The 47,397-nt window shown below is 74.9% G+C and carries 52 protein-coding genes; 34 read left to right on the top strand and 18 right to left on the bottom strand.

The window, feature by feature from the left end:
* The coding region (locus ACYVKY_RS13870; protein ID WP_460435579.1) for a hypothetical protein at window positions 1-269 on the bottom strand (269 nt) is incomplete at its 3' end.
* 157 nt (window positions 270-426) lie between these two features.
* Window positions 427-1,197 (bottom strand): sigma-70 family RNA polymerase sigma factor, encoded by a 771-nt coding sequence (locus ACYVKY_RS13875; RefSeq protein ID WP_460435580.1) that lies wholly within the window; start codon window positions 1,195-1,197, stop codon window positions 427-429.
* A 154-nt stretch (window positions 1,198-1,351) separates the two neighbouring features.
* On the opposite strand from ACYVKY_RS13875, the gene ACYVKY_RS13880 reads away from it, so the two are divergent.
* The 6 genes from ACYVKY_RS13880 to hemB all read left to right on the top strand — a co-directional run bounded on the left by ACYVKY_RS13880 (window position 1,352) and on the right by hemB (window position 7,598).
* Window positions 1,352-1,630 carry a glutaredoxin family protein gene (locus ACYVKY_RS13880; protein WP_460435581.1) on the top strand — a complete coding sequence of 93 codons (279 nt, stop codon included), beginning with the start codon at window positions 1,352-1,354 and terminating at the stop codon, window positions 1,628-1,630.
* A gap of 210 nt (window positions 1,631-1,840) precedes the next feature.
* Window positions 1,841-2,602: a redox-sensing transcriptional repressor Rex gene (locus ACYVKY_RS13885; protein ID WP_460435630.1), complete on the top strand. Its 762-nt coding sequence runs from the start codon at window positions 1,841-1,843 to the stop codon at window positions 2,600-2,602.
* Window positions 2,599-3,984 carry a glutamyl-tRNA reductase gene (locus ACYVKY_RS13890; RefSeq protein ID WP_460435582.1) on the top strand — a complete coding sequence of 462 codons (1,386 nt, stop codon included), beginning with the start codon at window positions 2,599-2,601 and terminating at the stop codon, window positions 3,982-3,984. The genes ACYVKY_RS13885 and ACYVKY_RS13890 overlap by 4 nt, the downstream gene beginning before the upstream one ends.
* Window positions 3,981-4,988: a hydroxymethylbilane synthase gene (gene hemC, locus ACYVKY_RS13895; protein ID WP_460435583.1), complete on the top strand. Its 1,008-nt coding sequence runs from the start codon at window positions 3,981-3,983 to the stop codon at window positions 4,986-4,988. Before ACYVKY_RS13890 ends, hemC begins: the two co-directional genes overlap by 4 nt.
* A complete protein-coding gene (locus ACYVKY_RS13900; RefSeq protein ID WP_460435584.1) occupies window positions 4,985-6,604 on the top strand; it encodes a bifunctional uroporphyrinogen-III C-methyltransferase/uroporphyrinogen-III synthase in 1,620 nt (539 codons plus the stop codon). Before hemC ends, ACYVKY_RS13900 begins: the two co-directional genes overlap by 4 nt.
* Before the next feature lie 16 nt (window positions 6,605-6,620).
* Window positions 6,621-7,598, top strand: a complete 978-nt coding sequence (hemB, locus tag ACYVKY_RS13905; RefSeq protein ID WP_460435585.1) for a porphobilinogen synthase — start codon at window positions 6,621-6,623, stop codon at window positions 7,596-7,598.
* On the opposite strand, the gene ACYVKY_RS13910 is transcribed toward hemB, so the two are convergent.
* The 5 genes from ACYVKY_RS13910 to ACYVKY_RS13930 all read right to left on the bottom strand — a co-directional run bounded on the left by ACYVKY_RS13910 (window position 7,559) and on the right by ACYVKY_RS13930 (window position 11,306).
* The gene (locus tag ACYVKY_RS13910; protein WP_460435586.1) at window positions 7,559-7,879 is read right to left on the bottom strand and encodes a hypothetical protein; all 321 of its coding nucleotides are present in this window, start codon (window positions 7,877-7,879) and stop codon (window positions 7,559-7,561) included. The two genes, hemB and ACYVKY_RS13910, sit on opposite strands and share 40 nt — an antisense overlap.
* Before the next feature lie 108 nt (window positions 7,880-7,987).
* Window positions 7,988-8,422 carry a nitroreductase family deazaflavin-dependent oxidoreductase gene (locus tag ACYVKY_RS13915; protein WP_460435587.1) on the bottom strand — a complete coding sequence of 145 codons (435 nt, stop codon included), beginning with the start codon at window positions 8,420-8,422 and terminating at the stop codon, window positions 7,988-7,990.
* On the bottom strand, window positions 8,419-9,675 hold the full coding sequence (locus ACYVKY_RS13920; RefSeq protein ID WP_460435588.1) for an MFS transporter: 1,257 nt from the start codon (window positions 9,673-9,675) through the stop codon (window positions 8,419-8,421). Before ACYVKY_RS13920 ends, ACYVKY_RS13915 begins: the two co-directional genes overlap by 4 nt.
* Window positions 9,672-10,259 (bottom strand): helix-turn-helix domain-containing protein, encoded by a 588-nt coding sequence (locus tag ACYVKY_RS13925; protein WP_460435589.1) that lies wholly within the window; start codon window positions 10,257-10,259, stop codon window positions 9,672-9,674. Before ACYVKY_RS13925 ends, ACYVKY_RS13920 begins: the two co-directional genes overlap by 4 nt.
* A gap of 135 nt (window positions 10,260-10,394) precedes the next feature.
* A complete protein-coding gene (locus tag ACYVKY_RS13930) occupies window positions 10,395-11,306 on the bottom strand; it encodes a hypothetical protein (RefSeq protein ID WP_460435590.1) in 912 nt (303 codons plus the stop codon).
* A gap of 94 nt (window positions 11,307-11,400) precedes the next feature.
* Here ACYVKY_RS13930 and ACYVKY_RS13935 point away from each other — a divergent pair, with 94 nt between their 5' ends.
* The 4 genes from ACYVKY_RS13935 to ACYVKY_RS13950 all read left to right on the top strand — a co-directional run bounded on the left by ACYVKY_RS13935 (window position 11,401) and on the right by ACYVKY_RS13950 (window position 16,363).
* Window positions 11,401-13,191 (top strand): glycoside hydrolase family 3 protein, encoded by a 1,791-nt coding sequence (locus tag ACYVKY_RS13935; RefSeq protein ID WP_460435591.1) that lies wholly within the window; start codon window positions 11,401-11,403, stop codon window positions 13,189-13,191.
* A 157-nt stretch (window positions 13,192-13,348) separates the two neighbouring features.
* Window positions 13,349-14,503, top strand: coding sequence for an exo-beta-N-acetylmuramidase NamZ family protein (locus tag ACYVKY_RS13940; protein ID WP_460435592.1), 1,155 nt, complete (start codon window positions 13,349-13,351; stop codon window positions 14,501-14,503).
* Between the two features lie 40 nt (window positions 14,504-14,543).
* A complete protein-coding gene (locus ACYVKY_RS13945) occupies window positions 14,544-15,437 on the top strand; it encodes a MurR/RpiR family transcriptional regulator (RefSeq protein WP_460435593.1) in 894 nt (297 codons plus the stop codon).
* Window positions 15,434-16,363, top strand: a complete 930-nt coding sequence (locus ACYVKY_RS13950) for an N-acetylmuramic acid 6-phosphate etherase (protein WP_460435594.1) — start codon at window positions 15,434-15,436, stop codon at window positions 16,361-16,363. Before ACYVKY_RS13945 ends, ACYVKY_RS13950 begins: the two co-directional genes overlap by 4 nt.
* Window positions 16,364-16,375: 12 nt before the next feature.
* Here the strand turns inward: ACYVKY_RS13950 and ACYVKY_RS13955 are convergent, their stop codons facing one another.
* Window positions 16,376-16,951 (bottom strand): YceI family protein, encoded by a 576-nt coding sequence (locus ACYVKY_RS13955; RefSeq protein WP_460435595.1) that lies wholly within the window; start codon window positions 16,949-16,951, stop codon window positions 16,376-16,378.
* A 121-nt stretch (window positions 16,952-17,072) separates the two neighbouring features.
* Here ACYVKY_RS13955 and ACYVKY_RS13960 point away from each other — a divergent pair, with 121 nt between their 5' ends.
* The 9 genes from ACYVKY_RS13960 to ccsB all read left to right on the top strand — a co-directional run bounded on the left by ACYVKY_RS13960 (window position 17,073) and on the right by ccsB (window position 25,015).
* Entirely contained in the window at window positions 17,073-17,597 is a 525-nt protein-coding gene (locus tag ACYVKY_RS13960) for a MarR family winged helix-turn-helix transcriptional regulator (RefSeq protein ID WP_460435596.1), read from the top strand.
* A complete protein-coding gene (hemL, locus tag ACYVKY_RS13965) occupies window positions 17,594-18,937 on the top strand; it encodes a glutamate-1-semialdehyde 2,1-aminomutase (RefSeq protein WP_460435597.1) in 1,344 nt (447 codons plus the stop codon). Before ACYVKY_RS13960 ends, hemL begins: the two co-directional genes overlap by 4 nt.
* A 196-nt stretch (window positions 18,938-19,133) precedes the next feature.
* Window positions 19,134-19,778 (top strand): FMN-dependent NADH-azoreductase, encoded by a 645-nt coding sequence (locus tag ACYVKY_RS13970; RefSeq protein WP_460435598.1) that lies wholly within the window; start codon window positions 19,134-19,136, stop codon window positions 19,776-19,778.
* A 55-nt stretch (window positions 19,779-19,833) separates the two neighbouring features.
* Window positions 19,834-20,346: a MarR family winged helix-turn-helix transcriptional regulator gene (locus ACYVKY_RS13975; RefSeq protein ID WP_460435599.1), complete on the top strand. Its 513-nt coding sequence runs from the start codon at window positions 19,834-19,836 to the stop codon at window positions 20,344-20,346.
* 55 nt (window positions 20,347-20,401) lie between these two features.
* Entirely contained in the window at window positions 20,402-21,046 is a 645-nt protein-coding gene (locus tag ACYVKY_RS13980; protein WP_460435600.1) for a histidine phosphatase family protein, read from the top strand.
* Window positions 21,043-21,633 carry a TlpA family protein disulfide reductase gene (locus ACYVKY_RS13985; protein WP_460435601.1) on the top strand — a complete coding sequence of 197 codons (591 nt, stop codon included), beginning with the start codon at window positions 21,043-21,045 and terminating at the stop codon, window positions 21,631-21,633. The genes ACYVKY_RS13980 and ACYVKY_RS13985 overlap by 4 nt, the downstream gene beginning before the upstream one ends.
* A 2-nt stretch (window positions 21,634-21,635) precedes the next feature.
* A complete protein-coding gene (locus ACYVKY_RS13990; protein WP_460435602.1) occupies window positions 21,636-22,400 on the top strand; it encodes a cytochrome c biogenesis CcdA family protein in 765 nt (254 codons plus the stop codon).
* 3 nt (window positions 22,401-22,403) lie between these two features.
* The gene (gene resB, locus ACYVKY_RS13995) at window positions 22,404-24,047 is read left to right on the top strand and encodes a cytochrome c biogenesis protein ResB (protein WP_460435603.1); all 1,644 of its coding nucleotides are present in this window, start codon (window positions 22,404-22,406) and stop codon (window positions 24,045-24,047) included.
* Window positions 24,047-25,015, top strand: coding sequence for a cytochrome C assembly family protein (ccsB, locus tag ACYVKY_RS14000; protein ID WP_460435604.1), 969 nt, complete (start codon window positions 24,047-24,049; stop codon window positions 25,013-25,015). The genes resB and ccsB overlap by 1 nt, the downstream gene beginning before the upstream one ends.
* Window positions 25,016-25,031: 16 nt before the next feature.
* Here ccsB and ACYVKY_RS14005 read toward each other — a convergent pair whose 3' ends face one another.
* Both ACYVKY_RS14005 and ACYVKY_RS14010 read right to left on the bottom strand, forming a co-directional pair.
* Window positions 25,032-25,334, bottom strand: coding sequence for a PLD nuclease N-terminal domain-containing protein (locus ACYVKY_RS14005; protein WP_460435605.1), 303 nt, complete (start codon window positions 25,332-25,334; stop codon window positions 25,032-25,034).
* A 314-nt stretch (window positions 25,335-25,648) separates the two neighbouring features.
* Window positions 25,649-26,317, bottom strand: a complete 669-nt coding sequence (locus tag ACYVKY_RS14010; RefSeq protein ID WP_460435606.1) for a DedA family protein — start codon at window positions 26,315-26,317, stop codon at window positions 25,649-25,651.
* A gap of 81 nt (window positions 26,318-26,398) precedes the next feature.
* On the opposite strand from ACYVKY_RS14010, the gene ACYVKY_RS14015 reads away from it, so the two are divergent.
* Window positions 26,399-26,848, top strand: a complete 450-nt coding sequence (locus tag ACYVKY_RS14015) for an Lrp/AsnC family transcriptional regulator (protein ID WP_460435607.1) — start codon at window positions 26,399-26,401, stop codon at window positions 26,846-26,848.
* 26 nt (window positions 26,849-26,874) lie between these two features.
* Window positions 26,875-27,141, top strand: coding sequence for a DUF4229 domain-containing protein (locus ACYVKY_RS14020; protein WP_460435608.1), 267 nt, complete (start codon window positions 26,875-26,877; stop codon window positions 27,139-27,141).
* 22 nt (window positions 27,142-27,163) lie between these two features.
* Here ACYVKY_RS14020 and ACYVKY_RS14025 read toward each other — a convergent pair whose 3' ends face one another.
* From ACYVKY_RS14025 to ACYVKY_RS14035, 3 genes are read right to left on the bottom strand one after another with little or no spacing between them, the layout of a single operon-like run.
* Window positions 27,164-27,460: a hypothetical protein gene (locus tag ACYVKY_RS14025; RefSeq protein ID WP_460435609.1), complete on the bottom strand. Its 297-nt coding sequence runs from the start codon at window positions 27,458-27,460 to the stop codon at window positions 27,164-27,166.
* Window positions 27,457-28,350: a 1,4-dihydroxy-2-naphthoate polyprenyltransferase gene (locus ACYVKY_RS14030; RefSeq protein WP_460435610.1), complete on the bottom strand. Its 894-nt coding sequence runs from the start codon at window positions 28,348-28,350 to the stop codon at window positions 27,457-27,459. The genes ACYVKY_RS14025 and ACYVKY_RS14030 overlap by 4 nt, the downstream gene beginning before the upstream one ends.
* Entirely contained in the window at window positions 28,347-29,504 is a 1,158-nt protein-coding gene (locus ACYVKY_RS14035) for an AMP-binding protein (RefSeq protein WP_460435611.1), read from the bottom strand. The genes ACYVKY_RS14030 and ACYVKY_RS14035 overlap by 4 nt, the downstream gene beginning before the upstream one ends.
* Window positions 29,505-29,630: 126 nt before the next feature.
* Between ACYVKY_RS14035 and ACYVKY_RS14040 the strand changes: the two genes are divergently transcribed.
* On the top strand, window positions 29,631-30,023 hold the full coding sequence (locus ACYVKY_RS14040) for an MmcQ/YjbR family DNA-binding protein (protein WP_460435612.1): 393 nt from the start codon (window positions 29,631-29,633) through the stop codon (window positions 30,021-30,023).
* Here the strand turns inward: ACYVKY_RS14040 and ACYVKY_RS14045 are convergent.
* The 3 genes from ACYVKY_RS14045 to ACYVKY_RS14055 form a co-directional block, all read right to left on the bottom strand.
* The gene (locus ACYVKY_RS14045; RefSeq protein ID WP_460435613.1) at window positions 30,020-30,418 is read right to left on the bottom strand and encodes a cupin domain-containing protein; all 399 of its coding nucleotides are present in this window, start codon (window positions 30,416-30,418) and stop codon (window positions 30,020-30,022) included. The genes ACYVKY_RS14040 and ACYVKY_RS14045 overlap by 4 nt on opposite strands.
* 196 nt (window positions 30,419-30,614) lie before the next feature.
* Window positions 30,615-31,091, bottom strand: coding sequence for a GNAT family N-acetyltransferase (locus tag ACYVKY_RS14050; RefSeq protein ID WP_460435614.1), 477 nt, complete (start codon window positions 31,089-31,091; stop codon window positions 30,615-30,617).
* Window positions 31,091-32,038, bottom strand: a complete 948-nt coding sequence (locus tag ACYVKY_RS14055; RefSeq protein ID WP_460435615.1) for a 1,4-dihydroxy-2-naphthoyl-CoA synthase — start codon at window positions 32,036-32,038, stop codon at window positions 31,091-31,093. The genes ACYVKY_RS14050 and ACYVKY_RS14055 overlap by 1 nt, the downstream gene beginning before the upstream one ends.
* Before the next feature lie 18 nt (window positions 32,039-32,056).
* On the opposite strand from ACYVKY_RS14055, the gene ACYVKY_RS14060 reads away from it, so the two are divergent.
* The 3 genes from ACYVKY_RS14060 to ACYVKY_RS14070 all read left to right on the top strand — a co-directional run bounded on the left by ACYVKY_RS14060 (window position 32,057) and on the right by ACYVKY_RS14070 (window position 36,088).
* Window positions 32,057-33,106: an o-succinylbenzoate synthase gene (locus ACYVKY_RS14060; RefSeq protein ID WP_460435616.1), complete on the top strand. Its 1,050-nt coding sequence runs from the start codon at window positions 32,057-32,059 to the stop codon at window positions 33,104-33,106.
* Window positions 33,103-34,740, top strand: coding sequence for a 2-succinyl-5-enolpyruvyl-6-hydroxy-3-cyclohexene-1-carboxylate synthase (menD, locus tag ACYVKY_RS14065; protein WP_460435617.1), 1,638 nt, complete (start codon window positions 33,103-33,105; stop codon window positions 34,738-34,740). Before ACYVKY_RS14060 ends, menD begins: the two co-directional genes overlap by 4 nt.
* A 154-nt stretch (window positions 34,741-34,894) precedes the next feature.
* The gene (locus tag ACYVKY_RS14070; protein WP_460435618.1) at window positions 34,895-36,088 is read left to right on the top strand and encodes a S1 family peptidase; all 1,194 of its coding nucleotides are present in this window, start codon (window positions 34,895-34,897) and stop codon (window positions 36,086-36,088) included.
* A 143-nt stretch (window positions 36,089-36,231) separates the two neighbouring features.
* Here ACYVKY_RS14070 and ACYVKY_RS14075 read toward each other — a convergent pair whose 3' ends face one another.
* Together ACYVKY_RS14075 and ACYVKY_RS14080 are read right to left on the bottom strand one after the other, a co-directional pair.
* Window positions 36,232-37,746, bottom strand: a complete 1,515-nt coding sequence (locus ACYVKY_RS14075) for a M28 family metallopeptidase (RefSeq protein WP_460435619.1) — start codon at window positions 37,744-37,746, stop codon at window positions 36,232-36,234.
* A gap of 169 nt (window positions 37,747-37,915) precedes the next feature.
* Entirely contained in the window at window positions 37,916-39,214 is a 1,299-nt protein-coding gene (locus ACYVKY_RS14080; protein ID WP_460435620.1) for an isochorismate synthase, read from the bottom strand.
* A 34-nt stretch (window positions 39,215-39,248) separates the two neighbouring features.
* Between ACYVKY_RS14080 and ACYVKY_RS14085 the strand changes: the two genes are divergently transcribed.
* From ACYVKY_RS14085 to ACYVKY_RS14125, 9 genes are all read left to right on the top strand, one after another.
* On the top strand, window positions 39,249-39,941 hold the full coding sequence (locus ACYVKY_RS14085) for a class I SAM-dependent methyltransferase (RefSeq protein ID WP_460435621.1): 693 nt from the start codon (window positions 39,249-39,251) through the stop codon (window positions 39,939-39,941).
* 103 nt (window positions 39,942-40,044) lie between these two features.
* Window positions 40,045-40,218 (top strand): CsbD family protein, encoded by a 174-nt coding sequence (locus ACYVKY_RS14090; protein ID WP_460435622.1) that lies wholly within the window; start codon window positions 40,045-40,047, stop codon window positions 40,216-40,218.
* Window positions 40,219-40,584: 366 nt separating this feature from the next.
* On the top strand, window positions 40,585-40,959 hold the full coding sequence (locus ACYVKY_RS14095; RefSeq protein ID WP_460435623.1) for an NADH-quinone oxidoreductase subunit A: 375 nt from the start codon (window positions 40,585-40,587) through the stop codon (window positions 40,957-40,959).
* A gap of 67 nt (window positions 40,960-41,026) precedes the next feature.
* A complete protein-coding gene (locus tag ACYVKY_RS14100) occupies window positions 41,027-41,587 on the top strand; it encodes a NuoB/complex I 20 kDa subunit family protein (protein ID WP_460435624.1) in 561 nt (186 codons plus the stop codon).
* Window positions 41,584-42,375: an NADH-quinone oxidoreductase subunit C gene (locus tag ACYVKY_RS14105; RefSeq protein ID WP_460435625.1), complete on the top strand. Its 792-nt coding sequence runs from the start codon at window positions 41,584-41,586 to the stop codon at window positions 42,373-42,375. Before ACYVKY_RS14100 ends, ACYVKY_RS14105 begins: the two co-directional genes overlap by 4 nt.
* Window positions 42,376-42,395: 20 nt before the next feature.
* Window positions 42,396-43,739, top strand: a complete 1,344-nt coding sequence (locus ACYVKY_RS14110) for an NADH-quinone oxidoreductase subunit D (protein ID WP_460435626.1) — start codon at window positions 42,396-42,398, stop codon at window positions 43,737-43,739.
* Window positions 43,736-44,428 carry an NADH-quinone oxidoreductase subunit NuoE gene (nuoE, locus tag ACYVKY_RS14115; protein ID WP_460435627.1) on the top strand — a complete coding sequence of 231 codons (693 nt, stop codon included), beginning with the start codon at window positions 43,736-43,738 and terminating at the stop codon, window positions 44,426-44,428. The genes ACYVKY_RS14110 and nuoE overlap by 4 nt, the downstream gene beginning before the upstream one ends.
* Before the next feature lie 2 nt (window positions 44,429-44,430).
* Window positions 44,431-45,741: a complex I 51 kDa subunit family protein gene (gene nuoF, locus ACYVKY_RS14120; RefSeq protein ID WP_460435628.1), complete on the top strand. Its 1,311-nt coding sequence runs from the start codon at window positions 44,431-44,433 to the stop codon at window positions 45,739-45,741.
* A gap of 1 nt (window position 45,742) precedes the next feature.
* The coding region (locus tag ACYVKY_RS14125) for an NADH-quinone oxidoreductase subunit G (RefSeq protein ID WP_460435629.1) at window positions 45,743-47,397 on the top strand (1,655 nt) is incomplete at its 3' end.

Here is a 47,397-nt window from a genome sequence, read left to right on the forward strand (position 1 = left end):
GCCTCCGGCGGCGGACGCCGGTCGGTGAGCGCCGCGGCCTCCCGCCGCGCCGGCGCGAGCTGCTCGGCCTCCGTGCGGAGCCGCTCGGCGAGCTCCTCGCGGAACTGCTGCCGCGGGACCAGCGTCGCCAGCGGTCGTCCGGCGTCGCGCAGCTCCACGGCCAGCGCGACCAGGGCCGCGTCCGCCCCGGACGACCCGGGCCCGGACGACGCACCCGTGCGCAGGGCGTCCTCGAGCTCGCGCTCGAAGCTGTCCGACGCGCGCGTCATCGCCTGCACCTCCCCGTCGTCGCCCCCGGTGCGCGCCTCGTCAGGACGCACTCACCCCACCAACGTCCCGGGGGTGCTCCGGTTACGGTGCGGCGCACCACGTCTCGGTACCCGCGGGTAACCGGCGCGGGCGCCCCACCGGTGACCGGGGCCGGCCTCACGGCGCCGCCCCCAGCACCTGGGCCAGCTGGCGCACCGCGCGCAGCTGCAGCTGCTTCACCGCACCCTCGCTGCGGCCGAGCGCGGCAGCGGTCTCGGCCACCGACAGCTCGTGGAAGAACCGCAGCACCAGGCACTCCTGCTGCTCCGGCTTCAGCGTCCGCAGCGCCTCGACGAGCCGGCGGTCGCGCTCGCGGCCGAGCACCTCCTGCTCCGGGGTCGCCGCGACGCTCGACCCGGGGACGCCGGTGCGCTCGGCGCCGGCGTCGCGCTCGGCCCCGACGATCTCGTCGGTGGTGAGCTCGAGGCGGTACCGGCTCGAGCGGCGCAGGTCGGTGACCAGGTTGCGGGCGATGGTGACGAACCAGGCCGCGATGTCCTTGCCCTGGAAGGTGAACGAGTCGAGACGGCGCAGCGCGCGGACGAAGGTCTCGGCGGTGAGGTCCTCGGCCTGCTGGTGGTCGCCCACCCGGGCGTAGACGTAGCGGTAGACGGTGTCGACGTAGAGCTCGTAGACCTGGCCGAACGCCTCGACGTCGCCCGCCTGCGCGAGCCGCACCAGCGCCGCGACCCGGGTCGCGTGCTCGGGGTCGCGCTCGTCGGGACGTCCGCGCGAGCCGCCGGGACGACCGGTGGGGGGCGAGGTCGTCGCCATCGCCAGCACGGCCTCGGCCAGCCGGCGCAGCGAGCCCGGCGGCAGACCGAGGGGCGCCGCCGGGGGAGCGGCCGCGGCGAGGGCGGGACGCGGCGTCCCCCTGCCTGCGGCCATGTCGTCCACCCCGGTCCTCGGGCCCCGGGCTCGCACCCGGGAGCCGGTCGCGTCGTCGCGCCCGCGCGCCGGGAGGTCGGGCCGCCCCGGTCACGTCCGAGCCGATGGTACGCGCGCCGGGACGTCGTGGCCGGTCGTGCGTAGCCTGCTGCCCGTGGACCGGATCGTGCTCGTCGGCCGCGACGGCTGCCACCTGTGCGACGAGGCGCGCGAGGTGGTGCGCCGCGTCGCGGCCGAGCAGGGCGTGGGCTGGGGCGAGGTCGACGTCGACGCCGACCCCGACCTGCGGGCCCGCCACGGCGAGGAGGTCCCGGTCGTGCTCGTCGACGGCGAGCCCCACAGCACCTTCCGCGTCGACGCGGACGCGCTGGCGGCCGCGCTCCAGCCGCGCGGGCGCGGCGCGCTGCGCTGGCTGCGCCGCGGCGGCGCCTGACCCCGACCCCGACCACGCCGGCACCGACCCCGGCCCGCGGGGTGACCCTGCTCACCCGGCTGCGTCGCCGACTTTGTGCGTTCGTTCACAAGTGCCTACGCTGCTGGGGTCAGACCGCACGTCCCCCGGTGGTCGCACCACCCCGGCGGACGTCCGCCCGCACGTCCCTGCTAGGAGGCGGCAGCCACCGTGAGCTCCCCGCGCGAGGACCTGCCCGGCGCCGCCACCGGCGACGCGCAGGCCCGCACCGGCCGCGCCCCGCGCCCGGCCACCGGGCGCAGCGTCCCCGAGGCCACGGTCGCCCGCCTGCCCGTCTACCTGCGCTCGCTCACCGCCCTGGTCGAGCGGGGCGTGGCCACCGTCTCGTCCGAGGAGCTGGCGCTCGAGGCTGGCGTGAACTCGGCGAAGCTGCGCAAGGACCTGTCGCACCTCGGCTCGTACGGCACCCGCGGCGTGGGCTACGACTGCGAGTACCTCGTCTACCAGATCAGCCGCGAGCTCGGCCTGGCCGAGGACTGGCGCGTCGTCATCGTCGGGATCGGCAACCTCGGCCACGCGCTCGCCAACTACGGCGGGTTCGCGGCCCGCGGCGTCAGCGTCGTCGCGCTGGTCGACACCGACCCGGACGTCGTCGGCGAGCAGGTCGCCGGCCTCACCGTCGAGCCGGCGTCGGCGCTCGAGCGGGTGCTCGCGGACCGGCAGGTGGCCATCGGCGTCATCGCCACGCCCGGCCCGGCCGCGCAGGACGTCTGCGACCGGCTGGTCGCGGGCGGCGTGACCAGCATCCTGAACTTCGCCCCCACCGTGCTCCAGGTGCCCGACGACGTCGTGGTGCGCCGCGTCGACCTGTCGTCGGAGCTGCAGATCCTGGCCTTCCACGAGCAGCGCCGGCTCGCCGACCGCGAGGTCGCCGACCGCGGGCTCGCCCCGGTGGCTGCGGCCGCCGCCGACGCGATGCGGCTGGCGCGATGAGCCTGCTCGCGGTGGGCATCTCCCACCACACCGCACCCCTCGACGTGCTCGAGCGGGTGGCGCTCGACGCCGCCGGGACGCGCGAGCTGGCGACCGCCCTCGGCCGCGCCGAGCACGTGCGCGAGGTCGCGGTCCTCGCCACCTGCAACCGGCTCGAGGTGTACGCCGACGTCACCACGTTCCACGGCGGGTTGGCCGACATCGGTCGAATGCTGGTGGCCCGGGCCGGGCTCGACCTCGCCGAGCTCACCCCGCACCTGTACGTGCGGTACGCCGAGCACGCCGTGCAGCACCTGTTCCGGGTCGCCGCAGGGCTGGACTCGATGGCGCTGGGCGAGTCGCAGGTGCTCGGCCAGGTGCGCGCGACGCTGCGCCGCGCCCAGGAGGACGGCACCCTCGGCCGCCTGCTCGACCCGCTGCTGCAGCACAGCCTGCGGGCGGGCAAGCGCGCCCACACCGAGACCGGGCTCGACCGTGCGGGGCACTCGCTCGTCGAGGCCGCCCTGGCGCACGCCGACGAGGTCGGCCTGCCGCTGACCGCCTCGCGCGCGCTGGTGGTCGGCGCCGGCGCGATGAGCGGCCTGGCCGCGGCGACCCTGTACCGCGGCGGCGCCGCCGCGATCACGGTGGCCAACCGCACCCCCGAGCGAGCCCAGCGGCTCGCCCGCGCCGTCGGCGGCGAGTGGCTCGCCCTCGACGACCCCGACGCGCTGGTGCAGGCGCTCGCCGGCGCCGACGTCGTGGTCTCGTGCACCGGGGCCGTCGGCCACGTCCTCACCGTCGAGCGGGTGGCGGCGGCGCGCGAGCTGCGCGCGGCCCGCGCCGCGCTGGAGGGCCGCGACCCGGCCGACCAGCTGCTGGTCGACCTCGCCCTGCCGCGCGACGTCGAGCCGGGGGTCACCGCGCTGCCCGGCGTCCACGTCGTCGACCTCGCCACGCTCGGTCGCGAGCTCGAGCACGCCGAGGTGGGCGAGCAGGTCGAGGCGGCCCGGCGCGTCGTCGACGAGGAGGTCGCCACCTACCTGCAGGGGCAGCGGGCCGACGAGGTCGCGCCGACCGTCGTCGCGCTGCGCTCGTACGCGCGCCAGGTGGTCGAGGCCGAGCTGGCGCGGCTGCGCTCGCGGCTCGGCGAGGTCGACCCGAAGGTCGCCGCCGAGGTCGAGCTCAGCGTGCACCGCGTGGTCGAGAAGATCCTGCACACCCCGACCGTGCGGGTGAAGTCGCTCGCCGCCGAGCAGGACGGCTCGGGGACGCACTACGCGGCCGCCCTGCGCGAGCTGTTCGACCTCGACATCGACGCCGTCACCGGCGGCGCCACCATCACCGACGTCTCCGACGTGCTCGCCGCCGTGCCCGGCGAGCGGCTGGGGGGTGCGTCGTGACCGCGCTGCGCCTCGGCACCCGCCGCAGCCTGCTCGCCCGCACCCAGAGCGAGCAGGTGGCCGACCGGCTGCGCGCGCAGGGCCACCGGGTCGAGCTGGTCGAGGTCGTCACCCACGGCGACACCTCGACCGCCCCGCTCACCCAGATCGGCGGCACCGGCGTCTTCGTCTCCGCGCTGCGCGACGCGCTGCTCGCCGGCGAGGTCGACCTCGCCGTGCACTCCCTCAAGGACCTGCCGACCGCCCCCGCGCCGGGCCTGGCCCTGGCCGCGGTGCCGGAGCGGGAGGACCCCCGCGACGTGCTGGTCGCCTCCGGCGGCCGGACCCTGTCCGACCTCGGCGAGGGCGCCGTCGTCGGCACGGGGTCGCCGCGCCGGGCCTCCCAGCTGCTCGCCCTCGGGCGCGGCCTGCAGGTCGTGCCGGTGCGCGGCAACGTCGACACCCGGCTCGGGCTGGTCACCTCCGGCGAGGTCGACGCCGTCGTCCTGGCGCGCGCCGGGCTCGCCCGCATCGACCGGCTCGCGCACGTGACCGAGGTGCTCGACCCGCTGACGCTGCTCCCGGCCCCGGGCCAGGGCGCGCTCGCGGTCGAGTGCCGCGCCGACGACGCGGCGACGCTCGCCGTGCTCGAGGTGCTCGACGACGCGCCCACCCGCGCCTGCGTCGAGGCCGAGCGGGCGCTGCTGGCCGCGCTCGAGGCCGGCTGCACCGCACCGGTCGGCGCGCTCGCCGACTGGGTCGAGGGCGACCCGGCCGCCGGCGAGCAGGACGAGCTGTACCTGCGCGCCGTGGCGCTCGCGCCCGACGGCTCGGTCGACCTGCGGCGCTCGGCGACCGGTCCCGCGACCGACCCAGGTGGCCTCGGCCGCCGGCTCGCCGAGGTGCTCCTCGAGGACGGCGCGCAGGACCTCGTCACCGCGGCGCATCCACCGGCCCCACCGGGTAGGAACCCGGAACAGACCTCCGTCCCCATCGGTTCAGCAGTGCAGGAGAGTGAGCAGTGAGCAGCAAGAACAAGCCGGTCGGCCAGGTGGCCTTCGTCGGCACCGGCCCGGGCGACCCGGGTCTGCTGACGGTGCGCGCCACCGAGGTGCTCGCCGGCGCCGAGTCGGTCGTCCTCGACCGTGGCATCAGCGACGAGGCGCGCGACGCGCTCGTCGCGCGCTGGTGCCCGCCCGGGGTCGAGCTCCTCGACGCCGGGTTCGGCGAGAACGGGCAGCCGCTCACCCACGCCGGCCGGGCGAAGGTGATCACGCGGGCCGCCAAGGCGGGCCACCGCGTCGTCCGCCTGCTCGACGGCGACGCCGCGACGTTCTCCGGCCTGGCCGAGGAGCTGGTCGCGTGCCAGAAGGCGGGCGTGCCGTTCGAGGTCGTCCCGGGTGTCGCGCTGCACACGGCCGTCCCCGTCTACGCCGGCGTGCCCACCACCTCGAGCGCGGTCTCGGCGGTGCACGTGGTCGACGTCGCGGGCAAGGTCGACTGGTCGAGCCTGCTCGACGAGAAGGCCACCGTGGTGCTGCTCGGCCAGCGCGGCGACCTCGCCGCCGCCCTCGAGGCGCTCGTCGCCGCGGGCCGTGCCGCCGACGCCCCGGTGGTCGTGACCGCGCAGGGCTCGACGACGCGCCAGTCCTCGCTCGACTCGACCCTGGCCGCCGCCGCGTCGGTGCTGGCCGGGTCCGACGACGAGCAGTTCCCGCGCCCGCTCGTGGCCGTCACCGGCCCGACCGTCGCACTGCGCGACAAGGTGTCGTGGTTCGAGACCAAGCCGCTGTTCGGCTGGCGCGTGCTGGTGCCCCGCACCCAGGCGCAGTCCGGCCCGATGACCGACCGGCTCGCCACCTACGGCGCGGTCGCCGACGTCGTCCCGACCATCTCGGTCGAGCCGCCGCGCACGCCGCACCAGATGGAGAAGGCCGTCACCGGCCTGGTCACCGGTCGGTACGAGTGGATCGGGTTCACCTCGGTGAACGCGGTGCGCGCCGTGCGCGAGAAGTTCGCCGAGTACGGCCTGGACGCCCGCGCGTTCGCCGGCCTCAAGGTCGCGGCGGTCGGCGGCGTGACGGCCGACGCGCTGCGCGAGTGGGGCATCGAGCCCGACCTGGTGCCCTCGGGCGAGCAGTCGGCGCACGGGCTGCTCGAGGAGTGGCCGCCGTTCGACAAGGTGCTCGACCCGATCAACCGGGTCTTCCTGCCCCGCGCCGACATCGCCACCGACACGCTGGTGGCCGGCCTGGTCGAGATCGGCTGGGAGGTCGACGACGTCACGGCGTACCGCACCGTGCGCGCCGCGCCGCCGCCGGCGCCCGTCCGCGACGCGATCAAGAACGGCACCTTCGACGCCGTGGTGTTCACCTCGTCGTCGACCGTGCGGAACCTGGTCGGCATCGCGGGCAAGCCGCACCCGTCCACCGTCGTGGCGTGCATCGGGCCGGCGACCGCGAAGACCGCCGAGGAGCACGGCCTGCGGGTCGACGTCCTCGCGCCGGAGCCCAGCGCCGCCGCGGTCGTCGACGCGCTCGCCGAGTACGGGTCCGGCCTGCGGGTCGCCGCCCTCGAGGCGGGCGAGCCGGTGCTGCGTCCGAGCGAGAAGCGGCCGGCCGCACGCCGTCGCGCGCGCTGACCACCGGCTGAGCACGATGTCCTTCCCGGTCGTGCGGCCGCGGCGCCTGCGCACCACGCCGGCGCTGCGGCGGCTCGTGTCCGAGCACCGGTTGCACCCCGCGCAGCTGGTGCTGCCGCTGTTCGTGCGTGAGGGGATCGCTGCGCCGCAACCGATCTCGTCGATGCCGGGCGTGCTCCAGCACACCCGGGAGTCGCTGGTGCAGGCCGCCGTCGAGGCGGCCGACGCCGGCGTCGGCGGGCTCATGCTGTTCGGCGTCCCGGCGGTGCGCGACGCCACCGGGTCGGGCGCCGACGACCCCGACGGCGTCCTCAACCTCGCGCTGCGCGACGTCGCCGACGCGGTCGGCGACCGCACCGTCGTGATGGCCGACCTGTGCCTCGACGAGTTCACCGACCACGGCCACTGCGGGGTGCTCGACGACGCGGGCGCCGTCGACAACGACGCGACCCTCGAGCGGTACACCTCGATGGCGCTGGCCCAGGCGCGTTCCGGCGCAGCGGTGCTCGGGCTGAGCGGGATGATGGACGGCCAGGTGGGTGCGGTGCGCGCCGCGCTCGACGCCGAGGGGCTCACCGACGTCGTCGTGCTCGCGTACGCGGCCAAGTACGCGTCGGCGTTCTACGGCCCGTTCCGCGAGGCCGTCGACTCCCAGCTCACCGGCGACCGTCGCACCTACCAGCAGGACCCCGCGAACGGCCGCGAGGCGCTGCGCGAGGTGCGCCTCGACGTCGCCGAGGGCGCCGACGTCGTGATGGTGAAACCCGGGCTGCCGTACCTCGACGTGCTCGCCTCGGTGGGCGGTGCCGTCGACGTGCCGGTGTGGGCCTACCAGGTGTCGGGCGAGTACGCGATGGTCGAGGCGGCCGCCGCGAACGGCTGGATCGACCGCGAGCGCGCGATCGAGGAGTCGCTCACCGCCTTCGTGCGCGCAGGTGCCGACGCCGTGCTGACCTACTGGGCCACCGAGGTCGCCACGCGGCTGCGGGGCTGACGCCGCCGGTCGAGGTCGCCGCTCGGGGCGCGCCACGCGCTGACCGCGCCGTCGAGGTCGTGCCGGCGCACCAGCACCGCCCCGGGCTCGGGCACCCGGTCGAGCGCGTCGGCGGGCACGGCGCACGGCGTGCGGCCGAGGTCCCACAGCTGGTGCGGGTCGATGCCGTGCGCGAGCAGCACCTCGATCGCCCGCGCGGGCTCGTCGGCCGCCACCGCGACCTCGGCGTACGAGGTGGCGGCGTCGCCGTCGTCGAAGCGGTACACGAGCACCCGTCCCACGTCACCGACGGTAGACCGGCGCGACCGCGGGCACGGGCGGACGCGCCCGGACCACCCCGACGGGTGACCTCGGGCTCGCCCGTCCGGTGGAGCGCCGGTCCGGTGGGGTCAGCGGGGCTCGAGCAGCAGCACGGGGATGAGGCGGTCGGTCTTGACCTGGTACTCCGCGTAGGGCGGGAACGCCTCGACGCAGCGCGCCCACCACTCCTCGCGCTCGGCGCCCGAGATCTCGCGGGCGCGCCGCGCGCTCACCTCGGTGCCGTCCTGCAGGTCGAGGTCGGGGTCGGCGAGCAGGTTGCCGTACCAGACCGGGTGCTCGGGGGCGCCGCCCTTGCTCGCGACCGCGGCGTAGACGCCGTCGTGCTCGACCCGCATGAGCGGCACCTTGCGCACCTTGCCGGACGCCTTGCCGCGCATCGTCAGCAGCACGACGGGGCGGTGCTGGACGTGCACCGACGTCGTCGTGCCGGTCTCCTCGATGGTCTCGACCTGCTTGCGCACCCACTCGGACGGGGACGGGACGTACTCACCGGTGATGGTCATGACCGCGACAACGGGGCCGGGTCGGCGGGCATTCCGGACGCTCCGTCCTCGTCCGCGGCGAGCCGCTCGGGGGCCGGACGGCGCAGGAGCAGGGGGAGCGCGGCCGCGGACGTGACCACCGCGATCGCCGCCAGCGACCAGCGGAAGTCGGCGACGGTCAGCAGCGCCGCGCCCGCGGCGATCGAGGCCGTCTGCGGCAGCGTGATCGCGAGGTTCACCGCGCTGGACGTGCGGCCCTGCAGCCGCGGCGGCGTCATCCGCTGCCGCACGGTGGCGGCGGGGACGAACGCCCAGGGGATCGCCGCGCCGCCGAGCACCCGTCCGGCGAGCACGACCTGGTCCTGGGAGGCGAACATGGTCAGGCCGCTCAGCGCGAAGGCGACCAGGGCGAGCCCGACGAGCCGCTGGCCGCCGAGCCGGCGCAGCAGCCAGACCGACACCACGCCACCGGCGATGCTGCCCGCGCCCTGCGCGCTCATCAGCACGCCGAAGAACGCCGGTTCCCGGCCGAGACCCTCGTCCACGACGCTGAACAGCGCCGTGTCGGCGAGCCCGATGACGAGCATCGACGCCGCGAGGCAGGCGGTGATGCGGCGCAGCGCCGGCGTGCGGGCGACGTGCCGGAAGCCGGCCGACACCTCCTGCGCCCAGGGCTCGCGCCCGTGCGGCTCCGGCTCGGACTCCTGCACCCGCACCGTCAGCAGCGCCAGCACGGCCAGGCCGAAGGTCGCCGAGGCGAGGGCGGCCAGGGCCTGGCCGCCCACCGCGGTGTAGAGCCCGGCGCCGAGCAGCGGGCTCACGACCCGCAGCCCCTGGTCGAGCGTCATCAGCGTGCCGTTGGCGGTGTCGAGCTGGTGGTCCTCGAGCAGGTCGCGCAGCAGGCCCGAGCGCGCCGGGGCCGTGACGTACCCGACCACGCCGTACCCGGCGGCCACCGCGTAGAGCAGCCACAGGTCGTCGGCGGAGTCGACGAGCAGCAGGGCGAGCACGCCGACGCCGGCCAGGGCGTTGGTGGCCAGCAGGAGCGGGCGCCGGCGCACCCGGTCGGCGAGCTGGCCGAACAGCGGCGAGGCCAGCACCGGCAGCGCGAGGAAGAAGAACACCAACCCGGCGGCCGAGCTCGACCCGGTGAGGTCCTTGGCCCACACGCCGAGGGTGAGGAACAGGGCGCTGTCGCCGACGTTGCTCACCGTCTCGCCCACGAGCAGGCGTCGGAAGGCCGGGACGGCGAAGGCGGACCGCCGGGTGGTCACGCCGAGCCGCCGGACGCGGGGCCGGGGTCGTCGTCCGGCAGCACCGTCGTCGCCGCGTACACGCGCACCCACCGGCCGTCCTCCGGACGCGTCGTGGGGTCCTCGACCCGCCCGACGTACCGCAGGAGCAGGGCCTGCAGCTCGGCGTTCACCTCCTCCAGCTCCGCGCGCGTCATCCAGGTGGTCGAGCCGCCGCTGGTCTGGGTGCCGTCCCACCCGGGCGGCGCGGGACGCGTGAGGCGCTCGCGGACGCGGGCCGCCTCCCAGTCGACGAACGCCTGCCCGAAGGCGAGCGCGGCGCGCCGGCCCTCGTCGTCGAGCGCGGACGGGTCGACGTCCTGCCGGTACGACACCGCCCGCCAGGGCTTGTCGCGCCCGACCTGCTCGGCGCGCTCGACGAAGCCGTACTTCTCGAGCTGGCGCAGGTGGAACGAGCAGCTCGCGACCGACTCGCCCGTGGCGCGGGCGCACTCGGTGGCGGTCGCCCGGTCGCGGGTGCCGAGCACCTCGATGAGGCGCAGCCGCAGGGGGTGGCTGAGGGCGCGGATGGCCTGCGGGTCGCGCAGCGGCTCGGGCGAGCTCACCGGCGGAGCGTGGCATGTTCAAGACTGCTTGCGCAAGGAGACTTGAACATTGCCCCGACTCGCCGCGTCCGCGGGGATGCGACGCGCCGAGACGCCCGGGAACGCGGCGGTTCGGGGGAGGGGAGGGCGGCGGCGTCAGTCGGCGAGCTCTGCAAGGTGCTGCCGCGCCCGGTCGACCTCCTCCTGGGCCGACCGCTGCGCGGCGCGCTGCCCCTCGAGCGTGCGCTCCGCCTCGTCGGCCGCGGCCGCGAGGCGGTCGGCGTCCGCGACCGCGCGGTCGAGCGCCTCCTGCGCCTGCCGGCGCCGCTCCTGCGCCCGCTCGCGCTCCGCGGACGAGGTCTCGACCGTGCGCTCGGCCCGCACCACCTTGCGGTCGGCGGAGGTGAGCGCCGACTCCGCCTGCGCCAGCGCGGTCCTCGCGGCCTCGAGCCGGCGCTCCCGCTCCTGGCGCTCGCGCTCCGCGTCGGCGCCCTCGTCCTCGTCGTCGTCCTCGTCGTCGTCCTCGTCGTCCGGCTCGACCGGGTCGGGGACGACGGCGAGCCCCGCGGGCCCGAACCCGCTGTAGGACAACGGGCTCACCAGGTGGCCGGCGCGCACCTGCTCGGCCACCTCGGGGTCGGCCAGTGCCGCGAGCAGCGTGTCGCCGACCTGGTCCAGCACGCTGCGCGAGACCTGCTCGCCGCTGTCGCGCGCCAGGTGGTGGGCGCGGGTGGCGAGCGAGCGCACCACCTGGTGCCGCTGCTGGGTGAGCGTGCGCAGCTCGGCCCCGCTCAACCGCGACTGCGCCTTGCGCATGGCGGCACCGAGGTCGAGCAGGGCGCCGAGGTCGTCGGGCGCCTCGTAGGCGAGCAGGTTCACGAGCCACGCCGCCGTCGACGGCTTGCGCAGCCTCCCGATCGCCGTCGCGAGCGCGCGGTCGCCGTCGGCGCGGGCCCGCGCGACCAGCTCGGCCCGGGTCGCCATGAAGTCGTCCGGCACGACGGCGTAGAGCTGCTCGGCCGCCTCCTCGAGCGCCGCCGCGTGCTCGTCGTCGTCCCCGCGCGCCACGTGGCCATCGTGGCAGGCCGTTGACGCCGGCCGCGGTGGCACATAGTTTCAGTGCGATCCCATGATTTGGAAGTTGCTTCCACGAGGAGGAACCGTGCCCGTCCCCCGGACCGCGAGGGTGCTCGCCGCCGGCGCCGCCGCGCTGCTGGCCGCCACGCTCGCCGCCCCCGCCGCGTCGGCCGCGGGCGGGGCCGACGCCTACGTCCGCAGCACGATGCGGCAGATGACGACCGACCAGAAGATCGGCCAGCTGTTCGTCACCTACGCGTACGGCACCGACGCGCGCACGGTCACCGAGGCCGACGCCGCCCAGAACCTGGCCGCCTACGGCGTGCGCACCCCCGCCGAGGTGGTCGACAAGTACGGTCTGGGCGGCGTCATCTACTTCGCCTGGTCGAACAACGTCGCGAACCCGCAGCAGATCGCGAAGCTCTCGAACGGGTTGCAGCGCGCGGCGGCAGGCCGCGACACGAAGGTCGACCCGCCGCTGCTCATCAGCACCGACCAGGAGATGGGCGTGGTGGTGCGGGTCGGTCCGCCCGCCACCCAGCTGCCGGGCAGCATGGCGCTCGGCGCCACCCGTGACCCCCGCGCCGCCCAGCAGGCCGCGCAGGTCACCGGTCGCGAGCTGCGCGCCATCGGCATCAACCAGAACTACGCGCCGGACGCCGACGTGAACGTCGACCCGCAGAACCCGGTCATCGGCGTGCGCAGCTTCTCGTCCGACCCGGCGCTCGTGTCGCAGCTGGTCGCGGCCCAGGTGACCGGCTTCGAGCAGCCTGGCAAGCAGGGCGTCTCGAGCACGGCCAAGCACTTCCCGGGCCACGGCGACACCAGCACCGACAGCCACTACGGCCTGCCGGTGATCGACCACACCCGCGAGGAGTGGGAGCGGCTCGACGAGCCCCCGTTCCGCGCCGCGGTCGAGGCCGGCATCGACTCGATCATGACCGCGCACATCGTCGTCCCGTCGCTCGACCCGAGCGAGGACCCCGCGACGCTGTCGCAGCCGATCCTGACCGGCCTGCTGCGCGAGCGGCTCGGGTACGACGGCGTCGTCGTCACCGACTCGCTGCAGATGGCCGGCGTGCGCGAGAAGTACGGCGACGACGAGGTGGCCGTGCGCGCGGTGCTCGCCGGGGCCGACCAGCTGCTCATGCCGATGGACATGGACGTTGCGTACGAGGCGGTGCAGGAGGCGGTGGCGTCCGGACGCATCTCGCAGGAGCGGCTCGACCAGAGCGTCGAGCGGATCCTGCGGATGAAGTACGAGCGAGGCGTCGTGCAGCAGCCGTACGTCACCGAGCGCCGCGTCGAGCGCGTCGTCGGCACGCCCGAGCACCAGCAGGTCGCGCAGTCGATCACCGACCGCACCGTCACCGCGGTGGCGAACCCGGGCGGTGCGCTGCCCACGCAGGTCGACGGCCGCTCGGTGCTCGTCACCGGCGCGGGGGTCGCGCCGGCCACGGCGCTCGGCGACCGGCTGGCCGCGCAGGGGGCGGTCAGCCAGGTCGTCGAGACCGGCCTCGCCCCGACCGCGACCAAGCAGGCCGAGGCGGTGGCGGCGGCGTCCGGCAAGGACCTCGTCGTCGTCCTGACGAACAAGGCGTGGTCGAACCCCGGTCAGCAGCAGCTGGTCTCGCAGCTGCAGGCCACCGGCGTCCCGGTCGTCGTGGTCGCGGTGCGCGACCCGTACGACGCGTCGTACGTGTCGCCCGACCTGCCCTTCCTCGCCACCTACTCCTCGACCGCGGTCTCGATGGAGTCGGTCGTGCGGGTGCTGACCGGCCAGGTGGCGCCGACCGGGAAGCTGCCCGTCGACGTCCCGGTGGCCGGGCAGCCGGACCAGGTGCTGTACCCCTTCGGACACGGACTGGGTTGGTGAGGTCGACGTGGTGAGCGCAGCAGGTGGACGCGGGTCCCTCGGTCGTCGGGCGTTCCTGGCGGCCGGTGCGGGAGCCCCGCTGGCGGTGGGCGCGACGGCCTCGTCGGCAGCGGCGGACGGTGGCGCCGGCCAGGGCCGGCGTGTCACGACCGGGGCGATGGCATTGGCGCGCAGCGGCTTCCGCAGCCTGCGCGGCCGACGCGTGGGTGTGGTCAGCAACCCGACCGGGGTGCTCGACGACCTCTCGCACGTGGTCGACGCGATGCACGGCGCCGGCCTCGACGTCGGTGGTGTGTTCGGCCCCGAGCACGGCTTCCGCGGGTCCGCCCAGGCGGGAGGGTCGGAGGGGACGGGGACCGACGCACGCACCGGCCTGACCGTCTACGACGCCTACGGCGCCGACGGCGCGGCGTTCGAGGAGCTCTACGACCGCGCGGACGTGGACACGGTCGTGTTCGACATCCAGGACGTCGGCTCCCGGTTCTACACCTACGTCTGGACGATGTACCACGCGCAGGTCGCCGCTGCCCGCAGCGGCCGCCGGTTCGTGGTGCTCGACCGCCCGAACCCGGTGGGAGGCAGGGCGGCCGGTCCGATGATGACGCCGACGTACACCTCGGGCGTCGGGCTGAAGGAGGTCGTGCAGCAGCACGGCATGACCGTGGGCGAGCTCGCGCGGATGTTCAACGACACCTTCGTCCTCGAGGAGGCGGGTGCGCCCGCCGAGCTCGTCGTCGAGCAGGTGAAGGGCTGGCGCCGCAGCGAGCTGCACTCCGTCACCGGGCTGCCGTGGGTGCCGCCCAGCCCGAACATGCCGACCCCCGAGACGGCGCTGGTGTACCCGGGTACGTGCCTGTTCGAGGGCACGAACCTGTCCGAGGGACGCGGTACCACCCGTCCGTTCGAATGGATCGGTGCGCCGTGGGCCGACCACCACTGGTCAGACGACCTCAACGCCGCCGGGCTGCGCGGGGTCCGCTTCCGCGAGAGCTACTTCGTTCCCTCGTTCTCCAAGCACGTCGGCGCCACCTGCGCGGGCGTGCAGGTGCACGTCACCGAGCCGCAGCGGTTCGACGCGATCCGCACCGCCGTGACGATGCTGGTGGCGCTGAAGGCGCGGTACGCCGACTTCGCGTGGCGGGTCGACGCGTGGGACACCGCCCGTCCGTACTGGATCGACAAGCTGACCGGCAGCACCCGGCTGCGCGAGCAGGTCGACGCCGGGGCGGACGTCGACGAGGTCGTGGCGGCCTGGGCCGACGAGCTGGCCGCGTTCGAGCGGCACCGGCGGCCGTACCTGCTCTACCGGTGAGCCGTTCCCCGGGAGGACGGCCGCGCGGGAGGATGGGGGCGTGAGCTCCCGTGCGCCCGCGGGCGACCTGCCGGTCGTCGTCCGCTCGCTGTTGCCCTCGCTGCCGCGCGCGGAGCAGGCGGTCGCGCGGCACGTCCTCGACCACCCGTCCGACAGCTCGCACCTCACCATCGGCGAGCTGGCCGCGGCCGTGGGCGTCTCGCAGGCCTCGGTGAGCCGGTTCTGCCGCTCGGTCGGGCTGTCGGGGTACCCGGCGCTGCGGCTCGCGCTGGCGCGCGAGGCCTCGCGCAGCGAGGTGCCCGGTCGCGGTCACCTCACCCCCGGCGACGTCGTCCCGGACGAGGACCTCGGCACGCTGGTGCGCAAGGTCGCCTACGCGAGCGCACGGGCGGTCGAGGACACCGCCGCCCAGCTCGACGTCGACGTCCTGGCCCGCGCGGTCGACGCGGTCGGCACCGCGCGCCGCACGGACGTCTACGGGGTGGGGGCCAGCGCCGTCGTGGGCCTGGACCTGCAGCAGAAGTTCCACCGGATCGGACGGGTCGTCCAGACCTGGTCGGACGCCCACATGATGCTGACGTCGGCCGCGCTGCTGCGAGCGGGCGACGTCGCCGTCGGCATCTCGCACTCGGGCACCACCACCGAGGTGCTCGACGCCGTCGCGCGCGCCCGGGCCGCGGGCGCCGTCACCGTCGGCATCACCAACTTCCCGCGGTCGCCGCTCGCGCGTGGCGTCGACCTGCTGCTCACCACGGCGGCGCACGAGACGACGTTCCGCTCCGGTGCGATGGCGAGCCGCACCGCCCAGCTCACGGTCGTCGACGCCCTGTTCGTCGCGGTGGCGAGCCGCAGCTTCGACGCGACCGTCGAGGCGCTCGAGGCCACCTGGGACGCCGTCCGCAGCCGCCGCGAGGACGGCGGGGGGCCGCGGTGACCGTGCTGCCGACCGGGGGGCGCGACCGCACCGGGCTGCCGCCCACCGAGGGCCGCAACGCCGCGACGCTCGGGCTCGCCGACCTCGGCACCCTCGACCTGCTCACCGCGCTGAACGACGAGGACGCCCGCGTCGCCCCGGCCGTGCGCGCCGTGCTGCCGCAGCTCGCCGACCTGGTCGACCGGGCCGTCGCGTCGCTGCGCGCCGGCGGCGGCGTGCACTACCTCGGCGCGGGCACGTCCGGCCGGCTGGCCGCGCTCGACGCCGTCGAGCTGCGTCCGACGTTCGGCGCTCCGCCGCAGTGGTTCTCGGCCCACCTGGCCGGTGGTCCGCAGGCGATGACGCGCGCCGTCGAGGGCGCCGAGGACGACCGCGACGACGGCGCACGGGTCGTCCGCGAGCACGTGCGGACGGGCGACGTCGTCGTGGGGGTCGCAGCCAGCGGCCGGACGCCGTGGGTGCTCGCCGGTCTGGCCCAGGCCCGTCGCCAGGGGGCGGTGACGGCGCTGGTGTGCGCCGACCCGGACCCGCCGGCCGGCGCCGAGGTCGACGTCCTGGTGGGCGTCGCGACCGGGCCCGAGGCGCTGACGGGCTCGACCCGGATGAAGGCGGGCACGGCGCAGAAGCTGGTGCTCAACGCGTTCTCGACGGCGACGATGGTGCGGATGGGGCGGGCCTGGTCGAACCTCATGGTCGACCTGGTGGCGACCAACGCCAAGCTCCGCGACCGCTCGGTGCGGATCCTGGTCGAGGCGACGGGCGACGACGAGGACGTCTGCGCCGCAGCGCTGCTCGCGGCCGACGGTCGGGTCAAGGTCGCCCTGGTGGGTCTGCTCGCGGGGGTGGACGCGGACGTGGCCGCCACCGCCCTCGAGGGCGGCGACGGCCACGTGGCGTCGGCGCTGCGCGCGCTGCGGCCCCGGTAGGGCCGCGCGGGCTCAGGCCTGCTTGATCGCGGAGATGTCGAGCTGCAGCCTGACCTTCTTGCTGACGAGCACGCCGCCGGTCTCGAGCGCGGCGTTCCAGGTCAGGCCCCAGTCCTCGCGGTCGACGTCGAACGCGGCGGAGAAGCCGGCGCGCTGGTTGCCGAACGGGTCGGTGGCGGTGCCCTCGAACTCGACGGGGACGGTCACGCGCTTGGTGACGTCCTTGATGGTGAGGTCGCCCTCGAGCACGAACTCGCCGCCCTCGGCGCGCACGCCGGTGCTGGCGAAGGTGATGGTCGGGTAGGTCGCGACGTCGAAGAAGTCGGGGCTCTGCAGGTGGCCGTCGCGCTGCTCGCTGCCGGTGGTGACCGACGCGGCGCCGATGGTGGCGTTCGCGGAGGAGGTCTCGACCGAGTCGCCGAAGGTGAGGGAGCCCTCGACCTCGGTGAAGCGGCCACGGACCTTGGTGACCATGGCGTGGCGGGCGACGAAGCCGACCTCGCTGTGCGAGGCGTCGATCGCGTAGGTGCCGGGGACGAGGCCCTCGGGCAGCTGAGTGGCGGTGGTGGTGCTCGTGGTGTCGGTCATGACGGGTCCTCCGGGTCGTGGTCTGGGTGCGGGTCCTGCATCCACGGAACCACAATGTTCATGAGAGTTCAAATATTCCTCCACCCCTAGGATCGTTCGTCATGACGAGCGGGGGTGCGACGTGACGCGGTGGCTGAGCCCGCAGGAGCAGGCCGTGTGGCGCACCTACCTCGAGGTGACGCAGCGGCTGTGGGAGCAGCTCGCCCGCGAGCTCGACGACGCCGGCGACCTGCCGCTGTCGGAGTACGAGGTGCTCGTGCGCCTGTCCGAGGCCCCCGGCGGGCGGATGCGGATGAGCGAGCTCGCCGACGCGCTGTCGCACTCGCGCAGCCGCCTCACCCACACCGTGCAGCGGATGCAGCAGCGCGGCCTCGTGCGGCGCGAGCCGGCCGCCGACGACGGCCGCGGGGTGCTGGCCGCGGTGACCGACGCCGGGCGCGCCGAGCTCGCCGCGCACGCCGACGTGCACGTCACCGGCGTCCGCGAGCACCTGTTCGACCCCGTCCCGCCGGACGAGCTCGAGGTGCTCGGCCGCGCGCTCGACCGGGTGGCCGAGCACCTGCGCGAGGTGCGGGCGGCCTCGCGCCCGGGGGCGTCCCGTCCCGGCACGCCCGCGCCGGCGGCGCGTGCCAGGGTGGGGGAGTGACCCACCCGCACTCCGCCCCCGTCTCCGAGCGGCTGTTCGACCGCGCCCGCACCGTCTCCCCCGGCGGGGTCAACTCGCCGGTGCGCGCCTTCCGCGCCGTGGGCGGCACGCCGCGGTTCATGGCGTCCGGGTCGGGTCCGTACCTCACCGACGCCGACGGCCGGCGGTACGTCGACCTGGTCTGCTCGTGGGGACCGATGCTCCTCGGGCACGCCCACCCGGCGGTCGTCGAGGCCGTCCAGCGCGCGGTGTCGCGCGGCACCTCCTTCGGCACCCCCACCGAGACCGAGGTCGAGCTGGCCGAGGAGATCGTCGCCCGGGTCGGGCCGGTCGAGCAGGTGCGCCTGGTCTCCTCGGGCACCGAGGCGACGATGACGGCGGTCCGGCTCGCCCGCGGGTTCACGGGGCGCGCCAAGATCGTGAAGTTCGCCGGGCACTACCACGGCCACGTCGACGCCCTGCTCGCCCAGGCGGGCTCGGGCGTCGCGACCCTCGGCCTGCCCGGCACGCCGGGCGTCACCGAGGCGACGACCGCCGAGACCATCGTCCTGCCCTACAACGACACGGCCGCCCTCGACTCGGCGTTCGACCTGCACGGCGACCAGATCGCCTGCGTGATCACCGAGGCCGCCGCGGGCAACATGGGCGTCGTCCCGCCCGCCCCGGGGTTCACCGCCCGGCTGCGCGAGGTCACCGCCGGGTACGGCGCGCTGCTCGTCAGCGACGAGGTGATGACCGGGTTCCGGCTCTCGCGGTCCGGCTGGTTCGGGCTCGAGGGCCCGCAGGGCGGCGCGAACGACGGCGCCCCCGACCTGTTCACGTTCGGCAAGGTGATGGGCGGCGGCTTCCCCGCGGCCGCGTTCGGCGGACGGGCCGAGATCATGCAGCACCTCGCGCCGGCGGGGGCGGTCTACCAGGCCGGCACGCTGAGCGGGAACCCCGTCGCCACCGCCGCCGGGCTCGCCACCCTGCGCCACGCCGACGACGCCGTCTACGCCCGGGTCGACGAGGTCGCCGCGACGATCGCCTCGTCGGCGTCCGCCGCGCTCGCCGCCGTCGGCGTCCCGCACACCCTCGGCCGCGCCGGGTCGATGTTCTCGGTCTTCTTCGGGGTGCAGCCCGAGCACGGCCCCGTGCGCGACTACGCCGGCGCCCAGACCCAGGACGTCGGGGCGTTCCGGGCCTTCTTCCACGAGCTGCTCGGCCGCGGGGTCTACCTGCCGCCGTCCGCGTTCGAGTCGTGGTTCGTCTCGGCGGCGCACGACGACGCCGCCGTCGACCAGGTGCTCGACGCCCTCCCGCACGCGGCCGCCGCCGCCGCGGCCGCCCTCGGCAGCTGAGGCACCTCCTCCTCCTGCCCGTTTCCCCAGTTCAGTGACGGTCGTGCCACTGGAGTGGGGGTGCGCGCCTCGTGCAGTGCGAGTTCCGCCACTGAACGGGGGAAACGGTCCCCGGGCCGGACGCGGCTTGCATTCGTTTCAAGATTGGAGTAATACTGGTGCTCCAACCTTGAAACAATCGCTCGGAGGAGCTCCCGTGACCACCCTGTTCCGCCTCGACGCCAGCATCCGCCCCGACGGCTCGGCGAGCCGCGAGCTCGCCGACCTGGTGCAGGACGAGTGGCTCGCCGCCCACCCCGGCGCCCGCGTCGAGCGCCGCGACCTCGGCACCGACCCGCTCCCCGCGGACGCGTGGGCCGCCGCGGTGTCCGCCGGCTTCGTTCCCGAGCGCGAGCGGACGGCCGAGCAGGCCGCCGCGGTCAAGCTCGCGGGCACGCTCGTCGACGAGCTGCTCGACGCCGACGCGATCCTGCTGGCCATCCCGCTCTACAACTTCGGCGTCTCCCAGCACGTCAAGGCCTGGATCGACCTGGTCGTCACCGACCCGCGCGCGGCGGCCGGTGGCCCGCCGGTGCTGGAGGGTCGACAGGTCGTCCTGGCCACCGTCCGCGGCGGCGCGTACGGCCCGGGCACCCCGCGCGAGGGCTGGGACCACTCGACCGCGTACCTGCGCCGGATCCTGGCCGACTGCTGGGGCGCCGACCTCACCGTGGTCGAGCGCGAGCTCACGCTCGTCGGGGTCAACCCCGCGCTGGACGCCTTCACCGACCTCGCCGCGCAGCTGCACGCCGACGCCCGCGAGGCCGCCCGCGACGCCGGCAAGGTGCTCGCTGCCTCCTGAGCGCTGCTGCGGTGATGCGCCGTCGCCGTCACCGTCCGGCGCTAGCATCCGGACGGTGACGGCAGCGCGGCCCGACGCCGACCCGACGCCCGAGGGCGGGTGGCTCGACGACGGCGAGCGCGACGCCTGGCTCGGCGTGGTGGCGCTCGTGCTGCGGCTGCCCGGGATGCTCGAGGCCCAGCTTCGGCGCGACGCCGGGATGTCGCTGTACGAGTACCTCGTGGTCAGCTCGCTGTCGATGACCGACGACCGCACCGCCCGGATGAGCCACCTGGCCGGTCTCACCAACGGGTCGCCGTCGCGGCTGTCGAACGTGGTGAAGTCGCTCGAGGCCCGTGGCTGGGTGACCCGCTGCCCCGACACCGTCGACCGCCGCTCGACCCTGGCCCGCCTCACCGACGAGGGGTACCGCGCGGTGGTGGAGGCGGCCCCCGGCCACGTCGACGAGGTGCGCCGTCGCGTGGTCGACCCGCTGACCCGCGAGCAGCTGGCAGCGCTCGCGGACATCGCGACCCGCCTGGTCGGCACCGTCGACTCCGCGGTGGGCTCCCCCGCCGAGGGGTGCTGACCGCGCGTCCCGGGCCGTGCGGTCGGCACCGGCGCGCGCCTGAGAGACTGGGGCCATGGCCCTGACCACCGTGCACCTGCTGCGCCACGGCGAGGTCTTCAACCCGCACGGCGTGCTCTACGGACGCATCCCGGGCTACCACCTGTCCGAGCTGGGGCAGCTGATGGCGCAGCGCGTCGCCGACCACCTCAAGGCCGGCGGCCACCGGGTCGTGCACCTCGTCGCCTCGCCGCTCGAGCGCGCGCAGCAGACGGCCGCGCCGGTGGCCGAGGTCTTCGGGCTGCCGATCACCACCGACGAGCGGGTGATCGAGTCGGGCAACCACTTCGAGGGCCAGCAGTTCGGCGTCGGCGCGGGGGCGCTGCGCCACCCGCGGCACTGGGTGCACCTGCGCAACCCGTTCCGGCCGTCCTGGGGCGAGCCCTACGACGAGATCGCCGACCGCATGCACGCCGCCGCCCGCGCGGCGCGCGACGCCGCCACCGGCGCCGAGGCCGTGGTCGTGAGCCACCAGCTGCCGATCTGGACGGCGCGGCGCCGCGCCGAGGGCCGCCGGCTCTGGCACGACCCGCGCCGGCGCCGGTGCGACCTCGCCTCGCTCACCTCGTTCGTCTACGACGGCGAGCGGCTGGTCGACGTCCGCTACGCCGAGCCCGCGCACGACCTCGTCCCGGCCCGCGACCAGGTGTCCGGCGCATGAGCCGACCCACCCGCGCCGCGGCGCTGCTGGCCGCCGCCGCGCTGCTGTCCGGCTGCACGGCCATGCAGGGCGTCGACGCCCAGGCCCGCTCCGGCGACTCCAAGCAGTACGTCGCGGGCGACGGCACCGTCCTGGAGCTGCCGCCGGACGCCCGGGCCGAGCCGGTCGACGGCGTCGCGGGCGAGACCGCCGAGGGCGAGCGGCTCGACCTCGCCGACCTGCGCGGCGACGTCGTCGTGCTGAACCTCTGGTACGCCGCGTGCGGCCCCTGCCGCGTCGAGGCCCCCGACCTGGTCGCGCTCGCCGACGAGCTCGACCCGCAGGGCGCGCGGTTCGTCGGGCTGAACACCCGCGACGACGCCCCCGAGGCGCTCGCGTTCGAGCAGACCTTCGACGTGCCGTACCCGTCGATCATCGACGCGCAGGGGTCGGCGGTGCTCGCGCTGCGCGGCCAGCTGGTGCCCAACGCCGTGCCGACCACGCTCGTCCTCGACCGCGAGGGCCGGGTCGCCGCCCGGGTCTCCGGCCGCATCGACCCCTCGGTGCTGCGCACCCTGGTCGAGGACGCGCTCGAGGAGACCACGTAGGCGTGGGGTCCGAGCTCAGCGAGCAGGTGCTGTCCGGGCCGATGGTCGCGGCGCTGCCGATCGCGCTGCTGGCCGGTCTGGTGTCGTTCGCGTCGCCGTGCGTCCTGCCGCTCGTGCCCGGGTACCTCGGCTACGTCGGCGGGCTCACCGGCGTCTCGGCCGCGGCCGCCGGCCGCCGCCGCAGCTGGCGCGTGCTCCTCGGCGCGAGCCTGTTCGTCCTCGGCTTCAGCCTCGTCTTCGTCGTGATCGGTTTCACCGCAGGTGGTCTCGGCGACCTGCTGTACCGGTGGAACGACGTCGTCTCGCGCGTGCTCGGGGTCGTCGTCCTGCTCATGGGCCTGGTCTTCCTCGGCTGGGTACCGGGCGGCGCGAGCGAGCGACGGCTGTCGTGGCGGCCCGCGGCCGGGCTGGCCGGGGCGCCGCTGCTCGGCGTCGTCTTCGGGCTCGGCTGGGCCCCGTGCATCGGCCCGGTGTTCAGCGCGGTCGCCGCACTCGGGCTGCAGTCCGGCGGCGCCGGGCGCGGCGCGGTGCTCGCGCTGGCCTACTGCCTCGGGCTCGGGGTGCCGTTCCTGCTGGTGGCGGCCGGCCTCGACCGCAACCGCCGCGCGCTCGACCTGCTCCGCCGCCACCGCCGCGGTATCTCGCGGGCCGGCGGCGCCATGCTCGTGGTCGTCGGGCTGCTGCTCGTCACCGGCGTGTGGACCACCTGGATCGACGCGCTCCGCCTCTGGGTCGAGGGCGACTCCGGCTTCAGGACGGTGATCTGAGCGATGGTGCAGGACCTCACGACCCGGCGCAGCGAGCCCTCGGACGGCCCCGAGCGCCCGGACGCCCCGGCGCTCGGGGTGGTCGGCACGCTGCGCTGGGCCTGGCGCCAGCTCACCAGCATGCGCACCGCGCTGTTCCTGCTGATGCTGCTCGCGGTCGGCGCCGTCCCGGGCTCGATCCTGCCGCAGCGCGGCGTCGACGCCACCGAGGTGGCGCGGTACCAGGCCGAGCACCCGGACGCCTCGCCGTGGCTCGACCGGCTCGGGCTGTTCGACGTCTACTCCTCGGTCTGGTTCTCGGCGGTCTACCTGCTGCTGTTCGTCTCGCTGGTCGGCTGCGTCGTGCCGCGGACGCGCGTGCACCTGGCCGCGATGCGCGCCCGCCCGCCCCGGGCGCCGTCGAGGCTGTCCCGGATGCCCGCGCACACCACGGTCGACGTCGACGCCACGGGCGAGGTGGTGCTGGACGCCGCGCGTGACCTGCTGCGGCGCAAGCGGTACCGCGTCGACGTGCGCGACGGCGCGGTGTGCGCCGAGCGCGGCTACCTGCGCGAGACCGGCAACCTGCTGTTCCACGTCGCGCTGCTCGGCCTGCTCGTGGCGGTGGCGCTCGGCTCGCTGTACGGCTACCGCGGCCAGTTCCTGCTGACGACGGGCACCGGGTTCGCGAACACGCTGTCCGAGTACGACGACTTCGACCCGGGCACCTGGGTCGACGAGGGCGACCTCGACCCGTTCCAGCTGACCCTCGACGACCTGACCGTGCGGTTCGAGACCGAGGTGGCCGGCAACCAGTTCGCCGCGCCGCGCGACTTCGAGGCCGCCGTGACCCTCACCGACGAGCCCGGCGCCGAGCCCGAGCCGCGCACGATCCGGGTGAACGAGCCGCTGCCCGTGGGCGACTCGCACGTCTACCTGCAGGGCAACGGCTACGCGCCGGTGCTCACCGTGCGCGACGGCGAGGGTCGGGTGGTGAAGTCCGGGCCGGTCGTGTTCGTCCCGGAGGGTCGGTTCTACCAGTCGCCCGGAGCGGTGAAGGTACTCGAGACCCAGCCGCAGATCGGCCTGCAGGGCGTCTTCCTGCCGACCTGGGAGATGGACGACGAGCTCGGCCCGACCTCGGTCTTCCCCGACGCCCTCGACCCGCGACTGTTCTTCACCGCCTACCAGGGCGACCTCGGCCTCGACGACGGCAGCCCGCAGAACGTCTACGAGCTCGACACCACCGACATGACCCAGCTCACCGTCGACGACGCGCCGTTCGCGGCGGGCATCGGCGTCGGCGAGACGGTCGAGCTGCCCGACGGTCTCGGCACCGTGACGCTCGAGCGCATCGACCGGTTCGCCGCCTTCGGCGTCCGCCACGACCCCGCCAAGGGCTGGGCGCTCGGCTTCTCGCTGGCGGCGATCGCGGGCCTGGTCGCGTCGCTGTTCGTCCCGCGCCGCCGGGTCTGGGTGCGGGTCGCGCCCGCGGGCGGGGACGGGACGCAGGTCACATCGGGGGACGGTCGTATCGTGGTCGAGGTCGCGGCCCTCGCTCGCAGCGAGGACCCGCGGCTGGCGGCCGAGGTCGAGGCGGTCGCCGGCGCGCTGCGCTCGCGGCTCACCACCGGACGTGACCACCAGAAGCCGGGAGGCCAGGACTGATGTCGGTCGACACCACGCTCGCCCAGATGAGCAACGTGCTCGTCTACTCGTCGATGGCGGCGTACTCGGTCGCTCTCGTCGGCTACGCCGCCGACCTGTCCGGACGCGGCGCGCGGCCCTGGTCGGAGCAGAAGGTGCTCGTCGGCGCGGGTGCGCCGCAGGAGCCCGAGGTGTCCGCCCCCGTCGCCACCGGCGCGCGCGGCAGCCGCGCCGCGTCCGTCGCCACCGCCGTCACCTGGCTCGCGACCGGGTTGCACCTGGTCGCCGTGCTCACCCGCGGACTCTCCGCGTCCCGGGTGCCCTGGGGCAACATGTACGAGTTCGCCCTCACCGGCTCGCTCGTCGTCGCGCTGGTCTACCTCGGCCTGGTGGTGTGGCGCCGCGACCTGCGCTGGCTGGGCACGTTCGCGGTCGGGCCGGTGCTGCTGACCCTCGGGCTCGCCGTGACCGTCATGTACACCGAGTCGGCCCAGCTGGTGCCGGCGCTGCAGAGCCCGTTCCTGGTCGTCCACGTGTCGATCGCCTTCATCTCCAGCGCCCTGTTCACGCTGGCGTTCTCGGTGCACGTGCTGCAGCTGGTGCAGGACCGGCGGGAGCAGACCCGCGCGGCGGGCGGCGAGCCGGGTCGCGGCCGGTTCATGGACCGTCTCCCCGGCTCGGCCGCGCTCGAGGCGCTGGGCTACCGGCTCGTCGCGCTGTCGTTCCCGCTGTGGACGTTCACGCTGGTCGCCGGTGCGATCTGGGCCGAGAAGGCCTGGGGCCGGTACTGGGGCTGGGACCCCAAGGAGGTCTGGACGTTCGTGATCTGGGTGGTCTACGCGGCCTACCTGCACGCGCGCGCCACCCGCGGCTGGGACGGCCGGCGGGCCACCTACCTGGCGATCGCCGGCTTCGTCTGCGTGCTGGTCAACTTCGGGGTCGTGAACATCTTCTTCAGCGGCCAGCACTCCTACGCCGGCATCGGCTGATCTCTCGGCGCGACCCTCAGGCCGGCTCCTCGCCGGACTCGCGGCGACGCTTGACGTCGAGGTCGATGTCGCGCAGGAAGTCGGGGTCGTCGTCCGGGGCGACCGGGCGCGGCGGCTCGGGCCGGCGCGGGGGCTCCCAGTTGCGGTCGCGCCCGGCGAAGATCCACACCAGCGGCCCGACCACCCAGACCAGGATGATCAGCAGCACCCAGACGATCTTCGGCAGCCCCTTCACCAGCGACTCGTCGGTGCGGACGCAGTCGATGAGCGCGTAGAGGGTCAGCGCCAGGGGCACGAGGAACATCAGGGCGCGCAGCACCCGTCCAGAGTACGTGGCCGCACGTGCGAAGGACCCCGACCCGGGGCGGGTCGAGGTCCTGCGGTGGTGCTGCGTGCTGCGGCGGTGGTCAGCGGGTGCGCAGGACGCGACGGGCGTCGCGGCGCACGCGCCAGCTGTCGGCGCTGCGGCGCAGGTCTGCGGCGTGGGTCTGGGCCAGCTCGACGGCGGGAGCCATCTGGTTCATCTCTCCTCAGGTACAGGGTGGGTGCGTCCTTCTATTCTGAGGCAACGCACCGCATCGACCTGAGATTCCTCGGCAGAATGACCACATTCTGGAGCGGATGTGGGAGACCTCACACCTGTTCGTGCTCGCGGGCGGCCCGCCGGCTGCGCAGCCGTCGCACCACGGCCCAGGCCAGCACCAGCACGAGGGCCCCGACGAAGACCTTGTCGATCCAGCCGGCGTACTGGTCGACCTGCTCCCAGCGGTCGCCGAGCAGGGCGCCCGCACCGACGAGCAGGCCGTTCCACAGCAGCGACCCGGCCACCGTGTACAGCGTGAAGGTCGGCAGCGGCATCCGGTTCGCGCCCGCGGGCAGCGACACCAGGCTGCGCACGCCGGGCACGAGGCGGCCGAAGAACACCGCGGCGCGTCCGTGCCGGTCGAACCAGTCCGAGGCCTTGTCGACGTCCTCGCGGTCGACGAGCGGCAGCCGGGCCAGCGCGGCGGTGGCGCGGTCGTGGCCGAGCCAGGCGCCGAGGGCGTAGAGGGCCAGCGCCCCGACCAGCGACCCGGCGGTCGCGGCGACGAGCACCAGGGGCAGCGACAGGCTGCCCTGCCGGGTCAGGAACCCGGCGAGCGGCAGCACGACCTCGCTCGGGATGGGCGGGAACACCGTCTCCAGCGCCGTCAGCGCCGCGACGCCCGGCTCGCCGAGGGAGTCCATCACCGAGGCGACCCAGCCGCTCAGACCGGGCAGCTCGGCCGGGGACGACGACGAGGCGGACAGCAGCAGGGGCACCGTCCCAGCCTCCCAGCGACGGGGCGGGGTCGCCCGTCGGGTACCGCGTCCGCCGGTCGCGTCCCAGGGCAGACTGGCCCGGTGGACGACACCGACCGGGCGCTGGTGCACGCCCTGCGCGAGCGCGGCCGCGCGTCCTGGGCCGACCTGGCGCGCCAGGTCGGGCTGTCGGCCCCGAGCGTGCAGGAGCGGGTGCGCCGGCTCGAGGAGCGCGGGGTGCTGACGGGGTTCCACGCCGCGGTCGACCCGCGCAGCGTCGGGCTGGGGGTCAGCGCGCTGGTCGGCATCTACTCCAGCGACACCGCCGAGAGCGACGACGTCGCCCGCCGGCTGCGCGAGGTGCCCGAGGTCGAGGACTGCTGGTTCGTGGCCGGCGAGGAGGAGTTCGTCATCTTCGTCCGGGCCGCCGACACAGCAGCCCTCGAGCACGTGATCGCCAAGATCCGCCGCCTGCGCGGTGTCGCCCGCACCCGCACGACCGTGGTGCTGTCGACCCGGTGGGAGAACCGGCCGGGACCGCTGCCCGACTGAGCGGGTCGCCGTCCTACCCTGGCGTCGTGGGTCCCTTCGTCCGCTACTCGCTGCTGCGCCTGCTCGTGCTCGTCGCGATCGGCGCCGCGATGTGGGTGGCCGGGGCGCGCAGCTGGCTGTGGCTGCTGCTGACCGCGCTGCTCTCGCTCGTCGTCTCCTACGTGTTCCTGCGCGGGCCGCGCGAGGCGGCGGCGCTGGCGCTGAACGCGCGGGTCGAGGGCCGCACCCGCTCGCGGCTGGGCGCGCGCCTCGACGAGGACGCCGCCGCGGAGGACGCCGACGACCAGCGCTGACCGTCCGGATCGGGGCGGCTCGTCAGGGAGCGGGCGACAGCCGCAGGCGCAGCTCGTCGAGGAAGCCGTCGTAGGCGACGCCCTCGTCGGTGAGGGTGAAGTCGTCCGGCAGCGCGGTGCCGTGGTGCTCCACCAGCAGCTCGACCGCGGCCCGCACCAGCGGCGGCTCGCCGGTGAGGTCGACGCCCCACGACTCGCTCAGGTCGGCGGGGACGCGCACGACGTGCTCGGAGACGGTGCGGTCGTCGCCGGTCGTGACGTCGACGGCGTAGACGTGGGCGTCGACGACGCGGATGTCGGGCTCGAGCACGGCGCTCATGCTGCCAGACCGAGACCCAGCAGGAGGGCCAGCAGGAGCTCGAGCCGCCCGGTGGCCGCGAGCACCGGCACCAGGCCCGGGCCCCACGCGCCGCGCAGCACCGTGGTGGCGGCGACGACGGCCAGCGGGGCCGGTGCGAGCGCGAGCAGCGTCCAGAGGTACCCGGGGGCGTGCAGCGCGGTCGCGACCACGCAGGCGAACGCGCCGGCGAGCATCGCCGCGTAGAGCACCCGGGTGCGGGGCTCGCCCAGGCGCACCGCGAGGGTGCGCTTGCCGCTGGTGGTGTCGGTCGGGACGTCGCGCAGGTTGTTCACGACGAGGATCGCGCACGCGAGCAGCCCGACCGCGACGGCGCCGAGCACCGCGGCGACCGAGACCTCCAGCGCCTGCGTGTACGTCGTGCCGAGCACCGCGACCAGGCCGAAGAAGACGAAGACGAAGAGCTCGCCGAGACCGTTGTAGCCGTAGGGGTTCCGTCCGCCGGTGTAGTACCAGGCGGCCACGATCGACACCGCGCCGACGGCGAGCAGCCACCACGTCCCGCTGAGGGCGACGAGCACGAGGCCAGCCACCGCGGCGACGCCGAAGGCGGTGAACGCCGCGCGCTTCACCGCGCCGGGCTCGGCCAGACCCTGGCCCACGAGCCGCACCGGGCCGACGCGTTCGGCGTCGGTGCCGCGGATGCCGTCGGAGTAGTCGTTCGCGTAGTTGACGCCGACCTGCAGGGCCAGCGAGACGACCAGTGCGAGAACGGCTCTGAGCGGTTCGACGGCGCCGAGGTCGATCGCCGCCCCCGTGCCGACCAGCACGGGTGCGACCGCGGCCGGCAGGGTGCGCGGGCGCGCCCCGGCCACCCAGTGGCGGGTCGTCGTCCCGGTCGTCGAGGTCACCGCACGAGGGTACGGGCGGCGAGCTCGGCGGCCGCGCGCCGGTCCGGCTTGCCGATGCCGAGCAGCGGGACCTCGTCGACCACCACCAGGTGGCGCGGCGCGTGCGCGCGGCCGAGTCGGCCTGACACGGCGGCGCGCAGGACGTCGAGGTCGGGCACCGGCGAGCCCGCCACGACGGCGACGACCGCCTGCCCCCACTCGTCGTCCGGGACACCCACCACGACCGCGGCGTCGACCCCGGCCACGCCGTGCAGGACGCGCTCGACCGCTGCGGGCGAGACGTTCTCGCCGCCGGTGACCAGCACGTCGTCGGCACGGCCGAGCACCTCGACGCGGCCCTCGTCGCCGGTGCGGGCGAGGTCCGACGTCGTGAACCACCGGGTGCCGTCCTCGGTCGCGAACCCCGGCGACCCGTCGCGGTAGCCGGCGGCCACGACGTCGCCGCCGATCCGCAGCCGCCCGCCGTCGACCGCGACCTGCACGCCGTCGAGCGGGTGGCCGTCGTAGACGCACCCGCCGCTGGTCTCGGTGGAGCCGTAGGTGGTGACGACGCGGACGCCGGCTCCGGCGGCGCGGTCGAGCAGCCGCTGCGGGGCCGCGGCGCCGCCGAGCAGCACCCCCAGCGCTCCCGCTGCGCGGGTGGCCACCGCGTCGTCGAGCACCCGCGCCAGCTGGGTGGGGACGAGGGAGGCCCAGCGGGGTGCGGGGTCGGCGCCGTCGAGCGCGTCGGCCAGGGCGGCCGCGGTGAACGGGCCGTCCGGCAGCGTGAGCGGCGCCTGCTCGGGCGGCGCCGCGAGCAGCCCGCGCACCAGCACCTGCCAGCCGGCGACGTGGGTGAGCGGCAGGGCGAGCAACCAGCGCCCGGGCGGTCCCACCCGGGCGTGGGTCGCCCGGGCGCCCGCGAGCAGCGCGGACGCCGGGAGCTCGACGACCTTGGGCGTCCCGGTGGAGCCCGACGTGGGCAGCAGCAGCGCGGTGCCGCGGTCGACGGGCCGGTCGAGCCGGGCGGCGTCGAGCACGCGGTCGGCGGCCGGGCCGCCGGGGACGGGCAGCAGCGCGGGACCGGTGCCCTCCAGGGCCGCACGAAGCCGCTCGACCAGGTCCGGGACGGGGACGGCGGCCGGGCCGTCGACCACGACCACCTCGGCGCGCATGTCTCCAGGCTAGGTGGCGGACCGACGCGTCGGGGTCGCGGTGCTCCGGGCCGCCCCGCGGGCGCGCAGCGGCCTCGACCCCGACGCCTCTGTACGCGTCAGGGCCACCGGCGGCAGGATCGGGACGTGGCGCGGGGCGAGGGCGAGCAGGTCGAGCGGCTGCGGGCGCTGTGCCTGGCGCTGCCCGAGGTGGAGGAGCGGCTCAGCCACGGCGAGCCGACCTGGTTCGTGCGGGGCAGGCGGTCGTTCGTGATGACGGCCGACCACCACCACGACGACCGCCTCGGCTTCTGGTGCGCCGCGCCGGAGGGGGCGCAGCACTCGCTCGTCGAGGCGGACCCCGTGCGGTACTTCGTGCCGCCGTACGTCGGGCACCGCGGTTGGCTCGGCGTCCGGCTCGACCTGGCCGACCACGACGAGGGCGAGGTCGACTGGGACGCCGTCGGCGCCCACGTCGAGGACGCCTACCGGACGGTCGCCCCGAAGACCCTCGTCGCCCGCCTCGACGCGGGACGCTAGGCCGGCGCGGGCCCGTCGACGTTCACCGTCGGCTCGCCGCTGCCGCAGCGCACGATCACCGCGCGAGCCGCCTCGCCGGACGGGTTCGACTCGCGGTGCACGGCCCCGGCCGGGACGTGCAGGAAGTCACCCGGGCCGGCCTCGACGACGTGCGAGCCGTCCGGGCCCGACTCCAGCCGCATCCGCCCGCTCACCACGTACAGCGTCGTGTCGTGCTCGCCGTGGTGGTGCCAGCCCGAGACCGCGCCCGGCTCGGTGTCGACCGTGCCGCTCCACATCCCCTCGCCGTGCCGCGCGACCCGGCGGGCCATGCCCGGGGTCGGGTCGGCCTCGGCCAGCGCGTCGGCCGCCACGTGCGAGCAGGGCCGCGCGGCGTCGTCCGGGAGCGTGCTCATGGTGCCGACCCTCCCAGACCGCACGTCGACGGGGAAGCGCCCCGGGCGCTCGCCGATCGTCACGATCGGCCCGTGCCCGCGCCGCGGACCCGCGCATCGTCACGATCGGCGGATGCCCCGCCGCGTCGAGACCGCAGCAGTCGGGCGTACGGCCGTCCGGGACGCCCGACTGCTGCGGTCTCGCCGTGCCGGCCACTCAGAGGGGGCGCTTGAAGCCGACGTGGGTCGGCGCGTAGCCGAGACGCTGGTAGAAGCGGTGGGCGTCGTCGCGGGTGCGGTCGGACGTCAGCTGCACCAGCGTCGCGCCGCGCTCGCGGCCCCACCCGTGCGCCCAGTCCAGCAGCGCCGCACCGAGACCGCCGCCGCGCGCCCCGCGCGCCACCCGCACCGCCTCGACCTGGAGCCGGGTGGCCCCGGCGCGTGCCAGCCCGGGCAGCAGCGTGAGCTGCATCGTCGCGACGACCTCGCCGTCGTCGGTGCGCACGGCCACCAGCAGGTGCCGCGGGTCGGCGTCGATCTCGCGGAACGCGGCGAGGTAGGGCTCGGGGTCGTCGGTCTCGCGCCGGGCGCCGAGGGCGTCGTCGGCCAGCAGGGCGAGCAGCGCCGGGACGTCGGCCTCGGTGGCGCGGTCGACGACGAACGCCTTGCCGCCGACCGTCAGCACCGGGTCCATCAGTAGTACCGCGGGTACGGGCTCCAGTCGGGGGCGCGCTTCTCGAGGAAGGCGTCGCGGCCCTCGACGGCCTCGTCGGTCATGTACGCGAGGCGCGTCGCCTCGCCGGCGAACACCTGCTGACCCATCAGCCCGTCGTCGAGCAGGTTGAAGGCGAACTTCAGCATCCGCTGCGCCGTGGGCGACTTCGCGTTGACCTCACCCGCGACCTCGAGCGCCACCGCCTCGAGCTCGGCGTGGTCGGCGACGAGGTTCACCGCGCCCATCCGGTGCATGTCCTCGGCGGTGTACTCGCGTCCGAGGAAGAAGATCTCGCGGGCGAGCTTCTGGCCGACCATCTTCGCCAGGTAGGCCGAGCCGTAGCCGCCGTCGAAGGAGCCGACGTCGGCGTCGGTCTGCTTGAACCGGGCGTGCTCGCGGGAGGCGATGGTCAGGTCGCAGACCACGTGCAGCGAGTGGCCGCCGCCCGCGGCCCAGCCGGGGACGACGCACACGACCACCTTCGGCATGGTGCGGATCAGCCGCTGCACCTCCAGCACGTGCAGCCGCCCGCCCTCGGCGGCCACCCGCGCGGCGTCGACGGTGTCGGCGGTCTCGCCCTCGGCGTACTGGTAGCCGGAGCGGCCGCGGATGCGCTGGTCCCCGCCCGAGCAGAACGCCCAGCCGCCGTCGCGCGGCGACGGGCCGTTGCCGGTGAGCAGCACGGTGCCGACGTCGGGGGAGCGGCGGGCGTGGTCGAGCGTGCGGTACAGCTCGTCGACGGTGCCGGGACGGAACGCGTTGCGCACCTCGGGGCGGTCGAAGGCGATCCGGACGGTGGCGCCGCGCGGCCCGTCGAGCACGCACCGGTGGTAGGTGAGGTCCTGCAGGTCGAATCCTTCGACCGGCTCCCACGCCGACGGGTCGAAGATCTCCGAGACGCGGCGGTCGGACGTGGAGGCGCTCACGTGGGCGAGGATAGGCAGGTGCTCCACGACCCCGCCGACGTGCCCCTCGACGACGTGCTGGCGTCGCTCGTCGTGGTGACCGTCCCGATGCGGGTGCGGTTCCGCGGCGTGCTCGAGCGCGAGGTGGCACTCGTCCGCGGGCCCGCCGGCTGGGGCGAGTTCGGCCCCTTCCTCGAGTACGACGACCGCGAGTCGGCCTGGTGGCTGGCGAGCGCGCTGGAGAGCGCCTGGGTCGGGTGGCCCGAGCCGCTGCGCGAGCGCGTGCCCGTGAACGCCACGGTCCCCGCGGTGGCGCCCGACGAGGTGCCGGCCGTGCTCGCCCGGTTCCCGGGCTGCCGCACGGTGAAGATCAAGGTCGCCGAGCAGGGCCAGGCGCTCGCGGACGACATCGGCCGGGTCGACCGGGTGCGCCACCACCTCGGCCCGGACGTGGCGGTGCGCCTGGACGCCAACGGCGCCTGGGACGTCGACGCCGCCGCCCGGGCGCTGGCCGTCCTCGGCCACTACGACCTGCAGTACGTGGAGCAGCCGGTGCGCACCCTCGACGAGACGGTCGAGCTGCGAGAGCGCCTCGACGACCTGGGCATCGGGGTGGCGCTCGCGGTCGACGAGGGCATCCGCAAGGCCGACGACCCGTTCGCCGTCGCCGCCACCGGCGCGGTCGACGTCGCCGTGGTGAAGGTCGCGCCGATGGGCGGTGTGCGCCGCACGCTCGCGGTCGCCGACGAGCTCGCGCGCCGGCACGGCGTCGACGTGGTCGTCTCGAGCGCGCTCGACACCTCGGTGGGCATCGCGGCCGGGGTCGCGGCGGCCGCGGCGCTGCCCGTCGAGGGCGACCAGCTCGCCTGCGGCCTGGGCACCGTCGGCCTGCTGGCGCGCGACGTCGCGGCCGCGCCGCTCGTCCCGGCGGACGGCGAGCTGCCTGCGGGACGCGTCGAGCCCGACCCCGACCTGCTGCGCGACCTGGCCGCGGCACCTGAGCGCGAGCGCTGGTGGCGCGAGCGGGTCCGGCGCTGCCACGACGCGCTGCAGGAGCACTGGTCGGTGCTGCCGGCGAGCACGACGTGACCAGCGCGGACGCCGGCGCGCGCCTGGTGCGCGCGCTGCTCGACCACGGGGTGCGCGACGTCGTCCTGAGCCCGGGATCGCGCTCGGCCCCGCTCGCCTACGCGCTCGCCGAGCAGGAGCGGCTCGGCGCCGTCCGCCTGCACGTGCGCCACGACGAGCGCAGCGCGGCGTTCGTCGCCCTGGGGTGCGCCCTCGCCGACCCGACGCGCCCCGCGGCCGTGGTCACCACGTCCGGCACGGCCGTGGCGAACCTGCACCCGGCCACGGCCGAGGCGTGGCACGCGGCCGTCCCGCTGCTGCTGCTCACCGCCGACCGCCCGGCCCGGCTGCGCGGCACCTGGGCGAACCAGACCACGGGCCTGCAGCCGCGGATGCTCGGCGCCGCCACCGTGCTGACCCGCGTGGTCGAGGCCGACGACGACGTCGACTGGCGGGCGGTCGCGGCCGAGGTGGTCGGCGCAGCGGTGGGGGCGGGCGGCGGACGACCCGGGCCGGTGCACCTCGACGTCGGGTTCGACGAGCCGCTCGTGCCCGACCTCGGCGTCGAACCGCCTGCCTCGCAACCGGTCGCGGTCCCGACGCCACCGGCGGCGACGACCCCGACCGACCTGGCCACCGGGCCGCGCACCCTGCTCGTCGCGGGCGCCGGTGCCGGGCCCGGGGCGCGCGCGCTGGCCGAGGAGGCCGGGTGGCCGCTGCTCGCCGAGCCGTCGTCCGGGGCCAAGGGCGGGGTGAACCGGGTCGGGGCCTACCGGCTGCTGCTCGGCCCGGGCGGACCCGCCGACGACGTCGAGCGGGTGGTGGTGCTCGGGCGCCCGACCCTGTCGCGTCCGGTCACCCGGCTGCTCGCGCGGTCGGACGTCGAGCTCGTGCAGGTGGTGCGGCACCCCGACGACCCCGGGCCGGAGCGCGCGGTCACCCGGGTGCGGGGACCGGTGCGGGCGCGGGGCGTCCGCGACCGCGACTGGCTGGACGGCTGGGTGCGGGCGGGGGTGGCGGCCGAGCGCGCCGTCGACGACGTGCTCGACGAGGAAGGCGACGCCACCGGCCCGTGGCTGGCCCGGCAGGTCGCCTGCGCCTGCGCGCCGGGGGACCTGCTCGTGGTGGCGTCGTCGAACCCGGTGCGCGACCTCGACCTGGTGGCCCCGCCGGCCGACGGCGTCGACGTGGTCGCCAACCGCGGGCTGGCCGGCATCGACGGCACCGTCTCGACCGCGGTCGGCGCCGCAGCGGCGAGCGGACGTCCGACCCGGCTGCTGGTCGGCGACCTGGCCGCCCTGCACGACCTCGGCGGGCTCGTCGTCCCGTCGTCCGAGCGGGACCGGCTGCGGCTGCAGGTGGTCGTCCTCGACGACGACGGCGGCGGCATCTTCGGCCTGCTCGAGCACGCCGAGCGGCCGGAGGTGTTCGAGCGCGTCTTCGGCACCCCGCACGGCACCGACCTGCTCGGGGCGGCGAGCGCGCTCGGTGCCACGGCGCACCGCGCCGCCGGTCGCGACGCGGTCACGCAGGCGACACGTGCTGTGCCGCAAGGGGTCTCGGTGGTGGTCGTCCCGGCCGACCGGTCCGGTCTCGCGGCCTTGCACGCCCGGCTGGGCGCCGCCGTCGCCGACGGCGGTGCTGGCGTCCGCTGACGCGCGTGTGCTAGGACGAATTCGGACAATTCTTCCCAAAAGGGCTGACAAAACCGTCACGGAACGGTCACGCTCAGGTCACGCCGGGGTCACGACCCCGGCCCGGTGGCGGCCCCGACGGTGTGGTCGCGCCGGCGACTTGGGGAGAACGAGAATGCGACTGCGCAGCCCGCTCACGACAGCGGCGGCGGCCACGGCACTGGGCTTCGGCGTCCTGGGCCTGACCGGCCCGGCCACCGCGGACAGCCCGTCCACCGGGAACGTCTCGGGCACCAGCGGCTACGACGCGACGATGCTCGCCGTGATGGCCGACACCTTCGGCACCAGCACCAGCCAGGCCGCCCAGCGGCTCGACCGCGAGGCCGTGCAGGGCGCCGCCCTCACCACCCTGGGCGGCGAGGGCGTCACCGTCGACGGCGCGTTCTACGACGGCGAGCAGCTGGTCGTGCAGGTCGAGCCCGCGCAGGCGGCTGCCGCCCGCGCGCAGGGCCTGACCCCGCGCACCACCGGTCCGGGCCAGTCCGAGCTCGCCGCGACCGCCGCCTCGGTGCCGCAGCTCGCCGGCGCCGACCTGGCCCAGGTGCAGTCCTGGGGACCCGACATCGAGACGCAGTCCGTGCTCGTGACCGTCGACCCCGCCGCCGACCCGGCGCTCGTCGAGCGCCTGCGCGCCCAGGGCCTGACGGTCGAGACCGGTGACAGCGAGGGCGTCGCCCCCACCGCCGACGTCGTGCCCGGCCAGATCATGGACCTCGACCCCGGCACCAACTGCTCGCTGGGCTACCCCGGCACGACCTCGGACGGCGACAACGTCCTGCTGACCGCCGGCCACTGCGTCGAGGGGCTGCCCGACATCCTCGACAAGAACGGCGAGCACATCGGTGTCGGCGTCGACAGCCGGTTCGCGTCCGGGCAGCCGAGCGTCGACATGGGTCTGATGGACATCGACGCCGAGGACACCGGTGTCGGCTTCGTCGACACCCGGGGCGGCTCGACCGTCACGATCACCGGCGCCTCGTCCGCCCCCGTCGGGACCTCGATCTGCAAGGCCGGCAACACCACCGGCTGGACCTGCGGCGAGATCGAGGCCTACGGCCTCACCGTCAACTACGGCGACGGCCTCGGCGGCGTGACCCCGACCAGCGGCCTGGCCCGCGCCACCGTCTGCACCGAGGGCGGCGACTCCGGCGGCGCCTACATCTCCGGCAGCAGCGCGCAGGGCATGACCTCGGGCGGCCCGGTCGGCGCCGAGTGCGGCTTCAACGGCGGCGACGTCGGCTCGTACTCGTTCTACCAGCCCGTCGTCGACGCGGCGTCGTACTACGGCGTCACCGTCACCACCGGCTGACGCCCGAGGCCCCGACGCCGCGAGTGGTTGCCTCGCGGTGCGGGAAGCAACCACTCGCGGCGTCCGTGCCGCGCACCACCCGGGACGACGGAGGGGCCCCGCACCACCGGTGCGGGGCCCCTCGTCGCGTGCGCGTCAGCCGGTCAGGCCGCCGCGTCGTGGTCGTGCGCGTGGGCCGCGGACGACACCTTCGTCTGCGACCGGACCGTCGCCTTGGCCTTGCGCGAGTCGACGCCGTTGATGTCGGCGGTCGACAGCGCGTACACGCCCACCGCCCACGCCATGGCGTCGATGTTGCGGTCGAACGCGACCCGGTCGACGTTGCCCAGGTCGTCGCACACCTGGTGGTAGCACGGGTCGTAGGCGATGCCTGCCGTGCCGCCCCACTTGGCCGCCTGGTCGGCGGTCTTGATGCCCTCGGCACCGGTGAACAGACCGCCCGCCGGGATGCCGACGGCGATGAACTCGCCGTAGTCGGAGCGGCCGGAGAAGTCCGTGCCCTCGGTGGGCACGCCGATCCGCTGCGAGAAGAAGTCGGTGAACGTCTTCTCGATCTGCGCCGAGCCGTAGGGCCCGGCACCGGCACCGACCGCGTCCGAGTCGTCGCCGTCGTAGACGAAGTAGGCGGCGTTCGGCGACCCGATCATGTCGAAGTTGAGGTACAGCGCGATGTCGAGCTGCTGCTCGAACGTGAGCGACTGGACGTACTCCGTCGAGCCGATCAGACCGAGCTCCTCGGCGCCCCACCAGGCGAAGCGCACCGCGTTCTTGGTGCTCGGGCTGCTGCCCATCTTCAGCGCGACGTCGAGCAGGCCGGCCGAGCCGGTGCCGTTGTCGTTGATGCCCGCGGCCACCGCGTCGAGGTGCGCCCCCGCCATCACCACGTTGTCGGTGCGGCCGGTGCGCGTCTGGGCGATGACGTTGCGCTGGGTGCGGGTGACGACCTCGTAGTCGAGCTCGAGGGTGGCGGACTGACCGGCCAGGGCGGCGAGCGTGGTGCCGTCGGCCTGGCTGACGCCGGCGGTGGGCACGACGCCGGGGTTGGTCAGCGTGACGTTGGTCAGCGGGCCCGCGGTGTTGTTCGAGATCAGGACCGCCGCCGCACCCGCTGCGGCCGCGTTGAGGTGCTTCTGCTCGAAGGTGCAGCCGCCACGGCGGATGAGCGCGATGCTGCCGGTGAAGTCCTGGCCGGCGAAGTCGCTCGCCTCGCAGCCGGTCGTGGCGTCCTCGTGGACGACGCGCAGCGGACCGGTGAAGCCACCCGGCACCGTCTCGGGGCTCTCCTCGAGCTTGTCCGCCTGGTAGGACCGGCCGCCCACGGTCACGCTGTTCGCGACCGCGACCTCCTCCTCGTACTGGAACTCGGGCGTGCTCACGAGGAACCCGGCCTCGGTGAGCTTGCCCGCGACGTAGTCGACGCTCGCGTCGTAGCCCGGGGTGTTGGCGGCGCGGTTGCCGCCGTTGCGGTCGGCGATGCGCTGGAAGGCGATCAGGTGGCGGTTGGCGTCCGTCCCCTTGGCCTGCTTGACGAGCCGCTCGGCCAGGCGCGTCGGGTCGGCCGGTGCCGCCGTCGCGGGGGCGGCCAGGGAGGCGACGAGCGCGGCGGCGCCGAGGGCGCCGACGACCGCGAGCCGTCCCCTGCTCTGCGTGAGGTGCATGGAGGTCCTTCCGGTGCGTGCGGCGGGCGCCGTTGCCCGCCTGCCCGGGCGCGCGCCCGACCGCCGTCGTGCGGCGGGGGCGGTGTGGTCCGGGTGGGTGACACCCTGGCCCCGGCCGGGTGACCGGTCAAGGGGGCCCGGCGGACGGGCTCGCCGGCCGGGTCGGCGCTCAGCCCAGCGCGTCGCGCATCGGCACGAGCTTGGCGTCCGACTCGGCCAGCTCGGCCTCGGGGTCGGACCCGGCGACGATGCCGCACCCGGCGAACAGCCGCACGCGAGAGGGGTTCTCGGGGTCCTGGCGGGCGGAGCGCAGGGCGATCCCCAGCTCGCCGTCGCCCCGCGCGTCGACCCAGCCCACCGGCCCGGCGTACCGGTCGCGGTCCATGCCCTCGAGCTCGTCGATGAGGGCCGCGGCCACCGGCGTCGGCGTGCCGCAGACGGCGGCGGACGGGTGCAGGGACGCCCCGAGGTCGAGCACGGACGGCGTACGGGCGCCGTCGCGCGGCAGCACGCCGGTGACGTCGGTCGCCAGGTGCATGACGTTGGGCAGGTGCAGCACGAACGGCGCCTCGGGCACGTTCATGCCGTCGCAGTGCGGCGAGAGCGCGTCGGCGACCGAGCGCACGGCGTACTCGTGCTCCTCCAGGTCCTTGCTGGAGCGGGCGAGCGACCCGGCGAGCGCCAGGTCGTGCTCGTCGTCGCCGGTGCGCCGGATGGTGCCGGCCAGCACTCGGGAGGTGACGAGGCCGCGCTCGCTGCGCACCAGCAGCTCCGGCGTCGCGCCGACCAGGCCGTCGACGGCGAACGTCCAGCAGGAGGGGTAGCCGTCGGCCAGCCGCGCGAGCACCCAGCGCAGGTCGACCGGGTGCTCGGCCACCGCCTCGAGGTCGCGCGCCAGCACCACCTTGTCGAGGTCGCCCGCGGTGATGCGCTCGACGGCCGCGCCGACCGCCGACATCCAGCGCGGGCCCGACCGGGCGCCGTCGGCGTACCGGACCACGCCGGGGCCGGTCGGCGGCTCGGCCGGGACGGGCGCGCCGGTGGGCGGGAGCTCGGCGCCGACCGTGGTGCGGGTGACCCACCACCGGCCGTCGCGGTGGCCGACGACCGTCTGCGGCACCACGAGCACGCCGCCGGCGGACGAGCGCGGCGAGAAGGGCAGGGACACGAACGCGACCGGTCCGGTGCCGGGCAGCCGCACGTCGTCGCGGACGACGGCGTGCCGCACGAGCTCGCGCCAGGTGGACGGTGCCTCGGCGACCGCGACCCCGGACGGGAGGTCGACCCGCAGGCACTCGCCGAGCCCGACGAGTCCCTCGCCGCGCCGGACCCAGGCGGTGACCGGGCCGGGCGGCAGCAGGTCGAGCAGGGCGCCGGGGTCGTCGACCGCGGTGGTGCGGCTGACCAGCGCCCGCCCCTGGACCGCCGGGTGCGGGGCGTCCTCGGGCGCCAGGGGGTGAGTCGACATCACCGCAAGGGTAGGCGGGTGGGAGGATCGTCCGGTGACCCGGGCGCAGCTGGACAAGCAGCCGGGCGACGTCGCGTCGATGTTCGACGACGTCGCCGACCGCTACGACCTCACCAACGACGTGCTGTCGCTGGGGCAGGACCGCCGGTGGCGCAAGGCGGTCGTGCAGGCCGTCGCGGCCGAGCCGGGGGAGCGACTGCTCGACCTCGCGGCGGGCACCGCCACCTCGACCGAGCCGTTCGCCGATGCCGGCGTGCGCACCGTCGCGAGCGACTTCTCGCTCGGGATGCTCCGGGTGGGGCGGCGTCGACGTCCGGACCTGCCCCTCGTGGCGGGGGACGCGACCCGGCTGCCGTTCGCCGACCACGCCTTCGACGCCGTGACGATCTCGTTCGGCCTGCGCAACGTCGTCGACCACCCCGCCGCGCTGCGCGACATGCTGCGGGTGACCCGGCCCGGCGGCCGGCTGGTCGTCTGCGAGTTCAGCCACCCGACCTGGGCGCCGTTCCGCACCGTCTACACCGAGTACCTCATGCGCGCGCTGCCGCCGGTGGCACGCCGGGTGAGCTCGAACCCCGAGGCGTACGTCTACCTCGCCGAGTCGATCCGGGCCTGGCCCGACCAGGCGGCGCTCGCCGACCAGGTGCGCGAGGCCGGCTGGACTGACGTGCGCTGGCGCAACCTGTCCGGCGGCATCGTCACGCTGCACCACGCCACCGCGCCCTGACCTGCGGCTCGGCGCCCCCGGCTCGACGTGCGGAGCCCTGCGAGTCGTGCTGTCGTGGAGGCAGTCGCCGCCCCTGACGGCGACCCGGCACACGGAGGACGTCATGGGTCTCGACGACAAGGTGGGCAACGCGGCCGAGAAGCTCGGCGGCAAGGCCAAGGAGGCCGTCGGCAAGGGCACCGACGACGAGCGCCTCGAGCAGCAGGGCAAGAACGACCAGACCCGCGCCGACGTGAAGCAGGCCGGCGAGAAGGTCAAGGACGCGTTCAACCGCTGACCACGCCTGCACCCGGGCCCGTCGCGCACGTCGCGGCGGGCCCGTCGTGCGGTCGGCGCGGGTGGGGCAGCGGGCTTAGGTCATCCTCACCGGACAGGCCCCTCCCGCTCTGCGTAGACTCGCGCGCTGGTTAGTGAACGGCTTCACAAGCGCCCCTCGCAGGGGCCGGCGGGTGGGACGGGAGGACGGGTATGGACGCGATCGCACGCCGGCGCGACGACCGGCCCGTCGTCGTCCCGGTCCGCCTCCGGACAGCGGCGCCCGCGGCATGAGCGCCTGCGCCGACGTGATCTGCGCCACCCCTACTATGGGCGGCGCCCACACACCTGCAGGCCGTGGTCCTGCAGCCCAGAGGGGAGCCTGAGGGTGGAGCCGTCGTCGTTCAACCCGTACATCCCGATCCTGGCCATGCTGGCCATGTCGGTGGGGTTCGTCGTCCTGTCGCTGGTCACCAACTCGCTGGTCGGCCCCAAGCGCTACAACCGCGCGAAGCTGGACGCCTACGAGTGCGGCATCGAGCCCACCCCGCACGCGGCGGGCGGCGGCCGCTTCCCGGTGAAGTACTACCTGGTCGCGATGACCTTCATCATCTTCGACATCGAGGTCGTCTTCCTCTACCCGTGGGCGGTCGCCTTCGAGGAGCTCGCGCTGTTCGGGCTGGTGGCGATGCTCGGCTTCCTGTTCCTCATCACCGTGCCGTTCGTCTACGAGTGGAAGCGGGGCGGTCTGGAGTGGGACTGACCTCGTCGCCCACGGGCACGCACCGCACGACCAGCACACCCGGCACCACGGACGGAGGGCCCCGCTGATGGGCAACGGTCTGGAAGAGAAGCTGCCGAGCGGGTTCCTGCTCGACACCGTCGAGAACGTCATCGGCTACATGCGCTCGAAGTCGGTGTGGCCGGCCACCTTCGGCCTGGCCTGCTGCGCGATCGAGATGATGGCGGTCGGCGGCCCGAAGTACGACATCGCGCGGTTCGGCATGGAGCGGTTCTCGGCCACCCCGCGCCAGGCCGACCTGATGATCGTCGCCGGCCGGGTGAGCCAGAAGATGGCCCCGGTGCTGCGCCAGATCTACGACCAGATGCCCGAGCCGAAGTGGGTCATCGCCATGGGCGTGTGCTCCTCCTCCGGCGGCATGTTCAACAACTACGCGATCGTCCAGGGCGTCGACCACGTCGTGCCGGTCGACATCTACCTGCCCGGGTGCCCGCCGCGGCCCGAGATGCTGATGAACGCGATCCTCGAGCTGCACGAGCAGATCAAGGCGATGCCGTTCGGCGTAAACCGCACCAAGGCCGCCCGCGCGGCCGAGGAGGCGGCCCTGGCCGCGGTCCCGACGTCGCGGATGAAGGGCCTGCTGGCATGACCGACGGCACCACCACGGGCACCGGCGCACCCGACCCGCAGGGCGCCGGCGCGCAGCCGACCCACGGCCAGGTGGCCGACGGCGCCGACGTCGACCTGCGCGAGCCGACCGCCGAGGTGGTCGCGGTCCGCGAGGGCATGTTCGGCGTCCGCGGCACCGGCGACACCTCGGGCTACGGCGGCCTCGTGCGCGCGATCGCGATGCCCGGCGCGGCGCAGCGGCCGTTCGGCGGCTGGTTCGACGAGGTCGCCGACGTGCTGGCCGAGGTGCTCGGCGAGCCCGGCGACGACGGCGCCGCCGGCCCCGGCTGGGACGCCGCGATCGAGAAGGTCGTGGTCGACCGCGGCCAGCTGACGCTCTTCGTCCGCCGCGAGCACCTGCTGCGCGTGGCGAAGGTGCTGCGCGACGACGACGACCTGCGGTTCGAGATGTGCCTCGGCGCCAGTGGCGTGCACTACCCGGAGGAGCCCGGCCGCGAGCTGCACGTGGTGTACCCGCTGCTGTCGATCACCCACAACCGCCGGCTGCGGCTCGAGGTGGCCTGCCCCGAGAGCGACCCGCACGTCCCGTCGATCACGTCGGTGTACCCGGCGAACGACTGGCACGAGCGCGAGGCGTGGGACTTCTTCGGCATCGTCTTCGACGGCCACACCGCGCTGACCCGCATCCAGATGCCCGACGACTGGCCGGGCCACCCGCAGCGCAAGGACTACCCGCTGGGCGGGATCCCGGTGGAGTACAAGGGCGCCACCGTCCCGCCGCCGGACACCCGCCGGCGCTACAAGTGACGACGGACGGGAGGACGGCGATGAGCGAGGACACCGTGACCGACGAGGGCGGCAGCAGGTACTTCACCGCGTCCGGCGGCGACTGGGACGAGGTCGAGGCCGCGATCCGCGAGCGCACGGCCGGCTCGTCCCTGCGCGAGGAGCGCATGGTCGTCAACATGGGCCCGCAGCACCCGTCGACGCACGGCGTGCTGCGCCTGATCCTCGAGATCGACGGCGAGACCGTCACCGAGGCGCGGGCGGGCATCGGCTACCTGCACACCGGCATCGAGAAGAACATGGAGTTCCGCACGTGGACGCAGGGGGTCACCTTCTGCACGCGCATGGACTACGTGATGCCGATCATGAACGAGACGGTCTACTGCCTCGGCGTCGAGCGGCTGCTCGGCATCACCGACGACGTGCCGGAGCGCGCCACGGTCATCCGCGTGATGATGATGGAGCTGCAGCGCATCGCCTCGCACCTGGTGTTCCTCGCCACCGGCGGCATGGAGCTCGGCGCCACCACGATGATGACGAACGGCTTCGGCGCCCGTGAGGTCGTGCTGCGGCTGTTCGAGATGATCACCGGTCTGCGCATGAACCACGCGTACGTGCGCCCGGGCGGTCTGGCGCAGGACATCCCGCCGGGCGCGCTCGACTCGGTCCGCGAGGCGATCCCCGAGCTGCACCGGTACGTGCGCGACCTCGAGCTGCTCGCCAACGAGAGCCCGGTGGTCAAGGCCCGCCTGGTCGACGTCGGCATCGTCGACCTCGCCGGCTGCATGGCGCTCGGGCTCACCGGCCCGATCCTGCGCTCCACCGGCCTGCCGCACGACCTGCGCAAGTCGCAGCCGTACTGCGGGTACGAGACCTACGAGTTCGACGTCCCGACCCGCGACACCTGCGACGCGTACGGCCGCTTCCGCATCCGGCTCGACGAGATCTACGAGTCGCTGCGCATCGTCAGCCAGTGCGCCGACCGGCTCCAGCGCATGGGCCCCGGCCCGGTGATGGTGGCCGACAAGAAGGTGGCGTGGCCGGCGCAGCTCGCGCTCGGCGGCGACGGCATGGGTAACAGCCTCAACCACATCCGCGAGATCATGGGCACCTCGATGGAGTCGCTCATCCACCACTTCAAGCTGGTGACCGAGGGCTTCCGCGTCCCGGCCGGTCAGGTCTACGAGGCGATCGAGTCGGCCAAGGGCGAGCTCGGCGTGCATCTGGTCAGCGACGGCGGCACCCAGCCCTACCGGGCGCACTTCCGCGACCCGTCGTTCAACAACCTGCAGTCGGTCGCGGCGATGTGCGAGGGCGGCACCGTCGCCGACGTCATCGTCGCCGTGGCCTCGATCGACCCCGTCATGGGAGGTGTGGACCGGTGACGTACGACCCGCAGGTGCGCGAGCGCCTGGTCGCCGACGCGCAGCAGATCATCGCGCGCTACCCGCAGGCGCGCTCGGCCCTGCTGCCGATGCTGCACCTCGTGCAGTCCGAGGACGGCTACGTCAGCCCCGACGGCATCCAGCTCTGCGCCGAGGTGCTCGACCTCACCGCCGCCGAGGTGTCGGCCGTGGCGACCTTCTACACGCAGTACAAGCGCCACCCCAACGGCGAGTACACCGTCGGCGTCTGCACCAACACGCTGTGCGCGGTCATGGGCGGCGACGAGATCTACGCCGAGCTGTCGTCGCACCTCGGCGTCGGCCACGACGAGACCACCGACGACGGCAAGATCACCCTCGAGCGCGTCGAGTGCAACGCGGCCTGCGACTTCGCGCCGGTCGTGATGGTGAACTGGGAGTTCTTCGACAACCAGACGCCCACCAGCGCCAAGTCCCTCGTCGACGACATCGGCGCCGGCCGCGACGTCGTCCCCACCCGCGGCGCGTCGAGCGTGTGCACCTTCAAGCAGATGTCGCGCGTGCTCGCCGGGTTCGACGACGGCCGCGCCGACGAGGGAGTGAGCGCCGCGGGCGCCAGCCTCGAGGGGCTGCGGCTCGCGCGCGAGAAGGGCTGGCGCGCACCCGAACCCGTGCGCGGCGGCCGCAGCGACCAGGGCGAGGAGAGCTGAGCGTGGCCACGACGCTGACCCCGATCCTGTCGGACACCTGGGACAAGGACCGCAGCTGGACGCTGGACGGCTACGTCCAGCACGCCCGCGGCTACGAGGCCCTGCGCGCCGCGCTCGGTCGCACGCCCGAGCAGCTGGTGCAGACCGTCAAGGACTCCGGCCTGCGCGGCCGCGGCGGCGCGGGCTTCCCGACGGGCATGAAGTGGGGCTTCCTGCCCAAGCCCGACGGCGGCCCCCGCTACCTGGTCGTGAACGCCGACGAGTCCGAGCCGGGCACCTGCAAGGACGTCCCGCTCATGTACGCCAACCCGCACTCGCTGGTCGAGGGCGTGGCGATCACCTCGTACGCGATCGGCTCGAACCACGCGTTCATCTACATCCGCGGCGAGGTGCTGCACGTCTACCGCCGGGTGCTCAAGGCCGTCTCCGACGCGTACGCCGCGGGTCACCTCGGGAAGAACGTGCACGGCAGCGGGTTCGACCTCGACGTCACCGTGCACTCCGGCGCGGGCGCGTACATCTGCGGCGAGGAGACCGCGCTGCTCGACTCGCTCGAGGGCCGGCGCGGGCAGCCGCGGCTGAAGCCGCCGTTCCCGGCGGTCGCCGGCCTGTACGCGCGCCCCACGGTGGTGAACAACGTCGAGTCCATCGCGTCGGTGCCCGCCATCGTCCTGAACGGCGCCGACTGGTTCTCCGGCATGGGCACCGAGAAGTCGACCGGCTTCGGCTTCTTCTCGCTGTCGGGCCACGTCACCCGTCCCGGCCAGTACGAGGCGCCGCTGGGCGTCACGCTGCGCGAGCTGCTCGAGATGGCCGGCGGGGTCCGCGAGGGCCACGAGCTGAAGTTCTGGACGCCGGGCGGCTCGTCCACGCCGATCTTCACCGCCGAGCACCTCGACGTCCCGCTCGACTTCGAGGCCGTCGGCGCGGCCGGCTCGATGCTCGGCACCCGCGCGCTCCAGATCTTCGACGAGACCACCTCGGTGGTGCGGGCCGTGCTGCGCTGGACCGAGTTCTACGCGCACGAGTCGTGCGGCAAGTGCACCCCGTGCCGCGAGGGCACGTTCTGGATGAAGCAGGTGCTGCGCCGCATCGAGGCCGGCAAGGGCACGCCGGAGGACATCGACGTGCTGCTCGACACCTGCGACAACATCCTCGGGCGCTCGTTCTGCGCCCTCGGCGACGGCGCCACCAGCCCGGTGGCCAGCGCCATCAAGTACTTCCGGTCGGAGTTCGAGGCCGGGATGACGACGCCCGCGTGGGAGCTGTTCCCCTACGCGCGCTCCACCGTGTTCGCGGAGGTGCAGGCCTGACATGACCGCCACCACCGACCGCCCGGCGCAGGCCGCCGAGCAGATGGTCACCGCCACGATCGACGGCGTGAGCGTCCAGGTGCCCAAGGGCACGCTGGTCATCCGCGCCGCCGAGCAGATCGGCGTGCACGTGCCGCGCTTCTGCGACCACCCGCTGCTCGACCCGGTCGGCGCCTGCCGCCAGTGCCTGGTCGAGATCGCCACCCCCGGCCCGGACGGCTCGCTGCGCGCGATGCCGAAGCCGCAGCCCTCGTGCGCGATCGAGCTGACCGAGGGCATGGAGGTGAAGACGCAGGCCACCTCGCCGGCCGCCGAGAAGGCGCAGCACGGCGTGATGGAGTTCCTGCTGATCAACCACCCGCTCGACTGCCCGGTCTGCGACAAGGGCGGCGAGTGCCCGCTGCAGAACCAGGCGATGAGCGACGGCCGTGCCACCTCGCGCTTCGTCGACGTCAAGCGCACGTTCCCGAAGCCGATCAAGATCTCCAGCCAGGTGCTGCTCGACCGCGAGCGGTGCGTGCTGTGCCAGCGGTGCACCCGGTTCTCCAAGGAGATCGCGGGCGACCCGTTCATCGACCTGCAGCACCGCGGCATCCAGCAGCAGATCGGCACCTTCTCGCCCGGCGTCCTCGGCATCGCGACGCAGGGCGAGCAGATGCTCGACGAGTCCGGCGTCCCGTTCGCGTCGTACTTCTCCGGCAACACGATCCAGATCTGCCCGGTGGGCGCGTTGACCAGCGCGTCGTACCGCTTCCGCTCCCGCCCGTTCGACCTGGTCTCCACGCCGAGCGTGTGCGAGCACTGCGCGAGCGGTTGCGCCACCCGCACCGACCACCGCCGCGGCACCGTCCTTCGCCGGCTGGCCGGCGACGACCCCGCGGTGAACGAGGAGTGGCTCTGCGACAAGGGCCGGTTCGCCTTCACCTGGGCGACCGGTACCGACCGGCTCAGCGTGCCGATGGTGCGCGGCGCCGACGGCGAGCTCGAGCAGGTGTCGTGGCCGGTCGCGCTCGAGACGGCCGCCCGCGGCCTCGAGCGGGCGCGCGCCGGCAAGGGCGTCGGCGTGCTGCCCGGTGGTCGCCTGACCCTCGAGGACGCCTACGCCTACAGCAAGTTCGCGCGGGTCGCCCTCGGCACCAACGACGTCGACCACCGCTCGCGCCCGCACAGCACCGAGGAGGAGCAGTTCCTCGCGCACCACGTCGCGGGCCGCTCGCTGGCCTCCGCGGGTGCCGTCACCTTCGGCGACCTCGAGCAGGCGCCGGCGGTGCTGCTGGTGGCGCTCGAGCCGGAGGAGGAGTCGGCGATCGTCTTCCTGCGGCTGCGCAAGGCCGTCCGCAAGCACCGCACCGCGGTGCACGCGGTCGCGCCCTACGCGACGCGGGGGCTCACCAAGCTCTCCGGCACCCTGGTGCCCGCCGCCCCCGGCACCGAGGCCGAGGTGCTCGCCGCGCTCGCCTCGGGCGAGGTCGGCGTCGCCACCACCGCCGAGGCGCTGCGGGCGCCCGGTGCGGTCGTCCTGGTGGGCGAGCGCGCGGCGACCGTCCCGGGTGTCCTGTCGGCCGTGCTGCGGGTGGCCGAGGCCACCGGCGCGCGCGTGGCCTGGGTGCCGCGACGTGCCGGCGAGCGCGGCGCCGTCGAGGCGGGCACGCTGCC

The organism is Angustibacter speluncae, from assembly GCF_054777815.1.

Excerpts from the sequence above, each read along its gene's own strand:
- ACYVKY_RS13875 (WP_460435580.1), bottom strand. The coding sequence starts at position 1,197 with ATGGCCGCAGGCAGGGGGACGCCGCGTCCCGCCCTCGCCGCGGCCGCT.
- ACYVKY_RS13890 (WP_460435582.1), top strand. The coding sequence starts at position 2,599 with ATGAGCCTGCTCGCGGTGGGCATCTCCCACCACACCGCACCCCTCGAC.
- hemB (WP_460435585.1), top strand. The coding sequence starts at position 6,621 with ATGTCCTTCCCGGTCGTGCGGCCGCGGCGCCTGCGCACCACGCCGGCG.
- ACYVKY_RS13915 (WP_460435587.1), bottom strand. The coding sequence starts at position 8,422 with ATGACCATCACCGGTGAGTACGTCCCGTCCCCGTCCGAGTGGGTGCGC.
- ACYVKY_RS13940 (WP_460435592.1), top strand. The coding sequence starts at position 13,349 with ATGGCATTGGCGCGCAGCGGCTTCCGCAGCCTGCGCGGCCGACGCGTG.
- ACYVKY_RS13955 (WP_460435595.1), bottom strand. The coding sequence starts at position 16,951 with ATGACCGACACCACGAGCACCACCACCGCCACTCAGCTGCCCGAGGGC.
- ACYVKY_RS13980 (WP_460435600.1), top strand. The coding sequence starts at position 20,402 with ATGGCCCTGACCACCGTGCACCTGCTGCGCCACGGCGAGGTCTTCAAC.
- ACYVKY_RS13985 (WP_460435601.1), top strand. The coding sequence starts at position 21,043 with ATGAGCCGACCCACCCGCGCCGCGGCGCTGCTGGCCGCCGCCGCGCTG.
- resB (WP_460435603.1), top strand. The coding sequence starts at position 22,404 with ATGGTGCAGGACCTCACGACCCGGCGCAGCGAGCCCTCGGACGGCCCC.
- ccsB (WP_460435604.1), top strand. The coding sequence starts at position 24,047 with ATGTCGGTCGACACCACGCTCGCCCAGATGAGCAACGTGCTCGTCTAC.
- ACYVKY_RS14025 (WP_460435609.1), bottom strand. The coding sequence starts at position 27,460 with ATGAGCGCCGTGCTCGAGCCCGACATCCGCGTCGTCGACGCCCACGTC.
- ACYVKY_RS14035 (WP_460435611.1), bottom strand. The coding sequence starts at position 29,504 with ATGCGCGCCGAGGTGGTCGTGGTCGACGGCCCGGCCGCCGTCCCCGTC.
- ACYVKY_RS14045 (WP_460435613.1), bottom strand. The coding sequence starts at position 30,418 with ATGAGCACGCTCCCGGACGACGCCGCGCGGCCCTGCTCGCACGTGGCG.
- ACYVKY_RS14050 (WP_460435614.1), bottom strand. The coding sequence starts at position 31,091 with ATGGACCCGGTGCTGACGGTCGGCGGCAAGGCGTTCGTCGTCGACCGC.
- ACYVKY_RS14070 (WP_460435618.1), top strand. The coding sequence starts at position 34,895 with ATGCGACTGCGCAGCCCGCTCACGACAGCGGCGGCGGCCACGGCACTG.
- ACYVKY_RS14075 (WP_460435619.1), bottom strand. The coding sequence starts at position 37,746 with ATGCACCTCACGCAGAGCAGGGGACGGCTCGCGGTCGTCGGCGCCCTC.
- ACYVKY_RS14080 (WP_460435620.1), bottom strand. The coding sequence starts at position 39,214 with ATGTCGACTCACCCCCTGGCGCCCGAGGACGCCCCGCACCCGGCGGTC.
- ACYVKY_RS14090 (WP_460435622.1), top strand. The coding sequence starts at position 40,045 with ATGGGTCTCGACGACAAGGTGGGCAACGCGGCCGAGAAGCTCGGCGGC.
- ACYVKY_RS14100 (WP_460435624.1), top strand. The coding sequence starts at position 41,027 with ATGGGCAACGGTCTGGAAGAGAAGCTGCCGAGCGGGTTCCTGCTCGAC.
- ACYVKY_RS14105 (WP_460435625.1), top strand. The coding sequence starts at position 41,584 with ATGACCGACGGCACCACCACGGGCACCGGCGCACCCGACCCGCAGGGC.
- ACYVKY_RS14110 (WP_460435626.1), top strand. The coding sequence starts at position 42,396 with ATGAGCGAGGACACCGTGACCGACGAGGGCGGCAGCAGGTACTTCACC.